Below are 51,175 nucleotides of genomic sequence, written 5' to 3'. Positions count from 1 at the left end.
ACTTCCTCGGTCCTTTGACCAAAAAAGTGTTACCCATGTCCCCGCACACCCGTTACCCAGGTCTCCGGTCCGTACACACGAGCAAAGAAAGTGACGCCCGCTGCAAGCGCGGAAACCAACCGTCCTGTTAACTTACCGGCGCCAGCGCCAAGGAGCTTCGTGCTGGGACGCGATAACTTGAAGCGAAAGTGATCTAGCTTTGATTACATCAGAGTTGCAAGATCACTTCTCGCTCAACTCAACGACATACCCACTTTCGCCACCGGCAATATCAATCCGCCATCCCCGACGAAACTCCTGCGCATCCACACTGCTCCAATCATGGACGCTCAACGTCGCATTGGCCGGTTCCAATACCCGCACATGCAGACGTCCGGCGGTGGCTTCATTGCCATTGATGGCAGGCTTCACCGGTACGTTGAGTTGGAACACCGCGCGAGTGCCCGAGCCCAATTCAAAGCGATCCGTTACTTTCAGCTTGCGCGAAGCGAAATCCAACTGGCGCTCCCAGTGTTTGAGCGCCGGGTTGCCCCGATAGACGGGTGTCAAATCGGCGAGTGCGGTGAAGGCGCCATCGGTGCCAGGTTCGAACTTCACAGATGAACGCGACTGCGGGCTTTCGCATTGGTGCACGATGGCATCGCCGCGCGGCGCGGCGCACTGCGACGCGCTGGCGTTGTTGCGTTCGAAGCGCACCACGTTGTGCACTTCGGTGCCTTGCTGGATGCCGCTATGGCTCCAGATATTTTCGGTGACCACCAGCCAATCGCGGGCGAACAGCGTGAAGGAGCCTTGGTCCTGATGCGCATGGCTTTCGTTGTAAGGGCCGGCGACAAACGAAATCCACATCGCGTCCTTGTCCCAACCGGTGCGCGCAAAAAAATGACCGGTGCCTTGTGCATAGTAGGAAAGCGCCGTTGGTGGCGCGCCGCCACCACCCGCGGCCAGCAAGTCGTAGCGGCTGTTGAATCCGCCGCTCATCTGCCGCACCGCGATGGAATCCAACCACCAGGACGACATGGCGAGCGCGGCCGGTTCCTGGGTCAGCTGCCTGGCTTCCAGTACCAGGCGGCGGTGATAGTCGTACAGTTCCGGCACCGAATTGCGCGCTTGATCGCCGATGGGGGCAAAGCGATCCAGCGTCGGCACGGTGGCATGCGTCCAGTAAGCGATGCTGTCGTGTGCGTGCGAACTGGCGCCTGCGAGATCCTCGCCCGTGCTGTCGCGCCACAAGCGGTACAGAGCAAACAGACGCATCTGTGCCGCGCCGTAGCCGGTGCCTTCCTGGCTGCCGCCACCCGGCAGCTTGGCGTAGTACGCCTTCAGCGCCGGCAGCCGATGCTCGCGCAGGTCCTTCAGCCAGGCATCGCTGCCGCTGACCAGCGCCCAGTACATCGTCGCTTCCAGGAAGCTGTAGTAGTAGTTGTTGCCGGGATTGTCGACCGACCACCCGGTCCATGGGTGCGGTCGGCCGCCCCACTGCGCGGCATCGTGATGCCAGACATTCCACACGGCTTGTTCCGCGTAGGCCGACCAGCGCTTGCGCTGTTCCGCGCTGACGTCACCGGAGCAACTGTGCAGCGTCAAGGCCAGATCGGCGATGTGCGGGCCGACTTCCAGATACGAGTCGCCCGAGATCGCGGGCCGTCCACCACCGGCGATAGTCGTTTCGGCTTCGGAGACCTGTGCTTCCACCATCCGCACCGCCAGTTCGCAATATTTCTTCCCGCCGGAAAGCAGGTGCATCAATGCCGCATCGCTCGCGGAAAATGCATATCCCGGACTGCCGGCGACTGCTGCATCCACGAAGGAGCGGAAGCGGCCGTAAGCAGGCGATTTCTTGTCGAGGTAGGAAAGGTCGATCTTCAGGCGGTCGCCGGCGGCAAGTGGCGTCGCCGCTGCGGCAGCGGATTGTTCGGGCGGAGTAGGCGATTCCGTGTCGGGCGTCGGCGCCTGCTGCGCAGGAGAATCGGTTATCGCCGTCGTTTCTTCCGGGAGTGCCTCGCTGCATTGGGCCATCGCGGCGGCGAGCAAAGCGAGCAGCAACAGAAACGCGCTGGGCCAGCCGTGAGTCAGTGCACGCGAAGGGCGGGATGACTGGCGCATGGTTTACTCCTGGTCTGTTAGCGCTTTCCCTTCTCCCCCCGGGAGAAGGGAAGCTAAGCAATCAACGGTTACCGTAAGTGACGTTCAAGTACACGATATTCTGCGAAACATCTTCGCCCACGACGCTGCTGTCGCGCTTGTAGCGTTCCCACTGCAAGCCCACGCTCCAGTGCCTGACCCATTGATAACGCAGCGTGGCGCCTATGCGCAGCGTGTCCTCGTCGCGATTCAACGACGTATAGGTGCGTCTTTCATCGGCGGCGTACATGCCCAGTCGCAGCGTACTGCGCACCAGCCAACTGAAGTCCGCGCTCGCGCCGTGGCTATCCTGATCGAACTCGTCCGATTCGATGTAATCGCGTTCCTGCACGAACGGCGTGATCGAGAACTGTATGCGCGTGCCGGTGTAGGCATAGCCCAGATCCAGGCTGCGGACCTCATAAGGCGAAGCGTTGACCACGGCGTCGCCGGTCAGCACGTTTTCCGGCAGCGTTGCGTCGGCCTCGATGCCGCTCAACGCGTCGACCGCAGTATCGGAGAACTCGCTGGACGCGGCCAGGGTAAAGCTGCTGCTGGCGGTGGGATTCCACGTAGCATCGGCACGTATCAACGGCTCGGAGCGGTTTTCGCCATCTCCTTGCCGATAGCTGATACGCGAGTAGCCCAGGTCGGCGCCAAGTTCGAAATGCGCCAGTGTGCGCACATAGCGTGCATATAGATCGTAGCGGTCGTAGTCGCGGGCAACGATGTCGTCATCGAAGTCCACGCGCTGGCCTTGCACGTTGAAGGTCACGCGACTGGTGGGTGTCAGTTCCTTGATCATCCGCAATGCGGTGGCCAAGCGTTGCGAGTTGAACTCGTCGGTGACCTCGGCATCGCTATGGACGTAGCGCAGTTCTGCCTGCCCATGCAGCGAAGGCGACCAGGCGACCAGCAAGGTGGGACCCGCCGAGAACACATTCACCTGTTGGCGATTGCCAGGGGCGTCGGGCGCCAGCGCATCCACCGGCTGCACCGTCAGGCTGTCCTCGGCGCTGAAGAACAGGCGCTGCGGAATGGCGATCCAGTTGAGCCGGCCGGCCAGCGTGCCGTCCACGGTGTCCCGGAATATCTCGTCCTCATAGTCGCGGTACTCCACGCGCCCATCGAGGCTGGCCTGCAGCGAAGAGTTATTTTCGGTGACGGTGAATCCCAATCCGCCGCGAAGATAGCGTTGGTCGATGGGATCGGTGGTGCTGAGGGTGACGTTGTCGTTCTGTTCAACGCCCGCATCGATGGTGTAGTCCACCCGCGCCGCGGTCGCCGTGCCGGAGACGCTGGCCAGCGTAGCGGCTGTCACGACCGAGGCGTGTACGTATTTCCAGCGCATGCGCCTACTCCTTATGTTCTTGTCTAGAGCGTGATCCGGCTTTTGCTCTGAAAGGCAAGAGCAAATCCCCCTCAAAGCTTTTCAACCGCCGAATGGCGGGTCATCCCCTTTCTTTTCAAAAGGGAGAGGTAAGCAATACTTTTCACCGCTCACCGCTCACCGCTCACCGCTCACCGCTCACCACTCACCACTCACCACTCACCACTCACCACTCACCACTCACCACTCACCACTCACCACTCACCACTCACCACTTCCCGACTCAAGGGAGATGGTTGAAAACCACGCCCGCCAGTTTTTCGGGGGGGAAGGTCGCTGTAGCTTTCTCGATGTTTTCCGCTGTCGTCATGCCATAACCGGCCACCAGCACCACCAGGTCTGCCAGTTCGGACAGGATGCGGGCATCCGGCGAACCGAGCACCGACGGGCTGTCCAGGATCAGGTAACGGTCCGGGTAACGGCTGCGCAGCGAATCGACCATGGCGCGCATGCGGAACGAACTGAACGACTCGCCGCTGGTTTCGCGCTGGCTACCACTGGGAATCAGCCGCAGGCGCGGAATGCCGGTGCGGTAAATGACCTTGCCGGCATCCAGCGTGTTGTCGCCCAAATAATCCATCAGGCCACCTTGCGGGGCATCTACATGCAGTGCCATGTGCTGCGAAGGATGCAGCGCATCGCAGTCGACCAGCAATGAGGTCTTGGTGTCGTCGAAAGCGAAGGCGGTGGCCAGGTTGCGGGCGACAAAGCTGCCGCCACACCCGTGGCCGATCGGCGCGACTAGCGTAACGAAGTTGCGTTCGCCACCTAGTGCGAGCAATCGCGTGCGCAGTTCGCGGAAAGCATCGGCCTGCACGCGCACCGAATCGTTGCGGTGGATCAGGCGGCGACCTTCCAGTTCCACCGGGCTAAGCGCTTTCGGTTCGTCCAGCAATGCCAGGGAACGTGCCGTGTCAGCGCGATTCGGCAGGCTATGCGTACGGTCGTTTTCCTGATTCACGAGCAATTCCAGGTTGTTAGAGCGTGTTATGGGCATTGGGGTGAGTCCGAAGGTGGTTGTCGCGGTGTCAGGCAAGGCGCACGCCGCCGGGTAGGCTGGCCGCCTTGCCAAGGCGTGCAACGCTGCATGGCGCCGCGACAGCCACCTTCCCGAAGGGTGGCTCGCCTGCGCTGCAGCCGCGGCGTTGTCCGGCTTGCCTTGGGCACCACCCAAGGACGGCGCCGGACGCCTTGCGGCGACAACGCAGGCGAGCCACGGATCTCATCCCAATGCCCATAACACGCTCTCTGTCGATTCATGGCGATGACATCAGGCGTTGAGCTGCTTGAGCCCGAAGACCACGCCATAGGCGAGGAAGACAACGACTACCATGCCGACGCTCATCGCGGTGCGCATGTACTGCTGCCGTTTGTCGCGAGGCGTGTGGTAGGTGGGAATCACGGTCAGCAGCGGAAGGTCGGCGACCTTCTTCAATTGCAGCGGCGAGCGGATGCGGGGATCGAAACGCGCACGCAGGAACACCAGGCCCAATGGCAGACCGATGGCCACGAACAGGCCGGCCACGGCGAAGTGCATGAAGCGCAAGCCGGTAGGACGCAGCGGCATGGTCGCGGGGTCTTGAACGCGCAGGGTCAGGCCGCGTTTTTCGCGGTCCAGTTCCATCGACACGCGTGCGTTCTCGCGGCGGCGCAGCAGATCCTGGTAGATGTCGCGGTTGACCTCGTAGTCGCGGGTCAGCTCGGCCAACGCGCTTTCGGATTCGGCGATGCGGCCGCTGCGGTGGAGTTCTTCGTTCAACATCGACTCGGCGATGCTCATCCGCGACTGGGTCGCGGCCAGTTCGCGGCGGGCTTGCGCTTGCTGACTGCGCAGTTCCTGATAAAGCGGGTTGAGCTGGGTGTCGTCGAAAGGACTGCCGCTTTGCGGTGCCTGCGCGCGACGTTCCTGCTCATTGCGCATGGACTGCTGCAAGTCGGCCATCTGGTGGCGGATGCGGAGCACGTCGGGGTGCTGTTCGGTGTAGTTCAACAGCAGACGGTCCAACTGGCTCTGCAGTTCCAGGATCTGTGCTCGGTACAGGCTTTCGCGGGTCTGCACGGCGGTCACCGAGGATTCGCCGGACAGCTGCGAGGTGATGGCGTTCTCGCGCGAGCGTTGTTCCAGCAGCGCCATGCGCGTCTGCTCGACCTGCGTGCGCAGCGAACTGATGCGGGTATTGACATCGGTCACGCTGCCGGGCTGGGCATCGGCATTCCGGGCACGGTAGTCGCGCAGGTTGTTTTCCGCTCCCAGCAGCTTGTTGTGGTAATCGGTCACCTGGCTGCTGATGAACTCGTACGCCTCGCGGCTTTCGCGTTCCTTGGCGGCCAGGCTTTCCTTGATGAACATCTCGCTCAGACGCTGGGTCACGTCGTAGGTGCGCTTGGCATCGTTGTCGCGATAGGTAATCTGGACCAGATTCGGACGCGGGCTGTTGATCGTGATGCGGCTCTTCAAGTCCTCGATCAGACGGTCCTGTTTGACCGGCGAGGGATTGTCGCCCAACCAGCCGCCGGTTTTAAGGGCGTCTTCCAGCACTCTGCGGCTGTAGATCACCTGGCGTGCCATGCCGGCGCGATCGGTGACGGTAGTGGCCACAGCGCGGCCTTCCAGCAGCGGCTGGATGATGTCGCTTTCCTGCGCCAGGATGGTGGTCGCCGCGGTGTAGTTCTTGGGTAGCAGCAACAAGCCGACGACCAGCGTCAGCAACGCGACGGCGGCGAATATCGCTGCCAGCGTCAACCGATTCCGCCGTGCCTCGATCAGCAGGATCGGCATCAGTTCGCTGGGTGTCAGTGCGTGCGCCGCCGCTTGCGGCGCCGAGGCCAGGCGGCGAGGGCCCGGAAGTGCATTTTGGCTCATCAGAAAGTCCGCTCTGGCACGGTGATGACATCGCCCGGCGAGACCGTGTAGTTGGTGCTCAGGTCGCCGCGGTTGAGGATGCGGTCCAAGCGGATCGCATAAGCCTGCGTGGCTTCGCTGGTCTTGCGATGCAGGTTGGAACGGTCGGATGCGGCGAACTCGGTAATGCCGCCAGCAGCCAGCACGGCGTCGAGCACGGTCATGCCGGGGCGATAGGGCAAGGACACCGGCTGACGCACCGCGCCGGTCACACGTACGCGCGACAGATATTCGTGACTGCGCAGATCGGTCAGGATCACCGACACCTGCGGGTCGCGTACATAAGCAGCGAGTTTCTGCTGGATGTCCGCGGCGACTTCCGGCGGCGTGCGGCCGCCCGCGGCAACGTCGCCCACCAGCGGAACGGAAATCATGCCGTCGGGACGCACCGGCACCGTGATGCCGAGTTCGGGATTGCGCCATACGGCGACCTGCACGATATCGTCCACGCCGATACGGTAGGCGTCGGTAGACAGAGTATTTTTTGTGGGCGGCGGTGCTTCGCTGCTGCCGCTAGAGGCGCAGCCGCCAAGCGCCAGCGAAAGACCCAGGGCCAAGAGGCCGGTGAAGATGAGTCTCATCAATTTTTCCCCGTGTTGGATTACCCTGAATAACGCGGATAACGCGTCGATCCGGCCAATCGGATTGCGGGTGGGGGAAGCTCATGGCTTTTCCCTTCTCCCTCCGGGATGAAGGCATGCGGCTTACGAGCTATCGGCTCGTGCATGCCTGAATGCCCTGCGTGCTACGCAGGGCCGGGGCACGAGTGAGGTGGCGCGTAGCGACGGATGAGGGAATGGATTGTCCGCTTGTAGCGAACTTGGCTAGCGAGTCGTTGCCATTCCCTCATTCGCCCTTCGGGCACCTTCTCCCGGAGGGAGAAGGGGAAGAGCCTCGCCGCTCTTTTCTCAGAAGGGTGGAAACAACCTCAGATCGAATAAAACTCCCGATACCACTCGACAAAGCGCTTCACACCCGTCTCGATAGGCGTGGACGGTGAGTAGCCGGTGTCGCGGCTCAACGCCTCAACATCGGCATACGTGTCGGGTACGTCGCCGGGCTGCAGCGGCAACATGCGCCGTTCGGCCTTGCGGCCCAGGCAGTCTTCCAGCACTTCGATATAGCGCAGCAGTTCCACCGGCTGATGGTTGCCGATGTTGTACAGCCGATACGGCGCGGTGGAACTGGCCGGAGTGGGTTGCATGGGGTTGTACAGCGGGTCCGGCCCGGGCACGCGGTCCAGCGTGCGGATGATGCCTTCGACGATGTCGTCGATATAGGTGAAATCGCGGGTGTGCTGCCCGTTGTTGAAGACTTCGATCGGTTCGCCCGCCAGGATCTTGCGGGTAAACAGGAACAGCGCCATGTCCGGCCGGCCCCATGGGCCATAGACGGTAAAGAAGCGAAGGCCGGTGGTGGGCAGGCCGAACAGGTGGCTGTAGGTATGCGCCATCAATTCGTTGGTCTTCTTGGTCGCCGCATACATGCTGACCGGGTGGTCGACGCTGTCCTCCACCGAAAAAGGCAGCTTGCGGTTGGCGCCATAGACCGAACTGGACGATGCATAGACCAGGTGCTCGATGCCGCGGTGGCGGCAGGCTTCCAGGATGTTCAGGAACCCCACGATGTTGCTGTCGATATAGGCGCGCGGGTTTTCCAGCGAATAGCGCACGCCGGCCTGTGCCGCCAGGTTGACCACCCGCTCCGGTGCGAACTTGTCGAACGCGGCTTTCAGCGCCTCGTCGTCTTCCAGCGAACCTTGGACGAAGCCGAAACGATCATGCGGCAGCAGCTTGGCCAAGCGGGCTTCTTTCAACCGCGGATCGTAGTAGGCGTTCATGTTGTCGAAGCCGAAAACATCATCGCCGCGAGCCAGCAGGCGTTCGCTCAGGCGTGAGCCGATGAAGCCGGCGGCGCCGGTAACCAGTACGCGCATTCTCGATCTCTTTGTTGGGGCCAGGGTCTTACAAGCAATCGTCGACGCAATCGCGCGGCAATACGCGCTTGACGTCGAACACCACTGCGCCGGGCTTGCCGAGGGCACGGATGCCGTCGGCACCGATGGCGATGAATTCGCGGTGCGACACCGCCAGGATCACCGCATCGTACTTGCCCAGTTCCGGCTCAGCGACCAGGTCAAGGCCGTATTCGTCCTTGGCTTCCTTGGCGCTGACCCAGGGGTCGTGGATATGCACGTTGGCATTATAGCTACGCAGTTCGGCGACGATGTCGACAACGCGTGTATTGCGCAGATCCGGGCAGTTTTCCTTGAACGCCAAGCCCATGATCAGGACGTTGGAGCCTGGCGTCTGCAGGTTGCGCTGGGCCATCAGCTTGGCGACGCGGCGGGCCACGTGGCTGCCCATGCCGTCATTGATGCGGCGGCCAGCCAGGATCACGTCCGGGTGGTAGCCGATCTGCTGGGCCTTGTGAGTCAAATAGTACGGATCCACGCCGATGCAATGGCCGCCGACCAGGCCCGGCCGGAACGGCAGGAAGTTCCATTTGGTACCAGCGGCTTCCAGCACTTCATGGGTGTCGATGCCCAGGCGGTGGAAGATCAGCGCCAGTTCGTTGATCAGCGCGATGTTGACGTCGCGCTGGGTGTTTTCGATCACCTTGGCCGCTTCGGCCACGCGGATGCTCGAGGTCTTGTGGGTGCCCGCCGTGATGATGGCGCCGTACAGGCTGTCGACGAAATCCGCCGCTTCGGCGGTGGAGCCCGAGGTGACCTTCAAGATGGTTTCCAGGCGGTGCTGCTTGTCGCCGGGGTTGATCCGCTCGGGGCTGTAGCCGGCGTAGAAATCCTGGTTGAAGGTGAGGCCCGATTCGCGCTCGACGATCGGCACGCAGACTTCCTCGGTAGCGCCCGGGTATACGGTGGATTCGTAGATGGCGACGCCGCCCTTGGCGATGGCGCGGCCGACGGTGCGGCTGGCCGACTCCAGCGGGCGCAGATCCGGCCGCTTGTATTCATCGATCGGCGTGGGCACGGTGACGATGAAGACGTTGCAGCCGGCCAGTGCTGTCGGGTCGTCGCTGAAACTCAGATACGCGGCATCGCGCAGCTCTTCTTCCGATACTTCCAGCGTATGGTCATGGCCGTTGCGCAGCTCGCCCACGCGCTTGCTGTTGATGTCGAAACCCAGCGTAGGGAAGCGGCGGCCAAAAGCGGTAGCCAGCGGCAGGCCAACGTAACCCAGGCCAATGACGGCAATCTTGACCTGGTCGAGCGTGGGCAGTGGAGCTTTCATCAAGGTATCGGTCCGGATGGAATGGAAAGGTGTCCGCAGCGGAGTCTAGCGGATGCATGCCCCTGTCTTGGCCGGGCACGCAATCTGCTGCGGGATTACGCGGACTAACGCTTAAAGCATGCGACAGAGGACACTTCCTCCTTTAAAAAGGGGCAAAAGCTGGAGGCTATTCCCTCCTGCCACTCACTATGTGGCCTATATGCACGTCTTCTGGCGTTTCCTCTAGCGACACGCCGGCGTTGCCGGTTCTTCGGGGAACAATGGAATGCGGATCCTGCTTTGCGGCGGCGCTGGCTACATCGGCTGCCACACGTATACGGTGCTGGTCGAGCGCGGCCATCAAGTCGTCATCGCCGACAACTTCGTCAATAGTTCGCCCCAGGTGCTGGCGCGGCTGGAACAGGTGACGGGAAAACCCGTGCCGTTCCACCCGCTGGACATGCGCGACCGGCCGGGCGTGGATGCGTTCTTCGCGCGGCAGACGTTCGACGCAGTCGTGCATTTCGCAGCATTGAAGGCTGTGGGCGAATCTTGCGAACGTCCGCTCGATTATTTCGAAAACAATATCGCAGGCACCATCTACCTGCTGCAGGCGATGCGGGAAGCGGGTGTGCCGCGATTGGTATTCAGCTCCTCGGCCACCGTCTATGGCGAGCCGGATTCCGTGCCGGTGCGCGAAGACGCACCCTTGCGGGTCACCAATCCGTATGGACGTACCAAGTTGGTCATGGAGGAACTGATAGGCGACGTATGCAGGGCCGACCCGCATTTCCGCGCCGCCAACCTGCGCTACTTCAATCCCGTGGGCGCGCATGCGTCTGGATTGCTGGGCGAAGACCCATCTGATACGCCCAGCAACCTGATGCCCTATATATGCCAGGTGGCGGTGGGCCGGCGCGAAAAACTGCGCATCTTCGGCGGCGACTACCCCACGCCGGACGGCACGGGCGTGCGCGACTACATCCACGTGATGGACCTCGCCCGAGCCCATGCTGACGCACTCGACTACCTGGTCAATGAAGACCGCAATCTCACCGTCAATCTCGGCACTGGCCGCGGTATCAGCGTGATGGAATTGGTGCAGGCCTTCGCCAAGGCATCCAGTCGCGAGGTTCCGTACGAAATCGTCGACCGCCGCCCTGGCGACGCCGCCGAAGTCTATGCCGACCCCGCCTTGGCCCAACGTTTACTCGGCTGGCGCGCGGAACTGGACGTTGACGCCATGTGCCGAGATGCCTGGCGCTGGCAGTCGATGAATCCTTATGGATACGCGGCGGGCAGAGTGGAAGAAGAGCGCGTGGAAGAGGCTGTTTCGTTGGTTTAAGAGCTGACTGTAGGAGAACCGCTTTCCCCACCGCGGCTAGCGATGTTCTATTGTGGGAGCGACGTAAGTCGCGACGCTTTCCTGGCAGCTTTGGGCAATCGGGTCGCGACTTACGTCGCTCCGACAATGAAGGATTTCGAAGGATGCGGTAGCCGCAGAGCGCCCACCTTCGGTCGCTTCAGCCGCATATGGACGCCGCCGAAGCTTTCACCCAGAATCGGTGGAACAGGACGTCCTTGGCAAACCCTTGCCCATAGAAGAAGCCCGCACCACCGCGGAACGCAGCCGATCCCGATTCGGGCTGCGTACTTATCGGATGCGTACGCTGGGGCTTGCGCTGGGCATCGTTTGCATCGGCGCGGTCTTCCTCGACCATGGAGCGAGCCCGGCACTATGGGCGCTGCTGCTGTTCAACGGATTCGTGTGGCCGCACATCGCATTTCTGCTGGTGCGGCGCAGCAGCGAGCCCATCCAGGCCGAATTGCGCAACCTGACCTTGGACGCGGCTGTGGGTGGCTTCTGGATAGCGGCCATGCACTTCAACGCACTGCCCAGCGTATTACTCGCGGTCATGCTGACCATGGACAAAGTGATCATCGGCGGTCCGCGCTATGGTGCAAAGACGTTCGGCGCCATGGCCGCCACCTGCCTGGCCAGTAGCGCGGGCTGGGGATTCGCGTTCGAACCCTTCACCAGCCAACGCGTGGTGCTGGCCTGTCTGCCATTTCTGGCGATCTATCCGACCGCGATTGGTTTTGCCACGCACGCGATATCGCGCAAGGCGCAGCAGCAGAAAGACCTGCTGGAAAAAATGGCGCGTTTCGACGCCGCTACCGGCTTGATGAATCGTCAGCAATTGTTGTTCGCCGCGTCGGTGGAACTGCGGCGCTACCAGCGCACCGAGCGCCCATCGGTACTGATCATGATCGATATCGATAATTTCAAGGGCATCAATGACACCCACGGCCACACCACCGGTGACGTGGTGGTGGAAGAGTTCGCGCACCTGATGCAGGCCTGCTTGCGCGACACCGATACCGGTGGCCGCTACGGCGGCGACGAATTCGGCATCGTCATGCCGGACACCCGTTGGGAAGAAGCCATCGTCGCCGCTGAGCGCCTGCGCCGGCAGGTCGCCGCCTACGCTTTCACGCCGCATGATCTGCACTGCACCGTCAGTATCGGCCTGTCCCAGCTAGGCCCGCACGTCACAACAGTCAACGACTGGATCAACGCCGCCGATAGCGGCTTGTATCAGGCCAAGCGGCGAGGACGCGATTGTGTGGTGGTGGGGTGAGATCGCCCGGCGCGAATTCGCCGGAAGAGCGCCTGTTGTAGGGCTTCATCGCGTCAATTTTTTCGACTTGTAGGATGCGGTAAGCCAAAGGCGCACCGCATCGTTCGCGTCTTTCATGTGAGGGGTTATCGTCCCGCTCCAGATCTTCGCGACCGATGCGGTTCGCTTCGCTTACCGCATCCTACGTGGGTTGTTTCTCGCAAGGCCGCGTCGTTGCATGCGGAAAAGGCTTTCGGCGGCGTGAAGTGTCATGCCAATAGCCCATCAGCAACCGCCCGCGGTTGCTTCATCCAACCAAAATGATCCGCCCGCACCCCCAGCGCTTCTCTCCGCAGCACATGCGTATGCGCGGTGGAAAGCGGCATCTTGTCCAGCAGCGCCTGCAATGAACTCCGGGGCGCCAGCCAGTCGTCATCGAACATGACGCACGAGATGCGGGCGACAATGTTCGATAGCGCTTCTTCCAGGTCGATTTCCATTCCCGCCGCCGCGTAGCGTCCGCTCAAGCCGACACGTGCCCAATCGCGGATGAGGCCGCGGGCTTCCTCGCCGCCAAAGCCCAGTTTTCGGCCGGGCAGGGCGCCGCGGCGGTCTGCCAGCCAAGGCGCGAACTGATAGAAGAAGGGCAGGCCGTAGCGTATCGGCGCGGGGAAGCTGCGCCAGTGCGGTGTGCCGCTTGCGACCACCCATAACTGTTCAAAGTCGTGCGGATACACGCCCAGGTAGCACGCGGCGAGTTGGCCGCCGAGGCTGTGGCCGCCGATGATGCGGGCACCAGTGGGAACGTGTTCGCGCACTGCCGCGTGGCTGATAGGCAGGTCTTCCATCAGCAGTTGCCGGTAGCCCCAATCGCTGTTCCGGTTTGGCCGCAGATTGCTGGTGCCGTTGCCGCGCCACTCGTGTACGAATACCGCCAGGCCCCGTTCGGCCAGTGCGTCGGCGAACGGCAGGTAATGCTTTGCGGCAACGCCCAATGCAGGCAGCCACAGCAGCGAGCCATGCGAGTGTGTGGGAATACGTGCGTGCAATACGAAACTGTGGTGGTCCTGGGTGGATAACCCGATATCCAAGGCGTCGAAGCTCATGAGGTTGGCGCTGCTCCGAAATGATCAAGGACGACAATGTCACTGCGGCCAGGGCGATAGCCGCGTTGCAGGGCGACATGCACATAGTTGGATGCGGCGAAGCAGGCGTCCTTCAACGCGAGACCGTGGCACAGATTGGCCGCGATGGCCGATGCCAGCGTGCACCCGGTTCCATGCGCTTCCAGTGGCAGCCGCGGGTGGGCGATCTCGCTGATGTTTTTGGCATCAGCGTATAGATCCGTCACCTCGCCGTCGTCTTGCAGATGACCACCTTTCAGGAACACTGCGTTCGCACCGAGCGCGCGTAGATCGACGGCGGCGGTGTGCATCGCGGCCCGATCAGGGATACGGCGACCGAGCAGTAGTTCGGCTTCGGGCAAATTGGGGGTAATGACGCTCGCCAGCGGTATCAAGCGTGTACGCAGTGCGTGCAGGGCGCTGTCTTCCAGCAGTTTGGCGCCGCTGGTGGACACCATCACCGGGTCCAGGACTACAAAGCGAGGACGGTGATTTTCCAGTGCTGTCGCGACCACTTCGATGACTTCGGCATTGGCCAGCATGCCCAGCTTCACCACGCCGATAGCGAAGTCATCGAAACAAGCGTCCAGTTGCGCGCGCAGGAAATCCATCGGCGGCACACTGACCGCGGTAACGCCGCGGGTGTGCTGCGCGGTCAACGCCGCGATCGCCGAGAGGCCGTGCACGCGATGAGCGGCGAAGGTCTTCAGATCGGCCTGGATGCCGGCGCCGCCGCCGGAATCAGAACCGGCGATGGTCAAAGCGCTGAGCGAGCGAGAATTACCGTCCATTCGTCCCTTTTGTGATCCATAACTGCCGTTGTCGGTAAAGCGTATACGCGATGCCGGTTACGCCTGTCAGCGCGGCGGGAATATAGAGAGTGCGATAGCCAAGAAGCGAGAACATCCAGGCGCCGGCGATGCCGCCCAGCAGGAAGGCGCTGATCACCACCAGGCACAGGGCCACACGCCGTCGTGGTATCTGCATGCCGCGGAGGCGATGGCCCAATGCGATGCCCACGTCGGTGAACAGTCCGGTGACGTGGCTGGTGCGGATCAGCGATCCGCTATAGGTGGAAGCCATGGCGTTCTGCAGACCGCATGCCGCGGCCGCCAGCAAGGCACCGGCGATATGCCCGTTTTCGAATAGCGGTACCGCCGATCCCAGCAGTCCGGCTTCTATCGCCAATACCACGCCGTAGCGGCGGCCCAGCTGCAGTGTGCTGTCTTGAATGATGAGTCCGCTGACGGTGGCGCCTAGTACGAAAGAGAGCGCGACACCTATCAGGTGCCAGGCGGCGCGCCCGTCGTGTTGCGCGATGGCGGCGCCCAGCAAGGACGTGGTGCCGGTGAGATGGGTGACGGCCTGGTGTTCGAAACCCAGGAATCCCACCACATTGACCATGCCGGCGATACAGGCCAGCGAGCCTGCGCCTATCCAGACCCAACGGGGAAGTTGGATGCCCATTTGGGATGCTTATCTCGATGATCGTGTCATTGAGAGTCTAAGCGATGGCGGAGGGTGGATTGGGGTGTGGCGGCGAGGAGAAGCAAAAACAGCGAAGCCCGCCTCTCGTAGAGCGGAGCTTGCTCCGCTGCTCTTGCGGGGAGGTGCGGACAGGAGCAGCCGAGCAAGCTCGGCTCTACGAGAAGAGCAAAAGCAAATCCTCCTTCAATCCCCCTTTTTACAAGGGGGGTGAAAGCGCGAATCTTTCCCGATTCCCGATTCCCGCCTCAAAGCACCTCGGACGCGTAATCCGCCAAACGCGAGCGTTCGCCGCGGCGTAGGGTGATGTGGGCGCTATGGGCCCAGTTCTTGAAGCGGTCGACGGCGTAGGTCAGGCCCGAGGTGGTTTCGGTCAGGTACGGTGTGTCGATCTGTTCCACGTTGCCCAGGCAGACGATCTTGGTGCCGGGGCCGGCACGCGTGATCAATGTCTTCATCTGCTTGGGCGTGAGGTTCTGTGCTTCGTCCAGGATCAGGTAGCGGCTGAGGAAAGTGCGGCCGCGCATGAAGTTCATCGAGCGGATCTTGATGCGGCTGGCCAGCAGATCGTTGGTGGCTGCGCGGCCCCAGGCGCCGCCTTCCTGGTTGTGGGTCAGTACTTCCAGGTTGTCGGTCAGCGCGCCCATCCAGGGCGTCATCTTTTCCTCTTCGGTGCCGGGCAGGAAGCCGATGTCTTCGCCGACGCTGACGGTTGCGCGGGTCATGATGATTTCGCGATAGCGCTGTTGATCCATCGTCTGCGCCAAGCCTGCAGCCAGTGCGAGCAGGGTTTTGCCGGTGCCCGCAGTGCCCAGCAGGCTGACAAAGTCGATCTCCGGATCCATCAGCGCGTTGAGCGCGAAGTTCTGTTCGCGATTGCGCGCGGCGATGCCCCACACGGCATGCTGGCCGCTTCGGAAATCATCGACCAGGGTCAGCGTGGCGCGGCGGTCGGCGCTGATGCGCACCACCCGCAGTTCCACTTCGTCTTCGCCGGGCAAGTACAGGAACTGGTTGGGATACCAGTCCTCATCCTTGGTCATCGTCACTTCATAGCTGGTGCGGCCCTTGTCGCTCCAGCTGCGCAGGTCGGCATTGTGCGCATTCCAGAAATCTTCCGACAGTTCGGTGGCGCCGGTGTACAGCAGGCTGAAATCGTCCAGCGCGCGATCGTTCTCATAGTCCTCTGCGGTCAGGCCGCTGATCGCGGCCTTGATGCGCAGGTTGATGTCCTTGGACACCAGGATGACCGGAATGTCGGGGTTCTCGTCGCGCAGTTCCAGCACCGAGGCCAGGATCTTGTTGTCCGGCGCCACCGTGCCGAAAGTGCGGCCGGGATCCGCGGGACGCGTCTGGAAATACAGCTTGCCGATCTGCGTGCGGTTGAGCTGCAAACCCTGCGGATGGTTGAGGATGATGCCTGCCTGGAGGTGTTCGGCGCCGACACCTTCGATCAGCTCATCAAGGAAGCGACTGACCTGACGAGCGTTGCGGCTGACTTCGGACGTGCCTTTCTTGGCGTTGTCCAGTTCTTCGATCACCTGCATGGGCAGGAAGACATCGTGCTCCTCGAATTTGAATAGCGCGGTGGGATCGTGCATCAGCACGTTGGTGTCCATCACATAGATGCGCTTGCTTCGGGTCATCAGCGGGCAGTCCTAGGGTGCTGGGTGGGGAAAAGAATCATCGGTGAAGCTTCGTAAAGCGGAGCTTGTGCTTGCATCCCGTGGGGGCTCCGCTGTCTCTGATCTGGGGATGTAGAGCCGATTTACGAGAGTGGATTCGGAGCAGCGGAGCAAGCTCCGCTCTACTCAGGCTGACGAGCAGCCGAGCACGGCCAATTCGCGGGCGGCCGCAAGCCACCGCGACCCGCGGAGCGGGGCAGTGAGTGGGGAGGTAAACGGGGGGTGTCACTTGGTCTGGGCCGCCTTCAAGGCTTCCAGCACGGCTTCGGCATGGCCGGGGACTTTCACGCCGCGCCATTCCTGCGCGATGCGGCCGTCGGGCGAAATCAAGAAAGTGCTGCGGACGATGCCCAACACCTTGCGCCCGTACATGTTCTTTTCATGGATGACATCGAAAGCCTTGCACAGCTTTTCGTCGGCGTCGCTGATCAGTGGGAACTTGAAGCCTTGCTTGGCGCAGAAGTTATCGTGCGATTTGACCGAATCACGCGACACGCCCAGCACGCTGGCGCCCAGCTTTTTGAACTTGGGCAGCAATGCGTTGAAATCGAGGCCTTCGGTGGTGCAGCCGGGTGTGCTGTCCTTGGGATAGAAGTACAGCACCAGCCATTGGCCAGCGTAGTCGGCGAGTTTGGCAGCGCCTGCGGCGGAGTGAGCATGATCGCCGCCCGACAGGGATAGCGGCAGATTGAGCGTGGTCTTGGGGAGAGCTTTCGCGCCGGTTGCCGTCATCTGGAGGGCCTGTTAACGCTATTGGTATGAGCCACGTTGCTTCCCCGCCTTGTCAGGGGCTTGTGCGTGGCGCAGCGACAGGCTGGTGGCCTGTTCAAGCCGCGCGCAAGTTCCTGGCGAGGCGGGGAAGCAACCCGAAGGGCCGCAACCCAGTGCGCACGGGGCCGCGTCATCACTCGGGCGTGTATCGGCATACATTTCCTCATTCTTCCTTGCCCCGCACACACTGGATTGCGGCGTGGCTTATCCCAATAGCGTTAAAGGCCCTAAAACTTCATCGGGTCCATGATCGCGTCCAGGTTCAGATGGTCGCAGAATTCGAGGAAATCGTCGCGCAGTGCGGCGATGTGCATATTGGCCGGCACACCGATCGTCACCTGCGCCGAGAACATTTCCGCGCCGGTCTGCATGGCGCGGTAGCGGGTGCTTTGCAGGTTCTCGATGGTGATTCCCTGGCGGTCGAAGAAATCGGCCAGTTGGAACAGGATGCCGGGCTTGTCGGCCGCCACCACTTCCACGATGTAGGGCAGCAGATTGGACTGCACCACTTTCGGTCCGGTGCGGTACCAGACCAGCTTGAAACCTTCTTCGCGCTCCAGCCTAGTCAGCATGGCTTCCAGCTTGGCGACCGCGTCCCACGAACCCGTGGCCAGCGCGGTCACCGACACATCGCGCCCGACGGTGGACAGGCGCGCATCGACCAGGTTGCAACCGCTGTCGGCGATCCGGCGGGTGACCGACAGTAGCGGCGACTCCGGATGCGTCGTATAGGCGTTGATCAGGAGGTGGTTTTCGGTCGGCGAAGGCCGGGGCGTGGAATCGGTCAAAGGGGCTTCCGGCAGTACAGCTAGTCTGAATGGCGGCCGGGCGACCGCCCGACGCTGAGTGCAGCATACTTGCCCGCGCTTTCGCGCCGCAAGTAACATGCGGCCGTCATGGTTGTTCCGACCCTCCGCCCCGACGCGTGTCCGGCGGCAGGTTCGAGCAGAACGAAAAAATTTCCAGAGAGCCCTCATTTTGCATCTTTCCGGCAGCATCACCGCACTGGCCACGCCGTTCACGACAGCCGGCGCTCTCGACCTGGACGCTTGGCGCCGTTTGCTGCAACAGCAGTCCGAAGGCGGCACGCAAGGCATCGTCGTGGCCGGTTCCACCGGCGAAGCCGCAGCGCTGTCGGATGAGGAATACGACACATTGCTGCGCATCGCCGTCGAAACCGTCGGCGGGCGCATGGCGGTACTGGCCGGCACCGGCCAGATGAACACCGCCAAGACCATTGCGCAGACTCGCCGGGCTGCCGCCGGCGGTGCCCAGCTGGCGCTGGTCGTCACGCCGCCTTATGTCCGCCCCACGCAGGCCGGGCTGATCGCGCACTACCATGCGGTCGCTGACGAAGGCCGACTACCGGTGGTGCTGTACAACGTTCCCGGCCGCACGGGTTGCGACCTGCTGCCGGAAACCGTGGCCGAACTGGTAACGCATCCGAACATCATCGGCATCAAGGAAGCGCGCTCCGAACCCGAGCGCATGTCGGCGCTGCTGGCGCTGCGTAACGACGCCTTCGCCGTGTTGAGCGGCGACGACCCTACCGCCTGCCGCGCCATGCTGGCCGGTGCGGATGGGCTGATTTCGGTCGGTTCAAACGCTTTACCCGGTGCTTTCCGCAGGCTCTGCGATCTGGCCCGCAAGGGCGACCGCGCCGCTGCCGAAAGCTGGGATGCGCAACTGCAGGAGTTCTACGGCTTCCTAGGCGTCGAATCCAACCCCATTCCCGTCAAGGCGCTGCTACAGCGCTTCGGCATCGGCGAAGGCTTGCGCCTGCCGCTGTTGCCTTTGTCGGCACCTCACCGCGCCACCGCCGATCGCCTCGCCGCGATGGCGATGACGCTGGAACAATCCAGCCGCGAAACCATCGCGGCCTGAACTCAGGAGCTCACCATGCGTTTTTCGTCTTCCCTTTCGCGCTCGCTTGCCCTTGCGCTGTTGGCCGTCTCCGTCGCCGGCCTTTCCGGCTGCAAGTGGTTCAAGAAGGGCGCCAAGGGCGATTACGCCCTTAGCCCGGAAACCCGCCCGTTGGAAGTACCGCCGGATCTCAACCTGCCCAGCACCTCGGGCGCCATGCAGATACCGGCGGCAGGGGGACAGGCAACGGCCGCTACGCCAAGCGCTAGCGCTTCCGCTGCCGCGCCTGCTGCTTCCGGTGGTTTCAATGTCGCCGGTTCCCGAGATGAAGTCTTCGCCAAGGTCGGTGATGCGCTGGGTAGCATCGAAGGCGTCAACATCGCCAGCCGTGCGCAGTTGCTGGGTACTTACGACGTTGCGTATGAAGGCTCGAACTTCCTGGTGCGTGTCGTTGGTGTTGAAGCCGGTGCCTACGTGTCCGCCGTCGATCCCCGCGGTTTGCCGGCAACTGGCGAAGCTCCGACCAAGTTGATGGCGGCGTTGAAGGCCAAGTTGGGCGGTTGAGGCAGCGCGGTTTCGCCGAAAAAAAGGGCGCCGATGGCGCCCTTTTTTGTTTTCGTAGAGCCGAGCTTGCTCGGCTGCTTTTCGATGCGTGCATTCAGGCAAAAAGCAGCGGAGCAAGCTCCGCTCTACGATATCTACTCAACGCTCCAGCAACGGCAGCTTGCCCGGCTTGCCTTCCCATTCCTTCGCATCTGGCAACGGTTCTTTACGCGTGGTGATGACCGGCCAGGCTTTCGACAACTCAGCGTTCAACGCCACATAGCCTTCCTGCCCCGCCGGTACGTCGTCCTCAGGGTAGATCGCGTTGATCGGGCATTCCGGCTCGCACAACGTGCAATCGATGCATTCGTCCGGATCAATCACCAGGAAATTCGGGCCTTCGTGGAAGCAATCCACCGGGCACACTTCCACGCAGTCGGTGTATTTGCATTTGATGCAGTTTTCAGTGACGACGAAGGGCATTTAGGTATCGATTCGGTCCGCGGTAACCGCATAAGTCTAAATCACGCAGCGGCGAGCGATGAGAGGGATTTTCAAAGTGGAGGCGAAACCGCCGCGTTCGGATCGGTATCGGAGCCGAAACTTCACTGGCTTGGCTGTTGAAGAGCATTGACCAGTTTCGCTGTTGCGGTGCGCCGGGCAGACCCATGGCTCCAGAAGCCTGAGACACGGGTCCCGTCGTGCCGCGGAGGCGCTTTTCAACAGCCAAAGGGCGGTTATGGCGAGCGGTCTTCGATTCCGCTGTAAGGCGGCGGTCCCGGGGGCCAGGCGGTAGCGGCAGCGACGGCACCGATGTTCCGCGGGCTTGCTTCAATTGAACGCCGGAGGTGACGGGGATTTCGCCCGTGGGACGTTATGGTCGACTGATGGCCGGAGTTGCGGCAGAAGCGCGAGCGAATGCTGATGTAGACATGGCGTCGGACTCATGGGCGCGCCAGAGCAGTTATTGTCTCGTTTCTGGACTTGCATATACACAATTCTATTATTTGATACAAAAATAGAACAACCCATTGAGGCCGGACCGGCTTATCGCCATCGCCAACCAGCCTCATCCTTGCGCAACTTCCTCAACAGACGAGTTCGCCATGATTACTCTTCGTCCCGCCCACGAACGCGGCCACGCCGACCATGGTTGGTTGGATTCCTGGCACAGCTTCTCCTTCGCCGATTACCGCGATGATCGCCATGTCCACTGGGGGCCGTTGCGGGTAATCAACGAAGATCGCGTGGCGGCAGGCCGTGGTTTTGGCGAGCACGGCCACCGCGACATGGAGATCATCAGCTATGTCCTGGAAGGTGCGCTGGGCCACAAGGATTCGATGGGCAACAGCTCCAGCATCGTGCCTGGCGACGTGCAACGCATGAGTGCCGGCACTGGCGTGCAGCATTCGGAGTACAACTACAGCGACGCCGGGACAACTCATTTCCTGCAGATATGGATCATCCCTGATCGCACCGGCGTGGCCCCCTCATACGAGGAAAAGCGATTTTCCGCGGAAGAGAAGCAGGGACGTCTGCGATTGGTGGTCAGTCCGGACGGTAGCGATGGCTCCGTCAGCATTCACCAGGACGCGCGGATGTATGCCGGGTTGTTCGATGGAGACGAAAAGGGCGAGCTGGATCTGGCCGAGGGCAGGCTCGGGTACGTACACGTGGCGCGCGGCGAAGTGTCGGTGAATGGACACGCGCTTTCGGCCGGCGATGCCCTGCTGTTGGAGGACGAGTCGCTGATCAGTATCGCGGGAGGTCGCAGCGCGGAAGTGCTGGTGTTCGATCTGCCCCGGCTTTGAGTAGCCGAAGACAGCTGGGGTAGGAACGGCGTCTCGCCGCGAGCTCTTCCTGTCAGGTCGCGATAGAAGCGAGGAGCTCGCGGCGAGACGCCGCTCCTACAACAGAACAGCGAGCAAGAGACAGAGAGGAAGGAATGACGCGAGATCGTTGCAGCCGCTTAGGCAGGCCGTTATCGGCCCTGCCGCGGTTGATTGCCTGGTGACTACCGGAAAATGGCGCTCCCTAGGGGGCTCGAACCCCTGTTTTAGCCTTGAGAGGGCCACGTCCTAACCACTAGACGAAGGGAGCGTTTGGGTGATGCTCGGCAGACGCATTAGTATATGCGGCGGCCACGGCCTCGGGCAATCGCCCGTTATAGTGGCCCGTCCTGTCTTCGTCCTTTCGGAATCGCCATCATTACCTCGCAAGCCGCTCTGCGAATCATCCCCCGCGATCAGCACACGATTTCGCGCAAGGACATCAGTCCCAACGCGCTGCGCGTGCTCTACCGCCTGCGCGATGCGGGCTTCACCGGTTATCTGGTGGGTGGAGCGGTGCGCGATCTGCTGGTGGGCGGACACCCCAAGGACTTCGACGTGGCCACCGACGCCACGCCGGAGCAGGTCAAGCAATTGTTTCGCAATTGCCGCCTGATCGGCCGCCGTTTCCGGTTGGCGCACGTGGTGTTCGGCCGCGAGATCATCGAGGTCGCGACGTTCCGCGCCAACATCGATGATGGCAGCGGCGACCGCGAAATGGACAATGGCCGGCTGGTTCGCGATAACGTATTCGGCAGCATCGAAGACGATGCCGTGCGCCGCGATTTCACTGCCAATGCGCTGTACTACGCCATCGAGGACTTCTCGGTGCGCGACTACGTCGGCGGCTTCGAAGATGTGCAGGCGCGCATGCTCAAGCTGATCGGCGACCCGGAAGAACGCTACCGCGAGGATCCGGTGCGCATGCTGCGGGGCGTGCGGTTGGCAGCCAAGCTGAATTTCGAGATCGAGGCGAGCACCGCCGAACCGATCGCACGGCTGGCCCCGCTGCTGGCTTCGGCCGCGCCGGCGCGGTTGTTCGAGGAAATACTCAAGCTGTTCCTCTCCGGCCATGCGGTCGCCAGTTTCGAAGGCTTGGAGCGATTCGGGCTGGTGCAGGCATTGTTGCCGGAAACGGCGGCGGCGCTGGCATCCAACCGCAGCGGAGCGCTGCGGCGGATGCTGTTGGAAGGGCTGCGAGGGACCGACCGCCGCGTGGCCAACGACGAGCCCGTATCACCCGCCTTCCTGTTCGCCTTGCTGCTATGGCCCGCCTATTGCCGCGCGTTGATGGCGCTGCAGGCGCAAGGCGTGCATGCCGAAGAAGCGCAGCGGCGCGCGGCCGACCGAGTGACGCTGCACCAAGTGACCACCGTGGCTTTGCCGCGCCGGTTCTCACTGCCAATGCAGGAAATCTGGCTGCTGCAGACGCGTTTCGCCAACCGCCAGCGCAAGCGGGTGATGCGTCTGCTTTCGCACCCGCGCTTCCGCGCCGCCTACGATTTCCTGGTGCTGCGTCTGGCGGCATCCAATGAACATGCCGATGACGTCGCTTTCTGGCGCGAGGCGCAAACTCAATCCAGCGAAGAGCTATCCGCCACGCTGGGCGTCACCGTACCCGGAGACAGCTATACCGACGACGACGCACCGCCTTCCAAGCGCCGCCGCCGCCGTCGCCGCCGTAGCGGCGCCTCCGCCCCATCGGAATGAGCGGCAACAAGGTGGTCGCCTTCGTGGGCCTGGGTGCGAATCTGGGCGACGCCGCGACGACGTTGCGGCAGGCCATCCAAGCATTGGGCCGACTGCCCGGTACCCAACTGGTGCAAGCGTCGCAGTTGTACCGTACACCTGCTTGGGGTAAGCAGGATCAGCCTGATTTCATCAACGCCGTAGCGAAGTTGGAAACCCGGCTAACGGCGCACGCGCTGTTGGAGGCACTGCTGGCCACCGAGCGCGAATTCGGCCGCGATCGGCTGGATGCCACGCGCTGGGGGCCGCGCACGTTGGACCTGGATCTGCTGCTGTATGCCGATTTGACGATAGATCAGCCGGGCTTACATGTGCCGCATCCGCATCTGCACCAGCGGGCGTTTGCCTTGGTGCCGTTGCTGGAAGTCGAGCCCGAGGCCCGTATTCCGGGTTACGGCCCCGCGCGGGACGCTGTGTCCGAGTTGGATCTGTCGAATATCCATCCGTTATGCGTGGATAATGAAACGCTATGAGTACTCATACCGACAGCAAGCCCTGGACCGTTCCCGCTTTAGCCGACGCCAAGCGCGACAAGCGCAAGCTGGTCATGTTGACCGCCTACGACAACAGCTTCGCCCGCGTGCTGGACGCCAACGGCGTCGATCTGGTGCTGGTGGGTGATTCCCTGGGCATGGTGGTGCAGGGACACGATTCGACCTTGCCGGTGACGGTGGAAGACATCGTCTATCACACCGCTGCGGTGGCGCGCGGTCTGCAGCGCGCTCTGCTGATCTCGGATCTGCCGTTCCAGTCCGATGCCACGCCGGAACGCGCGCTGGATGCCTCGATCGCGCTGCTGCAAGCGGGTGCGGAAATGGTCAAGCTGGAAGGCGCCGGCCACAAGCTCGACGTCATCCGCTTTCTGGTGGAACGCGATATCCCGGTGTGCGCGCACCTGGGCCTGACACCGCAATCGGTGCTGAAGTTCGGCGGCTACAAAGTGCAAGGCCGCGACGAAGCGGCCGCGGCAAGGCTGCACGCCGACGCGCAAGCCGCGGCCGAGGCGGGCGCTGCAATGCTCGTGCTGGAATGCGTGCCTTCTTCGGTGGCATCCTCGATCACCACGGCTATCGGGATTCCCACCATCGGTATTGGCGCCGGCCCCGGCTGCGATGGACAGGTGCTGGTGCTGCACGATTTTCTCGGCCTGGATACCGGCCACCGGCGCCCCAAGTTCGTCAAGGATTTCCTGGCCGAAGGCGGTTCGGTCGCCGGCGCGGTGCGCGCCTTTGCCGACGCGGTGCGCAGTGGCGCATTTCCTGATGCCAGCCATTCGTACTGATCGCGCAGCCGCGCACTGAAAGCGGAACAAGAACACCGATGATCGAAACCATCACCGAGCTGGATGCGCTGCGCACCCGCGTCAATGGCTGGAAGCGCGAGGGCCTGCGGGTCGGTTTCGTACCCACCATGGGTAATCTGCACACCGGGCACTACTCGCTGGTGATGCTGGCACGCCAGTACAGCGACCGCGTGGTATCCAGCGTGTTCGTGAATCCGACGCAGTTCGGGCCCAGTGAAGACTTCACCCGTTATCCGCGTACCCCGGAAGCCGACACCACCGGACTCGAAGGCGCCGGCTGCGATGTGCTGTGGCTGCCCACGGTGGAGTCGATGTATCCCTTCGGCGTCGAATTGGCGGCCAAGGTGCATGTGCCCGGCGTCAGCAGTTTGCTGGAAGGCGCGCACCGCCCGGGTCACTTCGACGGTGTCTGCACGGTCGTCACCCGCTTGTTCAACCAAGTGCAGCCGGATGTGGCAGCGTTCGGTAAGAAGGATTACCAGCAGCTGGCGGTGATCCGGCAAATGGTCCGCGATCTCGCGTTCCCTATCGAAATTCTGGCTGGCAGCATCGTCCGCGAAAGCGACGGCCTGGCGATGAGCTCGCGCAATCAGTATTTGTCCGCGGAAGAGCGCCCGCGTGCCGCGGAGATACGCAAGACCCTGCTCGCGATGCGCGACGGCATTGCTGCCGGTCAGCCACGCCTGGACGTGGAAGCCGCCGCCGCTCGCCGGCTCGCTGATGTTGGCTTTGCAGTGGACTACACCGTTGTTCGCCGTCCCGATCTGAGCGAGCCACAGGATGGGGAACAAACCCCACGTGTGGCGTTGATCGCAGCCCGCTTGGGCAAGACTCGGTTGATCGATAATTTGGAGTGGTGAGCGGGGCGGGAGCCTCTTTTCCTTCTCCCGGAGAGAGAAGGGAAAAGGCCAACTCACCACTCACCACCGCGCTGCTAGACTCTTCCCTCACCTGAAAACGCCCAATTCCATGCAACTCAGCCTGCTCAAAACCAAGATTCATCGCGCCACCGTCACCCACGCCGAACTGAACTATGAAGGTTCCATCGCCATCGATGGCTTGCTGTTGGATGCCAGCGGCATCCGCGAGTTCGAGCAGGTGCATATCTGGGACGTAACCAACGGTGCCCGCTTCTCCACCTACGCCATCCGTGCCGATGAAGGCAGCGGCATTGTTTCGCTCAACGGCGGCGCGGCGCGGCATGTGCAGATCGGCGATCTCATCATCATCGCTGCGTTCGCGGGCATGAGCGAGGAAGAAGCAGCGCGTTTCCAGCCCAAGCTGATCTACGTGGACGGGCAGAACAAGATCACCCACACCAATCATTCCATTCCCAAGCAGGCCGCATGAACACTACGCCGGGTTTCGATGCATTGCAGTCCCACGCGGAGCGCCTTCGCGGTGTTGGCCTGCCGGCGCTGCTGAAGCAGGACCCGGCTCGCGCGCAGGACTTCGCGCTGCGAACAGGACCGCTGTACGTCAATTTCGCGCGGCAGTCCTACGACCGTGAAGCGTTGAACGCGCTGCTGGCGATGGGGGAGGAGCGAGACTTGTCTGCGGCTTTTCACCGTTTGTTCGACGGCGAAAAAGTCAATGTCACCGAAAACCGCGCGGCCCTGCATACGGCATTGCGCGGCAACCACTCTGGCTCTGCCGTAGCGCGCGCTGCTTTCGCTTCTGCGACTGAAGTCCGTGGGCGAATGGCGGCGTTGATTGCCGAACTGCAAGCCAGCAACATCACCGACATCGTCAGCGTCGGCATTGGAGGCTCCGATCTGGGTCCGCGTCTGGTGGCAGATGCGTTGCGCGATCCGGCGTCCGGCCGTTTCCGCGTGCATTTCCTGTCCAACGTGGACGGCGCTGCCGCCCAGCGTGTGCTGGCGCCGCTGGACCCCGCGCGTACCGCGGCCATCCTGATTTCCAAGACCTTCGGCACTCAGGAGACCCTGCTCAATGGCGGCATCCTGCGCGATTGGCTGGGTGGCAGCGAACGTCTATACGCCGTCAGCGCCAACCCTGAACGCGCGGCGAGCGCGTTCGACATCGCGCCCGATCGGGTGCTGCCAATGTGGGATTGGGTAGGTGGGCGCTATTCGTTGTGGTCGGCGGTCGGGCTGCCGATTGCACTGGCGATCGGGTTTGATCGTTTCGAAGGGTTGCTGGCTGGCGCCTCTGACTTCGACTCGCACGCATTGAAGTCGCCGCTGGCCGAGAATATCGCAGTGCGCCATGCATTGACCGCCGTATGGAACCGCAACGCCCTTGGGCACGCAGCGCAAGGTGTGATGAGTTACGACCAGCGCCTGGCGCTGTTGCCGGCCTATCTGCAGCAATTGGTAATGGAAAGCCTGGGCAAGCGTGTGCGTTTGGATGGCAGTCCCGTCGCGGTCGATACCGTGCCGGTCTGGTGGGGCGGCGCGGGCACCGATGTGCAGCACAGCTTCTTCCAGGCGCTGCACCAGGGCACAGGTATCGTGCCGTTGGATTTCGTGGGTACTGTACGCAATGACGACCCATACGCCGAAAACCATCTGGCGCTGATGTCCAACCTGCTGGCGCAGAGCGAAGCACTGGCCAATGGCCAAGCGAACGATGATCCGCACCGCAGCTATCCAGGCGGCCGTCCCAGCACGATAATCCTGCTGGACGCGCTGACACCGCAATCGCTGGGCGCACTGATCGCGATGTACGAGCACAGCGTCTACGCACAGTCGGTGCTGTGGGGCATCAACGCGTTCGATCAGTTTGGTGTCGAGTTGGGTAAACAGTTGGCCAGCGGGCTGTTGCCGGCGTTGAAGGGTGAGGCCGAACCAGGCGATCCTGTTACACAGGCTTTGCTGACAGAAATCAACGCGCGCACGCGCTAATTTCACCCTTGCGGAGAGCGTCACTGTGGGAGCGACGTGAGTCGCGACGTTGATGTTTCCGGTCGCGGCTCACGTCGCTCCCACAGTGACGGTTCTGTGTGAATCCAGTTCTACGCTTGATGCCGGGCCAACGCCCACGCCACATGCTCACGCACCAGCGCGGAAGGATCGTTCTGACGCGAAGCGAGCGACGCCAGTACCGCGGGTGTCGCGGGCGCATTTCCCAGCGCGACCGCGATATTGCGCAGCCAACGTTCATAGCCGCTGCGGCGTATCGCTGAGCCCTCGGTGCGGCGCAGGAACTCTTCTTCCGTCCAGGCGAACAACTGTGGCAGTGTGGCGGTATCCAGATCGTTGCGCGCGCGAAAATCGGGTTCGTCGGTGCGCTTGGCGAATTTGTTCCAGGGACACACCAACTGGCAATCGTCGCAACCAAAGATACGGTTGCCGATAGAGGGCCGTAGCGCTTCCGGAATCGCACCTTCATGCTCGATCGTCAGATAGGAAATGCATCGACGCGCATCCAACCGGTAAGGCGCGGTAATCGCCTGGGTAGGGCAAATATCGATGCAGCGCGTGCAAGTACCGCAGTGCGCACTCGCAGGCGGATCAATCGGTAATGGCAGATCGACATAGATCTCTCCCAGGAAGAACCAGGAGCCGCCATCCTTGTCGATCAGGCAGGTGTGCTTACCGATCCAGCCCAGCCCGGCGTTGCGTGCCAGAGCGCGCTCCAGCACGGGCGCCGAGTCCACAAAGACTCTATGGCCGAACGACCCCACTTCTTCCTGGATACGTTCGGCGAGCTTCTGCAAGCGTTGCCGCATCAGCTTGTGATAGTCGCGACCCAGTGCGTAGCGCGCGACGTAGGCACGTTCGCCTTCGTACAATGTGTTCCAGGCGTCATCGCTATCGTTGCGGCCATAATCCAGGCCAACCGAAATCACCCGCAATGTGCCGGGAATCAATTCATCCGGCCGGGCGCGCTTGTCGCCGTGCCGCGCCATCCATTCCATCGAACCGTACAGCCCCTGCGCCAGCCAATCGCGCAGGTGGTGTTCGTCCTCGCTCAGTTCTATGCCGGTGATGCCGCAGCGCTGAAAACCCAACTCGCGCGCAAGCGTCCGCACGCGCTGGGCGAGTGCGACGGGGTCGGGGGCGTGGGCGGGTAGCGAGGACATGTGGGAAGTATAGAAGCCGGCGGATAAACCCTGGCCGATAGGTTACGTGCGATCACTGCGAACCGGTAACGCACTTGGCCTTCGCCACCTTTTAGAGGGGCGAAGGAGGATTTGCTGTTGCTTCTGCATTTAAGGAGCAAAAAGCAAATCCCCCTCAAGTGCTTTTCAACCGCCGAATGGCGGGTCATCCCCCTTTTACGCTTTCAACAGCCGAATGGCTGGTCAAGGGGGAGCAAATCAAGAGCCTTTCCCGCCACCGCCACCGCCACCGCCACCGCCACGGCCACCGCTATCCCATTCCCCATTCCCCATTCCCCATTCCCCATTCCCCATTCCCCATTCCCCATTCCCCATTCCCCTCCCGCTAGAATCAGCGCCATGTCCGGCACCTTCTCCTTGTACGGCACCTCGGCTGCGCGGCGGCTGGATGCGCGCGCCACAGAGCTGCTGGGTGGCGATGGCTACACATTGATGCAACGTGCTGGGCTGGCAGCCTGGCAATATCTGCTGCTGCATTGGCCGCAAGCGCAACGCATCGTGGTGGTCTGCGGGCCGGGCAACAACGGTGGCGATGGCTATGTGTTGGCGCAGTTGGCGCGGCGTTCGGGCCGCCTAGTGCAGGTGGTGCATCTGCCGTCGCATTTGCCGCGCAGTGAACTGGCGCAGCGCGCCTGCACTGAATACATCGCTGCGGGTGGACAAGTGGAGTTATTCCGAACGGCACTGCCGCCGGCCGATGTACTCGTCGATGGATTGTTCGGTATCGGTTTCGCACGCGCACCGGATGCCGAATCCGCAGCACTGATCGACGCGATCAACGCGCAGGCGATTCCGGTGTTTTCGTTGGATGTTCCGAGTGGTATCGATGCGGATACCGGTGCATCGCCGGGCGTCGCGGTGCAGGCCAGCCGAACGCTGCAGTTCATCGTCCGGCACGCGGGCCTGTACACCGGCGATGCCTTGGAATACATCGGCGCATTGGATCTGGATGCGCTGGAAGTGCCGTCCGCCAGCTTCGATCAGGTGTTGGCTTATGCAAGTTTGCTAAGCGCTGACGCACTGGCGTTGTGGTTGCTGCCACGCCGACGCAACACCCATAAGGGCGAATCCGGTCGTGTGCTTTGCCTCGGCGGAGATCATGGCAGCGGCGGCGCCATCCTGCTTTGCGCGGAAGCGGCTTTACGCAGCGGCGCCGGTTTGTTGAGCGTGGCCACGCGAGAAGCGCACGTCACGGCGATGCTTGCGCGCAGGCCGGAGGCGATGGTGCGTGCAGTAGAGTCCGATCAGGATATGCAGCCTTTGCTGGAACGCACCGATTGCATCGCCCTGGGCCCTGGGTTGGGGCAGGGCGAATGGTCGCGCGCGGTATTCCGCATGGCGATCGATGCAGGCAAGCCGTTGGTGATCGATGCTGATGGTCTGAACCTGCTGGCGGCCGCGCCGAGATCGCTTCACGATGCCGTCGTGACGCCGCATCCGGGTGAAGCCGCGCGTTTGCTCGAAACGGATACTGGGAGCGTGCAGCGTGATCGTTTTGCCGCCGCGCAGGCTATTGCAGACCGTTTTGGTGCCACGGTGGTATTGAAAGGCGCGGGAACGATCGTTACCGCGCCGGGCCATACCCCGCGTGTGATCGGCGCGGGTAATCCCGGCATGGCAGTGGGTGGCATGGGCGATGTGCTGACCGGCGTGATCGCCGCTTTGAGAGGGCAAGGCTTGAATGCATTCGATGCTGCCAGCGCCGGTGCACTGCTGCACTCGCTTGCCGGCGATGCAGCGGCTTGGGATGGACAGCGCGGTCTACTGCCTTCTGACCTGATGCCGCATCTGCGGCGGTTGGCGAATCCATAAGAACCTGCTCCTCCTGCTGCGTCCGCCATGCATCAGTGCGGTGCTCGCAACGCTCACCTATCCCACATGCACGGCGCTTTGCCATAGTTGCCCGCCTTCATTCACGGCCGAGCGCGAACAAGCTCTAGAATCGCGGCATGCGGATTCTTCTTTCTGACAGCGAAGCTACGGAAGCGTTGGGGCGTGCACTTGCTGCCACGCGACCGGCTCAGGCCGTGGTGCATCTGCAAGGCGACCTGGGCGCGGGCAAATCCACCCTGGCGCGCGCCATGCTGCGAACACTGGGCGTGCAGGGCGCCATTCGCAGCCCGACCTACACCTTGGTGGAGCGGTACCCACTGGAGCAGGGCGAAGCCTGGCACTTGGACCTGTACCGCATCGGCGACGCAGGTGAGCTGGAATTCCTCGGTCTAGACGACGCAGTTGCGACGTTGTGGTTGGTGGAATGGCCAGAGCGCGGCAGCGGCGGGATACCACCTGCCGATCTGCGAATTGAATTGGCTGTAGAGGCGCTGGGCCGCTCAGCGGCTTTGATTGCATTGTCCGAGGAAGGCTCCCGCTGGCTGGGTCGGCTGGCAGATAACAGGCAGTTGCCGGGATCATCTGTCGCTGTCACATAGGAACATCCGGCAGGTTACGGATTATTAAGGGAAAAATTCTTGCATTCCGGACAGGATGGTGGTTGAATCCGGCGCATGCGCATGGGGAATCCCACAACCCGTAGTTTCAAGCTGGCAGCAGCGGTCCATCTGCTGGCAGGCACGTTGTTGGCGGGTGCCGGAACCGTATCGGCTTGGGCGGGCGAAGTTAGTGCGGTTCGCGTGAATCAAGGCGCCACGGGTACCCGCGCGGAGATCCAGCTGCAGGGCAAAGGCGAATACAAGACATTGTCGTTGGCGGGCCCAGATCGCCTGGTCGTCGATCTTCCGGCATCCAGCGCAGCGAAGGGACTCACGCTGCCGGCTGGGACCGGCATCATCAAATCCGTGCGTACCGGGCAGCCGGAACCGGGCACCTTACGTATCGTGTTCGATCTGGCGTCCGCTGTTGTGCCCTTGAAGCCGCGCATGGAGTCCAGCAGCACCGGTGCGCGGCTGGTGATCGAGTGGCCCGGCGATGGTCCGGCTCCGAGCGCGGCGGTGGCTACCACCCCTTCAGCGCCTGCCGCGACGACAGCCACCCCGCCGGCTCCATCACAAGCAACTCCGCCGGCCGTGGATCCACAGGCGGAAGCGGCGCGCGCCACCGCCGCGCTTAGCGCGCAGGTGGTGAAGGATCTGGCACAGAACGCTCCAACATCGCCGCCATCGTCTTCCCCGGCCGGTCAGCCGTCGCCGCAGGCGATCCTTAATGGGCAGGCGGCGAACCAGCCGTCAGCACCATCCGCGTCGTCTGCGACGCCCCCTTACACCATCGCCACGGGCAAGCCGGAACCAATAGGCGCCAATGCCGCTGCCGGTCAAGTTCCCAGTGCGGAGCAAGCTATCCCGGCTGCCACGGCCGCTAAGCCTGCCTCGGATCCGTCGAAGCGTTCCGGCACGCGGCCGCTGGTCATCGCCATCGATCCCGGCCACGGTGGGCAGGATTCCGGTGCGGTGGGTCCCGGCGGCACCTACGAAAAAAATGTAGTGCTGGCGATCGCCCGCGAGTTGTCGCGACAGATCAATGCCACGCCGGGCATGAAGGCTTACCTGACCCGCGAAAGCGATGTCTTCATCCCGTTGCCGCAACGCGCACGCAAGGCGCGCGCCGCGGGCGCCGACATGTTCGTTTCCATCCACGCCGACGCTGCGGAAAACCGTAGTGCGCGGGGGTCATCGGTGTACGTGCTGTCGTTGAAAGGCGCTTCTTCGCAGCGCGCCCGCTGGCTGGCCGACAAGGAAAACGCCTCCGATCTGATCGGCGGCGTGCCTTTGCAGAAAGTGGACAACACTCTGTCCTCGGTGCTGCTGGACCTGGCCCAAAGCGGCCACATGAAGGCCTCCGAAGACGCCGCCAATCACGTGCTGGATGGCCTGAAGCGCGTCGGCAACAATCACAAGCCGAACATCGAGCGCGCCAACTTCGCCGTGCTGCGCACCTCCGACATACCGGCCATGCTGGTGGAAACCGCATTCATTTCCAATGCGGAAGAAGAGCGCCGGCTGAAGGATCCCGCTTATCAACGCAAAGTCGCCAGTGCCGTGCTGGATGGCGTCAACACCTATTTCACCCGGCAACCGCCGCCGGGTACGCTGTTCGCTGCCCGTGCGCAGGCGGAAGCGGAAGCCAAGTCGCGCGGTGTCGCGTCGGGTGGTACGGCCGGCGCGCCGTAACAGGGGCCTGTTACCGCCGGGGCCTTAAGCGTCAACAGGCCCTGGCTCGGCTATCATCACGGCTGATTCCCGACGACGGCGCTACCGCGCCGCCCGAACGTGCCGATTCGCCCACTGTCCGAAATTTCCTGTTCCACGATCACTGCTGGCATAGGCGAGCCTATGCATTCGCCGCGCTTTAGCGTGCATGAAAAGCAGCGCGATACCGCCAATGGCAGCGTGACCGATGCCCGGGGCGAGGCCCTCATATGAGCATTCGTCAGCTTCCCGACACCTTGATCAACCAGATCGCCGCCGGTGAAGTCGTCGAGCGGCCCGCTTCCGTCGTCAAGGAATTGGTCGAGAACGCCCTGGATGCTGGCGCTCGCCGGATCGATATCGACTTGGAAGAAGGCGGCGTGCGTTTGATCCGCATCCGCGACGACGGCGGCGGCATCGCGCCTGAAGAACTGCCGCTGGCGATCTCGCGCCACGCCACCAGCAAGATCGCATCGCTGGATGATCTGGAGTCGGTGGCAACGCTGGGTTTTCGCGGCGAAGCATTGCCTTCCATCGCATCGGTCAGCCGCTTCATGCTGTCCTCGCGCCGTGCCAGCGACGAGCATGGCGCCGCCCTGCAGGTGGAAGGTGGCAAGGTGGGCGACGTGGTTCCCAAGCCGCACGCGATCGGCACTACCGTGGAAGTGCGCGAACTGTTCTACAACGTGCCGGCGCGGCGAAAGTTCCTGCGCGCCGAGCGCACCGAGTTGAGCCATATCGAGGAATGGCTGCGCTCGCTGGCGCTGGCGCGTCCCGACATCGAACTGCGTGTTTCCCATAACGGCAAACCATCGCGGCGTTACAAGCCCGATGAACTGGAATCGGTGGCGCGTCTCAACGAGACGCTGGGCGAAGACTTCGCCCGCCAGGCGTTGCGGGTCGAGCACAGTGGTGCCGGCCTGCGCCTGCACGGCTGGATTGCGCAGCCCAGTTATTCGCGTGCCAGTGCGGATCAACAATACGTGTACGTCAACGGCCGCTCCGTGCGCGACCGCAATATCGCCCATGCGGTGAAGATGGCGTACCAGGATGTGTTGTTCCATGGTCGCCAGCCGGCGTATGTGTTGTTCCTGGAAATCGATCCGACCCGCGTGGACGTCAACGTGCACCCGGCCAAGCACGAAGTCCGTTTCCGCGATACGCGCCTGGTCCACGATTTCGTCTATCGTACGCTGCAAGACGCGCTGGCGGAAACACGCGCGGGTTCTGCGCCCGCGGTGGTCTCGGCAGCATTGTCGGCTGCCGCCGGACACGCGTTACCGTCGTCCTGGATGCCGACGCAGCAATCGCCGTTGGGTTTGCGCGTAGCGGAAGCGCCTGCCGCTTATGCCGCCCTGTATGCCTCGTCCCCTGCGCCGGATAGCTCAACGGACGTGGCAACATCGTATAGGCCACCCATGCAGACGGCTGCGATGCCGGCGGTGGACCCCGACGGTGTTCCGCCGCTAGGCTTCGCCATCGCGCAGCTGCATGGCATCTACATCCTGGCCGAGAACGCTGATGGCCTGATCGTGGTGGACATGCATGCCGCCCATGAGCGCATCGGCTACGAAAAGCTCAAGTCCGCGCACGATGGCATCGGCTTACGTTCGCAGCCATTGCTGGTGCCGCTGAATATGGCTGTGGCAGAGCGCGAGGCCGACGCGGCCGACCGCGAAGCGGAGACACTGGCATCGCTCGGTTTTGACGTGACCCGCAGCGGTCCGCAGTCGTTGAGCGTGCGCAGCGTGCCCGCGCTGCTGGCGCAGGCTGATCCGGAAGCACTGCTGCGCGATGTGTTGACCGATCTGCGTGAGCACGGCGAAAGCCTGCGAGTCGCCGCGGCACGCGATGAACTGCTGTCGACGATGGCCTGCCATGGCGCCGTACGTGCGAATCGCCGGCTGACGATTCCTGAAATGAATGCGCTGCTACGTGAAATGGAGATCACCGAGCGCTCCGGCCAGTGCAATCATGGCCGTCCGACCTGGGCGCATTTTTCTGTTGCCGAGATTGACCGCTGGTTCCTGCGAGGACGATGACATGGGGTGTGGTAAATGGCTGGGGATGATCGCATTGGTGGCTTTGATGGCCGGCTGCGATCAGGATGGGGCGGGTGAGAAAGGGCAAACAAGCGAACCCGCATCAGTGCCGAAAGCCTCCGATGCGCAGTTTCTGGCCGATAACGCCGCATGGCGGAAACAGCGCGAAGAGGAGCTCCTGAAGCCCGATGGCTGGACCAGCCTGGTGGGCCTGCATTGGCTGGAACTCAAAGCGCATTACATCGGCAGCGGCACCGGCAACGGCATCAAGCTGGCGGTCGGGCCGGACAAGATGGGTATGTTGACCCGGCAAGGCGGCCAGATCTTCTTCACGCCGGAGCGCGGCGCGGCATTGACGTTGAATGGCGAGCCGTTGAAGGGCCGAGTGGAACTTCAAAGCGATCACGGTGAGCTGCCCAGCGTGATCGGTTTCGATGACGGTAAAGGCAGCCTGACGGTAATCGAACGCGGTGGTCGCCATGCTTTGCGAGCGAAGCACGCAGACGCGGAGACGCGCCTGAACTTTATCGGCCTGGATTATTGGCCTGCGGCTCCGGCGTGGCAGATCGAAGGCCGCTTCATTCCGCATCCGGCGGGCAAGACGATGGCCATCGGCGACATCGTCGGCATTACCACCGAATCACCCAACCCTGGTGCGGTGGAATTCAGCCGCGATGGCGCGACCTATCGGCTGGAAGCTATCGGACAGCCGGATGGCCCGTTGTTCATCGTGTTGGCGGACGGCACCAGTGGCCACGGCAGTTATCCCGCGGGTCGCTTCCTGGATGTGGCGGCCCCCGTCAATGGCAAAGTGGTGCTGGACTTCAACCGCGCCTACAGCCCGCCTTGCGCCTTCACTCCTTACGCGACTTGTCCGCTGCCGCCACCAGAAAATCGATTGAATCTGGCCATTGCCGCAGGCGAAAAAACCTACGCCAAACCCATCACCATTCATTGACAGGGATGTTCATGTTGAAACGAGTGCTTTCCATCAAGTCGCTTCTGCTGGCCGCGCTGATCGCCACCACGTCCGCGGCTGGTGCTGATTCGCCTGCGAAGGTAGCGGCCAAAACCGCGCCGCCGGTACCGCTGTTGTGGAAGGTGTCCGACCAGGACAATGCGGTGTATCTGTTGGGCGCGTTCCACTTGCTGCGGCCAAGCGACTATCCGTTATCCGCTGATGTGAGCACGGCATTCGAAGACGCGGAAGCGGTGATGTTCGAACTGTCCCCGGCAGAAATGGCGTCGTCCGCGTTACCGACACAGATGATGCAGGCGGCACTCCGTCGGGACGGCAAGCGCTTGCAGGACGATCTGGATGCCGTCACCTGGCAGAGGCTGCAGGACTACGCCGGTAAGAACAATCTATCGCTGAACAACTTCGCGACGTTCGAACCGTGGTTCGTCGGCTTGACCATCAGCATCCTGGAGATGACCAAGCAAGGCCTGGACCCGAAGCTCGGCTTGGACACTCATTTCATGGAAATCGCGAAGAAGGCTGGCAAGCCGACCGACGGCCTGGAATTGGCGAGCGATCAGATTCGCATGCTGGACGGCATGGATGAGGCCGAACAACGCCAATTCATCGCCGAAGCCCTGGAGCAGGCGGAAAAAGGGCCAGCCGAGATGGAAGCCCTGCATCGAGCATGGCGCAATGGCGACGCTGAGCTGCTGTGGAACAAGATGGCGGGTGAAATGAAGCGTGAATATCCGCGTCTTTATCAACGCATCAACGTCGATCGCAATAACGCGTGGGTGCCGAAGATCCAGCAGCGCCTGTCGCAATCTGGTTCCGATGACACCCTCGTCGTCGTCGGCGCGCTGCATTTGCTGGGAGGCGATGGCGTGGTCGAAAAGCTGCGCGGCAAAGGCTACAAAGTCGAGCGGGTTTGTTCGGTGTGTAATAAGTAGTCCTGGTTGTCGCGGTTTCGGCTTGCACGCTCTCGTGGAGCGGAGCTTGCTCCGCTGCTCCTGCTTCTCGTATGGTCGAGATGCCGGGCCTCCCTAGACTAGAAGCAGCCGAGCAAGCTCGGCACTGCACGAAGCGACAAGCCGCTGCGCAACTCGACTCCGATCGGTTTTCGTATCCGGGATCAAACTAGGCTGCAACCATCCGGATGCAATCCACCGGACAGGCCGGCACGCACAGTTCGCAGCCTGTGCACAGTGGTTCTATCACCACATGCATGTGCTTGGCGCCGCCGATGATGGCGTCGACCGGACAGGCCTGGATGCATTTGGTGCAGCCAATGCAGTCAGCTTCCACGATCATCGCCACTTCCGGCAGCTTGTGCGCGCCGCGACCGCGATCGTAGGGCAGCGGCGCGACATCCAGTACCTTGGCTAACAGCCGTGCGCCGTCATCGCCGCCCGGCGGGCAGCGGTCCACCTGCGCTTCTCCCCGCGCCATGGCTTCGGCATACGGCCGGCAGCCATCGAAACCGCATTGGCCGCACTGGGTTTGCGGCAACAGGCGATCAAGGCGTTCGGTCAGGTCGGTGTTATCGGGGGACATCATCATGCAAGCGTACAGCGCTCTGGACATGGAAGTGCTGGATATGAGCGTGCTGTGTATGGGCGTCTTGAAATATGCGCATGTTCAGGCAATGCGCCGGCCGCGATACCAGCGTTGCTGTGCCAGCGCCAACATCCCGCGGTCTTCGCGGCTGTCGCCGTAAGCATGGATCGCCTGATACCGGCTCAGGTCGTAGCGGGCGCGTATCCGTTGCACCTTGTCTGCGCCGCAGTCGCCATCCAGATAACGACCGGTCAACTGTCCATTCTTGGCTTCCAGCGCGTTGCAGATCACTGCCAAGCCGCGTTCGGCGCACCACGGCTGCAAATAAACGTCCAACGAACCGGAGACCACTACCACCGTATCTCCTTGCGATTGATGCCAACCGATGCGTTGCTCCATCTCTGGCCGCAGCCATGTGGGAAGCATCGCACGCGCGAAACGGCTTCCTGCCTCGCGGATGTTTTCCTCGTTCCCGCCTTGGAATGCGAATCGGGTGACTCGCGCCCGCAGTCGCTGAGCCGACACCACGCCCAGGCGATAGCCTGCCAGCATCGGTCCTATGTGCCAGCGTGCCCGAGCCAACTGTTCTGGGCGCGCGATGCTGCGCAGGAACCGACCATAGGTATCGACCGTGGTGATGGTGTGGTCGAAGTCGAACAGCGCCAGGTTCATCGACGACGAAGCGATTCGCAGTTCAAGAATGGATCACGCGCCGTGCTCAGCGCACCGGCATCCCTGGTTGCGCGCCGCTGTCGGCGTCGAGCAAAGCCAGCGCGCCGCCATCGAAACCCGCCGACAGGATCATCCCTTCGCTGATGCCGAAGCGCATCTTGCGGGGCGCCAGGTTGGCGATGAACACCACGCTGCGGCCCACCAGTTTTTCAGGTTCGCCATAGCTGGCGCGGATGCCGGAAAAAATCTGCCGTTTGCCCAGGTCACCGGCATCCAACTCGAAACGCAGCAGCTTGTCCGAACCTTCGACGAACTCGCAGGCCAGCACTTTGCCGATACGCAGATCGAGTTTGGCGAAGTCGTCCATGACGATGTACTCACCGGTATTGTCCTTGGCAGGAGCCGCGCCAGTCGCGATAGCCTTTTCAGCAGACTGCTTGGTCGCGACGGGCGTTGCGCCTACCGTCGGCGCGGTAACGGGAGCGAGCGTGTCTTTGGAAGCATCGGTCATGGCGTCGATCAGTTTGGTGTCGATACGGGTGAATAGTGGCGAGTAAGTTTTGATGCCGTGGGCGAGTAGCGGGGCATCCAGGTCGCGCCAGGCATAGACCGGCGCGGCAAGAAACTCTTCGGCTTGTGCGGCGGTGCGCGGCAGCACCGGCTTCAGTGCAGCAACTAGCACGCGGAACAGGTTCAAGCCTTGCGTACATATGGCCTGCAGCTCGGCATCGGCGCCTTCCTGTTTCGCGATCACCCAGGGCTTCTTGTCGTCGATATAGCGGTTGGCCTCATCGGCGAGCGTCATCGTCTGGCGAATCGCGGAGGCCGGATCATTGCGCTCGTAGGCTTCGCGGATCGGCGCCAATGCCGCTACAAAGCGATCATACGCGGAGGGATCGGGCAGCGCGGGTGCGAGTGCTCCTCCAAAGCGCTTATCGATGAAGCCGGCACAGCGGCTGGCCAGATTCACGAACTTGCCCACCAGATCAGAGTTCACGCGTGCGGTGAAATCACCCAGGTTCAGGTCCAGGTCGTCGACGCCGCCAGAGGATTTGGCCGCGTAGTAATAGCGCAGCGCTTCCGGCTCCAGTCCGACGTCCAGGTAAGTGCGCGCCATCACGAACGTGCCGCGCGACTTGGACATCTTGGCGCCGTCCACGGTCAGATAGCCATTGACGTGCAGGCGGGTCGGCGCGCGATAGCCCACGCCGTGCAATACGGCGGGCCAAAACAGACCATGGAAATTGACGATGTCCTTGCCGATGAAATGGTGCAGCTCGGTCTGCGTGCCAGCCACCAGATGAGATTCGAAATCCAAACCGTTGCGCCGGCACAGCGCCTTGAAGCTGCTCAGGTAACCGATAGGCGCATCCAGCCAGACATAGAAATACTTGCCGGGAGCGCCCGGTATCTCGAATCCGAAATAAGGCGCATCGCGCGAGATATCCCAGGCGCGCAAGCCGCCTTCGGCGTCCAGCCATTCCATCAACTTGGCTTTGACGCCGGGCAGCGCGACATCGCCCTTCAGCCACTCACGCAGAAACGGCTGGAAGCCGCCCACCTCGAAAAAGTAGTGTTCCGAATCGCGAATCTCCGGCGTTGCGCCGGATAGCACCGACTTCGGCTCCTTCAGATCGGTCGGTGCATAGGTGGCGCCGCAGACCTCGCAGTTGTCGCCGTACTGGTCGTGCGACCCGCAGTTTGGGCAAATGCCTTTGATGTAACGGTCGGGCAGGAACATGCCCTTGGCCGGATCATAAAACTGGGCGACGTTGCGCTTGGCGATATGGCCACCGGCTTCCAGCTTGGCGTAGAACGCCTCGGTCAGTTCGCGGTTGGTGCGCGAATGAGTGGAGTCGTAATGATCGAAGTCCACGCCGAAAGCGGCGAAATCGCGCTCGTGGCTGGCCTGGACGTTGGCGATGAAGGCCTCCGGCGTTACGCCGGCTTTTTCCGCCGCCAGCATGATCGGCGTGCCGTGAGTGTCATCGGCGCAGACAAAATAGGCGGTATTGCCCGCCAGCCGCCGGGCGCGCACCCAAATGTCGGCCTGGATGTAGCCGACCAGATGGCCGAGGTGCAGCGGTCCGTTGGCGTAGGGCAGGGCGGTGGTGACGAGTGCGGTGCGGCTCATGGCGGATGTCGTGCGGGGGAAGGCCGATTATCGCATGGGCCGTTGGGGGCCCAGAAACGGATTGGCCCGGCGTTGCCGGGCCAATCAGAGGGCTCGTTTCCAGGGATTACTGGCGGACCCAGGTCTGCGATTTGCAGATGAAGGCGATGCAGCCAGAGACTTCCAGCTTCTTGCCGCCCTCGATCAGCTCCATCTTCGACTTGTAGACCTTGCCTTCGTCCGGCTTGAGGATGGTGCCGCCGCTGTACTCGTTGGGGCCGTCCGTTTTCATGCCGCGAATGATCTCCATGCCGGTAATGGGCTTGTTCTTGCGGTCGTCCTTGCACTTGTCGCAGACCGGATTGGGCTTGCTGGGATTCAGCAGTTCGACGATGCGGCCGCTGTAGATGCCATTGCTGTTCTTGCTGATCTCGACGATGGATTTCTCCTTGCCGGTATCGCTGTCAATAGTCTTCCACCGGCCCACTGCATCGGCGGCCGAGGCCGACATCGACAGAGCCATGAAAGGAGCAGCCAGACAGGCAGCCATCAGTATCTTGCGCATATTCCCCTCCCAGGGATGTTGGTTGAACCCGTCTTGCGAGATTGGCGGGATGGCCTCTTTATACCGCATTCGGTGGGGTATGGAAGAAGCCCTTCAGCCATCTTTCCGGGTGCCCAGGCCGTCCTCATCCCGGTTGGGGGTAGTCGGTTCTACAACATCGGTCTGCGGCACTGTCGCCGGGATGCGCGAACTGGGTGGCTCGCCTTCATGAACCTGCTCCATCTCGCCCACGCTCACCCGACCGACGCGGGGCTTCATCCAGATGCTGTCGTGCCAAGCCTGGTATCGCTTGGGGTCCCAGTAGCGTTCGTCATAGAACTTGGACCCATCGATTTGTTCGAATCCGCCGGGACCCGGGACATAGATCTGCACGTTGCCGGCAAACCCCGTACGGCTGCCGGTCAGCTTGCGCTGCTCCCGTCGCAGCACGGTCGCAAGCCGCGGTTGTGCCGCGGCATCGCCGTACTTCGCGTAAATGGCTTTACCTTCTTCGAGTGCCTGTGTCCGCTGCTCCAGCGTCAGCGCATTCCAGTAGCGTTCGCGCAGCCCCAGGAAACCGGCGTATCCACGTTCCGCCGCCAGATCCATCCATGCATAGGCCAGGGACGGATTGCGTTCGACTCCCTGACCATTCCAGAGCATCTCGGCCACCATGCCTTGCGATGGCTTGTCCGCATAAAAGGCGGCGCGCTGGAAGAAGCGGAAGGCGTCCTCATGCTCGCCCTGCTTCATCTCATCCAGACCCAGCAAGCGGTATCGCAGGTCCGGATGTGCGGCCAGGAATCCGGCGGACAGTAGCAGCGCATCCTTCGTGGGGTCGGGTGGTGCCGAGGATGCGGATGACTTTTGCGCGAGGGCTGTGGTGGGGAACTGCAAGATGCCCAGCACGATCAGTACATGGACGGCCGCACGCATTCTGTTCATGGATCCTTCCTCTGACCGTCGGTAATTAGGAACTTCGATTGTGTACGTAGCTCGCGGGCGTGGCCTCTACCGGAAGTCACGCCTTCCAGAGAACGGCGTGTAAGAAAATGGCCGGCATTTGCCGGCCATTTCAGCGGTGCGTGCCGGTTTATTCCGTTTTGCTGCGGCTGCCCACGGTGACTTCGCCGCCGATGTGGCGAGCAAAGAAGTCCAACATCTTCGTGTAAAGGTTCACCCGGTTGGCAACATCGTAAAAGCCGTGCATTTCGCCGGACTGAATGAGCATGCCTTCCGGCGGATTGCCTGCGGCGATCAGTGCTTTGTTCATTAGTTCGGTCTGTTCCGGCGGAGTGCGAACATCGCGCGCGCCGGCCGCCAGGTACACCGGAATCTTGACCTCGGCTGCGCGGCGCGCCGGCGAGTTCTCTGCCCAGCTCTTCGTATCCGTACCATGCGTACGACGCAGGAAGCGCTGGCCAGGTTCGTCTTCCGGGATGTCCCCTTTCTTGAACATCATGTCGATGTCATAGACACCCACATATCCAAAGGTGCACTTGAACAGCCCTGGAGCACGAATCGGTGCCATCAGTGACGAGTAGCCACCGAAACTACCGCCGTAGATACAGATACGTTCGCCATCCGCGTAACCGTTCTTGATAGCCCACTGGGTGGCATCAATGATGTCGTTCTGTATGCCCTGGCCCCATTGCCGATGGCCGGCATTCTGGAAGTCCTTTCCATAACCACCCGAGCCACGGTAATTCACCTGCAGGACCGCATAGCCCCGACTGGCCAGCAGTTGGGTTTCGCCATTGAATGCCCAGTCATCGCGTGGTCCGATCGGGCCGCCGTGCGGATTAACGATCATCGGCAGATTCTTGCCGCTGGATCCGTGCGGGATGGTCAGGTAACCGTGGATGCGCTTGCCATCCCGTGCAGTGAAATTGAACGGCTTGACCGAGGCCATGCGCTTCTTGTCGAGCTGCGGACGACTGCTCATCAGAAAGCGTGCTTTGCCCGTTTCCCGGTCGTATAGGTACAACTCACCGGGATTGCTATCGCTGTAGACGCTGACAACGACTTTCTTTCCGTCTTGCGTGTAGCTGGAGAAATCGACCATCTGCCCTTCGAAGGCATTGGCCAGCGACGCGTAGATTTCAGCGTCCGGGTGGGTTTCATCGATCAGTTTGACCGCGGGCGCGCCGGCTTCGGTCACCACGCCGATGAGAGTAGTTTCGTCGGTGGACCAGATGTAGTTGGATACTTCGGCTACGGGATCCTGAAACAACGGTGTAAAGGTGCCAGTGGCCGTATCCAGCGTGCCGATGGCGGGCGGAGACTTGCCGTCATCCTGGCTGGCGTACACGGTGCCGTTTCTGGTGGTGGTGACGACATCAAGATGCTTGCCATCCGATTTGGAGGCGTTCACTAATGTCCAACTGTTCCCGTCCCGCCGATAGAGTTCACTGCGCTCGTCGAACTCGCCTTCCTCGTCCTTACTGGACGAACACACGGCGAAGCGGGGCTGCTTGGCGGCATCCAGTGCAATGCTGCAGTTTTCCTTTGGGGCTCGGCCAAGCGAGGTGCGTCGGCCGTTGATGACGTCCATGCGGACGACTTCCGTGCCAGCACCCTCCGAAGAGCGGGGCGTGGTGACCTGCATGATGACGTTCTGGTCATCGTCCTTCAGCGTATCCAGCAGCGAGAATCTCTCCGCGCCAACTGTTTTTCCTCGCTGCGTCGCGTCGCGTGTGCCATAGAAAATCAATGGGCGCGGCTGCGTACCATCGGCATTGACGGCGTACCACTCGCCGGTGGCGAAGGGTTGGGCAAATCCGCCGATCTTCTTGATGGCATTGAACATCAACCGGTCCGGACTCACCCAATAGAACGAACCAACGCTTTTCTTGTCAGGCAGCTGGTTGACTTTGATCAGCTTCAGGTCGCTCGTGCGGAGCACGGTAAGGACGTCCTGATCCCCACGGTCCACGGTGATGGCCAAATACTCGCCGGTTGGAGAGATCTTGACGGCACTGTAGGCGGCGTGGCTTACGAAGTCAGACACAGGCTGCAGTGGTGCGGCACGGGCCGGCGAGAGCGTGATGATCCCGGCCGCAGCCAGAAAGAAGGTGATCAGCGAATGCTTCATCGGATTTCCTCCATACGAAGATGATTGCGATACGGGTTGTCGATATATCGGCTGGATTGATCGGCGGCGTTCGGAAGCGGCATCTCCCACTGGCGGGACCAGTCCTGTGCAGGATCGGTTTTCTTCCACCCGTGAGCTGGTGTCGGGGAAAAAAAGACCCGGCGTTTCCGCCGGGTCTCAGCTTTCCAATACGTCGGATCAGTTGAACTTGTAGCTGAAGCTCACGAACACTTCGCGTCCGATAGGGCTGTAAGCACGCCAGAAGAAGGGATACGAATTGAAGCTGTCATCCTTCGGCGCCAACTCATCCAGAACGTTGTTGATCGCCAGCCCGATGGTCACCTTGTCAGTGATTTCCTTCGACACCTGCGTGTTCCAGATTACGTACGACCCAATACGGCCTGTCTCTTCCCAGTTGGGCAGTGAGCCCCAACGGTAGCCGTTGACGTTGACATTCCAGTCGTCCAATTCCCAGTTGACTTCCCAGTTCACGCGGCTACGGAAATTGAAGAACTGGAGGTGGTCGCGAATGTTACGGATTTCTTCGCCTGGGAACTCCTGTTCTTCAAGCTTCAGCACGTGCGTCCAGCCGATGCCGAAGTTGAACTGCCCTAGACGATCGGTATCCAGCTGGTAGCGCCAACGGGCATCGATGCCGGAAGTTTCCAGCATGGACTGATTGAACGGGAACGACAGGTAGGAATCGATCTCGTCGTCATTGATCTGATCCACGCCCAGGCGCGTCACAAGACCCGTGAAGAATTGACATGAGCTGGAGTTGCCGTCCACGACATTGCCGTTGCGGTCAGTACCGAGCAAGCATGCGGCTTCCTCGCGCAGCAGATAGCTGGGGGCGATATCGTTGACGGCGCCTTCCAGCTTGATGCGGTACGCATCGACGCTGAGGGACATGTTGTCGGTGACATCCCAGACAAAGCCGACGCTGGCCGACGAACCCTCTTCTTCTTCTAGCTCGGTGCTGCCTTGGCGAGTGCCGAACACACTGTAGGTATAAGCCGCCGCCGAGCAGGCACCACCAGGCGTGGTGGGATTCAGGCCGTCGCGACGGCAACGGTATTCATCCATGACGGTCGTGAAGAACCCAGACTCCTCAGCGAAGACATAGTGCATGTCAGGCGCACGGAAGCTGGTGGCGTAGCTGCCGCGGAAAAGTAGGCTGTCGATGGGGCGGTATTCGAGGCCGGCCGACCAAGTGAATGCACCGTCGACCTGTGTCACGTCATCGTACTTATCGTAGCGGCCCGCCAGATTCATCTTGAACGTTTCGAACACCGGGATGCTGAACTCAACGCCAAATGCGTAGCGATCGCGCTCACCACCACCACCGGTGCCGGTCAGGTTGTAGATCGGGTCCGGACCAGTGTAGTTGGGCGAGATGCGCGGGTCGTTCTTGAGGTCGTACTTCTGGCGTGCCGCTTCGATCGTGGCCGCCATGCCGACCGCACCCGCAGGCAGCTCGAACAGATCGCCCGAAAAGACAAACGAGCCTTGGGAAACTTCAGAGTCGGCTTCGGTCCTGACGTTGGTGATGAGGGATTGATATGTTTCGGCGCCAAGAGGACTGAAATACCGATCGATGTTGAAGTTGACGACCGGATAGGTATCGAAATAAGGATCCAGCTGACCCGTAGCCGGGCCCATGAAGTACTCGTTGATCCTGTTAGCCAGGAAGCGCGGCTGGCCAACCTTCAGGTTGTACTCGGCATGAGAGAATACGGCCTCCCAGTCGAAGCGGTCGCTGAACATCGTGCCGCGAAGGCCGAATGCCAGATCGAACGAGCGTTCCTTGATGGTCGTCTGCTGAGCGTCCAACCCGCCCAGTTCGCTAGGGGTAAAGATGCGCTGGGAATCCAGGATGGTGTCGAGAGTAGGGTCGTAGACCAGGCCCGATTGCCAGAACTGGGTTGCCGATGCGATTTTTGCGTCGGCACTGGAGACGCTCAACTGCGCGAAAGCTTGCAGACCGCCGTCGAAATCATAGGTGCCGTACGCATAACCACTGAGGTTTTCGTCGGAATTGCGAATCTGCTGGGTGGCCGGATAGCCGAAGTATCCGCAGACGCCGCGGGTTTCCAGCTCGAATTCGCTGAAACGCGCGCAAGTCGATGCCGCGTTTTCCCCAGCGGGATAGACATAGGAACTTAGGCCCGAACCGAGAAGGCGGTCGCGCAAGCGAATGCCAACGACAGCCGTGGCGTCTTCTGGATCGACCGAAGGATCGTCGCGGTAAGAGTCCATGAAATCTCGCTGGGAAGCGAAGATTTCTTCACGAGCCAGATATTCGAACGCGTAGGTCAAGCTCCACTTGTCGCTGGCTTTGCCGCCTACCCATTGCAGTCGGCCGCTATCGCCGCCACCGCGGCTCGTGGTACCGCCGCGAAGCGTCAACAAGTCGCCGTCGTAGTTGGTCTTCATGATGATGTTGACCACACCGGCCACGGCGTCGGAGCCGTAGATTGCCGATGCGCCGCCAGATAGCACTTCGATGCGTTCAATGGCTGCGGCTGGGATATTGGCCAGGTTCACGGCATTGGATTGGCTGTTATATGGCAGTGGGTAGTCCGCAGTGCGGCGGCCATTGACGAGGATCAGCTGATAACCCGGACCCAGTCCGCGCAGGTTCAAGAAACTGGCGTTTGGCGTAAACCCATTCTGGTTGAGCTCGTTCTGAACCGAACCGGTGAATTGAGTGAGCGTGTTCAGTGCATCGTAAACGGTCGAAAAGCCCTGCTTTTCGATGTCTTCAGCGGTGATGACGGTGACCGGCGCGGGGCCTTCGATTTCCGCCCGCGAAATACGCGAGCCTGTGACGACGACTTTGTCGAGCGTTGCGGTGGAGGACTGGGAGCCGGAGGTGCTGGTCGGTTGTTCTTCCTGCGCCATGGCGGCAGTGGCAGGAAGTACGAGCGCCGCGAACAGCGCAATAGTGAGACGACTACGCTTAGGCGTAAGCGCGTTACGAACTGGCATGTTGTGAATCCCCTAAACTAGCAAAGTGATGCGGTCCCCTGGACCCGTTCCTTAGGTCCACCGCACGCCAAATGTCCTGTGGACTGACGTTAACATGGCATTAACGGTCACGCGCATACCACAATCGCATGTTATGACTGTTACATTTGAAATTGTGACGTAGTTCTCAAAAATATCTCGCTAGAAGGCAAATTAGTGCAACAGCTGTCACAAATTGAAGCTCCTGAGGGGATCCGCTTGGCGGATACCAAGGCCCATTTCCAGGTACAAGGCTCGAAGTCGGCAACCCAGGTACGTCTTACCTTGGGGTATCCAGCGCAGGGGTTGAAGGACAGCATTGAGCACCAGATCAAGGCACTGCTGGCGGCTGACGGAACCCAATTGGCCGAGTTTCTGTTGGATTTCCGGGTCGTGCCCCATGCCGTCCAGCCCAACCTCACTCCGCTGCCCAGGGTCCGCAACGTCATCGCCATAGGCTCCGGCAAGGGTGGGGTAGGCAAGTCGACCACGGCGGTCAATTTGGCGCTGGCGCTGAAGGCCGAGGGAGCCAGGGTGGGCGTGTTGGATGCCGACGTCTATGGTCCCAGCGTGCCGACCATGCTCGGGCTGAGCGGGCGGCCGGATAGTCCAGACAACAAGTCCATCGAACCGATGCGGGCCTTCGGGGTGGAAGCGATGTCGATTGGTTTCCTGGTGGACCAGGACACCCCGATGATCTGGCGTGGGCCGATGGCGACTTCGGCGCTGACGCAGTTGTTCACCGATACGCTTTGGGGCGATCTGGACTACCTGTTGATCGATCTGCCGCCGGGCACGGGCGATATCCAGCTGACCCTGGCGCAGAAGATTCCGGTGGCCGGCGCGGTCATTGTCACCACGCCTCAGGACATCGCCACGCTGGACGCCAGGAAGGCACTGAAGATGTTCGAGAAAGTCGAAGTGCCGGTGCTGGGCATCGTGGAGAACATGGCGGTGCATACCTGTTCTAACTGCGGCCACATCGAACATTTGTTCGGCGAGGGCGGCGGCCAGCGGATGGCGGCGCAATACGGGGTGCCGCTGTTGGGATCGCTGCCGCTGGACATCGCCATTCGTGAGCACGGCGACGCAGGTCAGCCGGTGGTCGTGGCGGCGCCGGATTCGGCTGTCGCCCAGGCTTATCGGCATACGGCCCGAATGATGGCCGCTCATCTGGCAATGCGGCCCCGGGCGGCGATGCCTATCGCCTCCTCGCTGGTGTGAACGCGCTCTTTGACGCCCCGCTACCGTGCCAGCTGGAGCAGCGGAGCATTGAATTTCAATGCAAAGCGGAGCTTGCTCGGCTACTCGCTATCGCGTGCCGTTGCGACGGCCTCATTGCTGCTGGCTCGGTCCTGTCGCGGGGCGCAGCCCCGCTCTACAATTGCGGACTTTCGCGTCTGCCCTGCGCTGCCGGCCAGCCCCAACGAGATTCAGGCGAGCCGCTACTCGCCCCCCTATCAGGAACAGGAACCCCGCATGAGCATCAAGAGTGACCTTTGGATCCGCCGCATGGCCGAGCAGCACAAGATGATCGAGCCGTACGAGCCTGGCCAGGTCAAGCAAGCCAATGGCGAGCGCATCGTCAGCTACGGTACCTCCAGCTACGGCTACGACGTGCGCTGCTCGCGCGAGTTCAAGGTCTTTACCAACATCAACTCCACGATTGTCGACCCCAAGCACTTTGATAACGGCAGCTTCGTCGATGTGGAATCGGACGTGTGCATTATTCCGCCCAACAGCTTTGCGCTGGCACGTACCGTGGAATATTTCCGCATTCCCCGCAGCACGCTGGTGGTCTGCCTGGGCAAGAGCACCTACGCGCGCTGCGGCATCATCGTCAACGTCACCCCGCTGGAACCGGAGTGGGAAGGCCATGTGACGCTCGAATTCAGCAACACCACGCCGCTGCCGGCGCGCATCTACGCCAATGAAGGCGTGGCGCAGATGCTGTTCTTCGAATCCGACGAGATTTGCGAAACCAGCTATAAGGATCGTGGTGGTAAGTACCAGGGCCAGGTAGGCGTTACGTTGCCGCGCACCTGAGAGATTTCCTGCGCTGTTGGATAAGTGCCCGCGGAGTTGCGTGGAGCGGAGCTTGCTCCGCTGCTTTTTCGGCCCCGCTTAACCTTGAGCGCCCTTAAGCGGCTATTCGCTATCGTACGCCGTCGCGACGGCATCATTGGTTGCTGGTGCGGCCAGGCCCGGGGCGCCGCTCGGCTCTACAAAGGCGCGGGTGAATTTCGTGTGGGAGTGGTGACGGCATGCCGTCACCGATGAGTCGCGACCGGAGCACATCAACGTCGCGACTCACATCGCTCCCACAAGGACGCTATGCCGCCGTGGTGGCCATGATGGGTTGAGCGCCAACATAGCGGCTCTACGTGAAGCGAGAGCGGTCGAGCAAGTCGCCTTTCAATGCTCCGATCCTGCGGCAAGTTTGCTGTCGGCTGCCGTCGTCAAAGCAATGCGCACGGCCAAGCGCATCGCTTCGGTCACTACTTCCGTCGACAAGCTCGCAGCTCCTGGATGAGCGGCGGCCTGCGCCGGCGAATACGGAATGTGGATAAAGCCGCCACGTGCGTTGCGTTTGTTCCGTAGCGCGTGCATCAAGCCATAGAAAACGTGGTTGCACACGTAGGTGCCCGCGGTCTGTGAGATTTCAGCTGGGAATCCCGCTTCACGTAAGCCCGCCATCATTGACTTGATAGGCAGCGTGCTGAAGTACGCCGCGGGTCCGCCTTCGACAATCGATGTATCGATAGGCTGCCGGCCAGCGTTGTCGGGAATGCGCGCATCGTCGACATTGATGGCGACGCGCTCCAGCGACAGTTGCGCACGTCCGCCGGCCTGGCCGACACAGATGACCAATGCGGGTGAGATTTCCCGAAGCGCGCCTCGCAGCGCTTTCAGGGATTCGCCGAATGTCACCGGAAGTTGACGCGTGATCACGCGATGCCCGCGGATGCGACAGCCGTCCAGCGCAGCTACCGCTTCCCAGCTGGGGTTGATGGTTTCTCCGCCAAAAGGCGCGAAGCCGGTTAATAGAACCGTGCTGCTGGATGTCATCTGCATTTACTTTTTTTCAATGTGAAGCATCAACGCTTGAGGGAGTAAGAGCCCAGATTTTGTTATCGAAAACACAGCCACGCCATCAACAGCACATTGACGCCCATCAGCCAGAATGCGGTAGCCGCCTGCATGCGGATCACGCCGTACTGATCCTTCAGTTCCAACAGCACCGCGGGCACGATATTGAAATTGGCGGCCATCGGCGTTAGCAGGGTGCCGCAATAGCCGGTCAGCATGCCAATGGCACCCAGCACTGCCGGATTCGCACCGTGCTTCTGGATCAGCAAGGGCAAGCCAATACCGGCCATCATCACTGGGAACGCGGCAAAGGCATTGCCCATGATGATGGTGAACAGCACCATGCCCAGCGAGAACGCCAACAGGCAGGCCATACGGTTCTCCACCGGAATCACGTAGCCCACCAGCCTGGCAATGGCTTCACCCACGCCGGTGGCGGCGAACACGCCGCCCAAGGTGGCCAATACCATGGGCAGCAGCACCGCCCAACCCAGCGAATCCAGTAGCCGCCGGCCTTGGCCCAGCGATTCCAACGGCCGGGCGCGGGTGACCCACAGTGCCGCGCCCAGTGCGAGCAGGCTGGCCAATGCCAATGAGCCCAAGGTCAGTGCTTTCGGATCCATGACCTTGTCCATGCCCGGCAGAAACTTGCTGGCGACAAACAACAGCAACGTCAGCAGCGGGATCACCAGCGCGGGGCCGAACAGTTTGTTGCGCAGGGCATCCGAAAGCGCCTGCCGGCGCGCCTGCGCTTGCGGTGTATCGACCGTGGCACTCAAGCGCCCGCGTGCGGCAAGAATGCCGAGGGCCACTACGCCCAGGCCCATCGTTTGCGCGGGCCACTGTACGCCAGCCTTGACTGCCGCCTGGATCTGCGTACCAAACGCGAACGGCGCCACCAGCACCAGCCAGAAAATGCCGGCAGCGTAGCGGCGTTCGCGCAGATTGAACACTGCGGTAATCAGCAGGAAGGCACCGATCAACCAGAAGAGATATTCAGTCTTGAGCATGAGTGCTTTCCACGGCTTCGTTCTGCACCGCACGCGCGGCGTGTTCACGTTCCAGTCGCCGCTGCAGCAGTTTCAGTCGAATGGCATGGATGACGAACGCCGCTACCGCCGTAGGCAATGCCCATAGCGCGATCGCGAGCGGCTCGAGTTCGATACCGTTGCGCGCATAAAAGCCCTGGATCAGCAATACCGCGCCGATGGCGACGAATACGTCTTCGCCGAAGAACAG

General features: G+C 61.8%; 43 protein-coding genes, 1 tRNA gene and 1 pseudogene (1 of these 45 running past the window's edge). 19 read left to right on the top strand and 26 right to left on the bottom strand.

Annotated features, from left to right (window positions below; all coding sequences use genetic code 11):
• Positions 1-222: 222 nt before the first annotated feature.
• The 7 genes from AADW18_RS19105 to tviB all read right to left on the bottom strand — a co-directional run bounded on the left by AADW18_RS19105 (position 223) and on the right by tviB (position 9,670).
• Positions 223-2,106: a hypothetical protein gene (locus AADW18_RS19105; RefSeq protein WP_337344989.1), complete on the bottom strand. Its 1,884-nt coding sequence runs from the start codon at positions 2,104-2,106 to the stop codon at positions 223-225.
• Between the two features lie 61 nt (positions 2,107-2,167).
• Positions 2,168-3,475 carry an outer membrane beta-barrel protein gene (locus AADW18_RS19100; RefSeq protein WP_337344988.1) on the bottom strand — a complete coding sequence of 436 codons (1,308 nt, stop codon included), beginning with the start codon at positions 3,473-3,475 and terminating at the stop codon, positions 2,168-2,170.
• Between the two features lie 262 nt (positions 3,476-3,737).
• The gene (locus AADW18_RS19095) at positions 3,738-4,475 is read right to left on the bottom strand and encodes a polysaccharide biosynthesis protein (RefSeq protein ID WP_337344987.1); all 738 of its coding nucleotides are present in this window, start codon (positions 4,473-4,475) and stop codon (positions 3,738-3,740) included.
• A gap of 309 nt (positions 4,476-4,784) precedes the next feature.
• Positions 4,785-6,377, bottom strand: coding sequence for an XrtA system polysaccharide chain length determinant (locus AADW18_RS19090; RefSeq protein ID WP_337344986.1), 1,593 nt, complete (start codon positions 6,375-6,377; stop codon positions 4,785-4,787).
• Positions 6,377-6,997, bottom strand: coding sequence for an XrtA/PEP-CTERM system exopolysaccharide export protein (locus AADW18_RS19085; RefSeq protein ID WP_337344985.1), 621 nt, complete (start codon positions 6,995-6,997; stop codon positions 6,377-6,379). Before AADW18_RS19085 ends, AADW18_RS19090 begins: the two co-directional genes overlap by 1 nt.
• Positions 6,998-7,344: 347 nt before the next feature.
• Entirely contained in the window at positions 7,345-8,352 is a 1,008-nt protein-coding gene (locus tag AADW18_RS19080; RefSeq protein ID WP_337344984.1) for an NAD-dependent epimerase, read from the bottom strand.
• A 28-nt stretch (positions 8,353-8,380) separates the two neighbouring features.
• Entirely contained in the window at positions 8,381-9,670 is a 1,290-nt protein-coding gene (gene tviB / locus AADW18_RS19075) for a Vi polysaccharide biosynthesis UDP-N-acetylglucosamine C-6 dehydrogenase TviB (protein ID WP_337344983.1), read from the bottom strand.
• Between the two features lie 265 nt (positions 9,671-9,935).
• Here tviB and galE point away from each other — a divergent pair, with 265 nt between their 5' ends.
• Both galE and AADW18_RS19065 read left to right on the top strand, forming a co-directional pair.
• Entirely contained in the window at positions 9,936-10,994 is a 1,059-nt protein-coding gene (galE, locus tag AADW18_RS19070) for a UDP-glucose 4-epimerase GalE (protein ID WP_337344982.1), read from the top strand.
• Positions 10,995-11,241: 247 nt separating this feature from the next.
• Positions 11,242-12,291 carry a diguanylate cyclase gene (locus AADW18_RS19065; RefSeq protein WP_337344981.1) on the top strand — a complete coding sequence of 350 codons (1,050 nt, stop codon included), beginning with the start codon at positions 11,242-11,244 and terminating at the stop codon, positions 12,289-12,291.
• Positions 12,292-12,539: 248 nt separating this feature from the next.
• Here AADW18_RS19065 and AADW18_RS19060 read toward each other — a convergent pair whose 3' ends face one another.
• The 6 genes from AADW18_RS19060 to AADW18_RS19035 form a co-directional block, all read right to left on the bottom strand.
• Positions 12,540-13,376 carry an alpha/beta fold hydrolase gene (locus tag AADW18_RS19060; protein ID WP_337344980.1) on the bottom strand — a complete coding sequence of 279 codons (837 nt, stop codon included), beginning with the start codon at positions 13,374-13,376 and terminating at the stop codon, positions 12,540-12,542.
• A complete protein-coding gene (thiD, locus tag AADW18_RS19055) occupies positions 13,373-14,185 on the bottom strand; it encodes a bifunctional hydroxymethylpyrimidine kinase/phosphomethylpyrimidine kinase (RefSeq protein WP_337344979.1) in 813 nt (270 codons plus the stop codon). Before thiD ends, AADW18_RS19060 begins: the two co-directional genes overlap by 4 nt.
• Positions 14,175-14,861: a YoaK family protein gene (locus AADW18_RS19050; RefSeq protein ID WP_337344978.1), complete on the bottom strand. Its 687-nt coding sequence runs from the start codon at positions 14,859-14,861 to the stop codon at positions 14,175-14,177. Before AADW18_RS19050 ends, thiD begins: the two co-directional genes overlap by 11 nt.
• Before the next feature lie 266 nt (positions 14,862-15,127).
• Positions 15,128-16,525, bottom strand: a complete 1,398-nt coding sequence (locus tag AADW18_RS19045; protein WP_337344977.1) for a PhoH family protein — start codon at positions 16,523-16,525, stop codon at positions 15,128-15,130.
• Between the two features lie 264 nt (positions 16,526-16,789).
• Complete coding sequence (locus AADW18_RS19040; RefSeq protein ID WP_337344976.1) at positions 16,790-17,296, bottom strand: peroxiredoxin; 507 nt, start codon at positions 17,294-17,296, stop codon at positions 16,790-16,792.
• A gap of 266 nt (positions 17,297-17,562) precedes the next feature.
• Entirely contained in the window at positions 17,563-18,123 is a 561-nt protein-coding gene (locus tag AADW18_RS19035; protein WP_337344975.1) for a glycine cleavage system protein R, read from the bottom strand.
• 190 nt (positions 18,124-18,313) lie between these two features.
• Between AADW18_RS19035 and dapA the strand changes: the two genes are divergently transcribed.
• Complete coding sequence (dapA, locus tag AADW18_RS19030) at positions 18,314-19,219, top strand: 4-hydroxy-tetrahydrodipicolinate synthase (protein WP_337344974.1); 906 nt, start codon at positions 18,314-18,316, stop codon at positions 19,217-19,219.
• Positions 19,220-19,234: 15 nt separating this feature from the next.
• A complete protein-coding gene (locus AADW18_RS19025; RefSeq protein ID WP_337344973.1) occupies positions 19,235-19,762 on the top strand; it encodes a hypothetical protein in 528 nt (175 codons plus the stop codon).
• Between the two features lie 138 nt (positions 19,763-19,900).
• On the opposite strand, the gene fdxA is transcribed toward AADW18_RS19025, so the two are convergent.
• A complete protein-coding gene (gene fdxA, locus AADW18_RS19020; protein WP_337344972.1) occupies positions 19,901-20,224 on the bottom strand; it encodes a ferredoxin FdxA in 324 nt (107 codons plus the stop codon).
• A gap of 623 nt (positions 20,225-20,847) precedes the next feature.
• Between fdxA and AADW18_RS19015 the strand changes: the two genes are divergently transcribed.
• Entirely contained in the window at positions 20,848-21,552 is a 705-nt protein-coding gene (locus AADW18_RS19015) for a pirin family protein (protein ID WP_337344971.1), read from the top strand.
• Positions 21,553-21,766: 214 nt separating this feature from the next.
• Here AADW18_RS19015 and AADW18_RS19010 read toward each other — a convergent pair.
• Positions 21,767-21,841 (bottom strand) — tRNA-Glu (locus tag AADW18_RS19010).
• A 125-nt stretch (positions 21,842-21,966) separates the two neighbouring features.
• Here AADW18_RS19010 and pcnB point away from each other — a divergent pair.
• The 6 genes and pseudogenes from pcnB to pgi all read left to right on the top strand — a co-directional run.
• Positions 21,967-23,280 (top strand): annotated as a pseudogene (gene pcnB, locus AADW18_RS19005) (polynucleotide adenylyltransferase PcnB); the annotation flags it as partial.
• Complete coding sequence (gene folK / locus AADW18_RS19000; RefSeq protein WP_337344970.1) at positions 23,277-23,792, top strand: 2-amino-4-hydroxy-6-hydroxymethyldihydropteridine diphosphokinase; 516 nt, start codon at positions 23,277-23,279, stop codon at positions 23,790-23,792. The pseudogene pcnB and the gene folK, both read left to right, overlap by 4 nt.
• Positions 23,789-24,601, top strand: coding sequence for a 3-methyl-2-oxobutanoate hydroxymethyltransferase (gene panB / locus AADW18_RS18995; protein WP_337344969.1), 813 nt, complete (start codon positions 23,789-23,791; stop codon positions 24,599-24,601). Before folK ends, panB begins: the two co-directional genes overlap by 4 nt.
• 38 nt (positions 24,602-24,639) lie before the next feature.
• Complete coding sequence (gene panC, locus AADW18_RS18990) at positions 24,640-25,482, top strand: pantoate--beta-alanine ligase (protein ID WP_337344968.1); 843 nt, start codon at positions 24,640-24,642, stop codon at positions 25,480-25,482.
• A gap of 109 nt (positions 25,483-25,591) precedes the next feature.
• On the top strand, positions 25,592-25,972 hold the full coding sequence (gene panD, locus AADW18_RS18985; protein ID WP_337344967.1) for an aspartate 1-decarboxylase: 381 nt from the start codon (positions 25,592-25,594) through the stop codon (positions 25,970-25,972).
• Positions 25,969-27,489 (top strand): glucose-6-phosphate isomerase, encoded by a 1,521-nt coding sequence (pgi, locus tag AADW18_RS18980; RefSeq protein WP_337344966.1) that lies wholly within the window; start codon positions 25,969-25,971, stop codon positions 27,487-27,489. Before panD ends, pgi begins: the two co-directional genes overlap by 4 nt.
• A gap of 110 nt (positions 27,490-27,599) precedes the next feature.
• Here pgi and queG read toward each other — a convergent pair whose 3' ends face one another.
• Positions 27,600-28,670, bottom strand: a complete 1,071-nt coding sequence (gene queG / locus AADW18_RS18975) for a tRNA epoxyqueuosine(34) reductase QueG (RefSeq protein ID WP_337344965.1) — start codon at positions 28,668-28,670, stop codon at positions 27,600-27,602.
• A 378-nt stretch (positions 28,671-29,048) separates the two neighbouring features.
• On the opposite strand from queG, the gene AADW18_RS18970 reads away from it, so the two are divergent.
• The 6 genes from AADW18_RS18970 (at position 29,049) to AADW18_RS18945 (ending at position 36,807) form a co-directional block, all read left to right on the top strand.
• On the top strand, positions 29,049-30,521 hold the full coding sequence (locus AADW18_RS18970) for an NAD(P)H-hydrate dehydratase (RefSeq protein ID WP_337344964.1): 1,473 nt from the start codon (positions 29,049-29,051) through the stop codon (positions 30,519-30,521).
• 137 nt (positions 30,522-30,658) lie between these two features.
• On the top strand, positions 30,659-31,141 hold the full coding sequence (gene tsaE, locus AADW18_RS18965) for a tRNA (adenosine(37)-N6)-threonylcarbamoyltransferase complex ATPase subunit type 1 TsaE (protein ID WP_337344963.1): 483 nt from the start codon (positions 30,659-30,661) through the stop codon (positions 31,139-31,141).
• A gap of 81 nt (positions 31,142-31,222) precedes the next feature.
• A complete protein-coding gene (locus tag AADW18_RS18960) occupies positions 31,223-32,836 on the top strand; it encodes an N-acetylmuramoyl-L-alanine amidase (protein WP_337344962.1) in 1,614 nt (537 codons plus the stop codon).
• A 248-nt stretch (positions 32,837-33,084) separates the two neighbouring features.
• A complete protein-coding gene (gene mutL / locus AADW18_RS18955; protein WP_337344961.1) occupies positions 33,085-34,896 on the top strand; it encodes a DNA mismatch repair endonuclease MutL in 1,812 nt (603 codons plus the stop codon).
• Between the two features lie 46 nt (positions 34,897-34,942).
• Positions 34,943-35,854 carry a DUF1684 domain-containing protein gene (locus AADW18_RS18950; protein WP_337345000.1) on the top strand — a complete coding sequence of 304 codons (912 nt, stop codon included), beginning with the start codon at positions 34,943-34,945 and terminating at the stop codon, positions 35,852-35,854.
• 11 nt (positions 35,855-35,865) lie between these two features.
• A complete protein-coding gene (locus AADW18_RS18945) occupies positions 35,866-36,807 on the top strand; it encodes a TraB/GumN family protein (protein WP_337344960.1) in 942 nt (313 codons plus the stop codon).
• A 187-nt stretch (positions 36,808-36,994) separates the two neighbouring features.
• Here AADW18_RS18945 and rnfB read toward each other — a convergent pair whose 3' ends face one another.
• The 7 genes from rnfB to AADW18_RS18910 all read right to left on the bottom strand — a co-directional run bounded on the left by rnfB (position 36,995) and on the right by AADW18_RS18910 (position 46,828).
• Positions 36,995-37,414, bottom strand: coding sequence for an Rnf electron transport complex subunit RnfB (gene rnfB / locus AADW18_RS18940; protein WP_337344959.1), 420 nt, complete (start codon positions 37,412-37,414; stop codon positions 36,995-36,997).
• 81 nt (positions 37,415-37,495) lie between these two features.
• Complete coding sequence (locus AADW18_RS18935) at positions 37,496-38,086, bottom strand: HAD-IB family hydrolase (protein ID WP_337344958.1); 591 nt, start codon at positions 38,084-38,086, stop codon at positions 37,496-37,498.
• 46 nt (positions 38,087-38,132) lie between these two features.
• On the bottom strand, positions 38,133-40,220 hold the full coding sequence (metG, locus tag AADW18_RS18930; RefSeq protein ID WP_337344957.1) for a methionine--tRNA ligase: 2,088 nt from the start codon (positions 40,218-40,220) through the stop codon (positions 38,133-38,135).
• Positions 40,221-40,326: 106 nt separating this feature from the next.
• Positions 40,327-40,764: a DUF2147 domain-containing protein gene (locus AADW18_RS18925; RefSeq protein WP_337344956.1), complete on the bottom strand. Its 438-nt coding sequence runs from the start codon at positions 40,762-40,764 to the stop codon at positions 40,327-40,329.
• A gap of 93 nt (positions 40,765-40,857) precedes the next feature.
• Entirely contained in the window at positions 40,858-41,688 is an 831-nt protein-coding gene (locus AADW18_RS18920; RefSeq protein WP_337344955.1) for a sel1 repeat family protein, read from the bottom strand.
• A 148-nt stretch (positions 41,689-41,836) separates the two neighbouring features.
• Positions 41,837-43,837 (bottom strand): S9 family peptidase, encoded by a 2,001-nt coding sequence (locus AADW18_RS18915; protein WP_337344954.1) that lies wholly within the window; start codon positions 43,835-43,837, stop codon positions 41,837-41,839.
• A 198-nt stretch (positions 43,838-44,035) separates the two neighbouring features.
• On the bottom strand, positions 44,036-46,828 hold the full coding sequence (locus tag AADW18_RS18910; protein WP_337344953.1) for a TonB-dependent receptor: 2,793 nt from the start codon (positions 46,826-46,828) through the stop codon (positions 44,036-44,038).
• Between the two features lie 237 nt (positions 46,829-47,065).
• Here AADW18_RS18910 and apbC point away from each other — a divergent pair, with 237 nt between their 5' ends.
• Entirely contained in the window at positions 47,066-48,070 is a 1,005-nt protein-coding gene (apbC, locus tag AADW18_RS18905) for an iron-sulfur cluster carrier protein ApbC (RefSeq protein ID WP_337344952.1), read from the top strand.
• Between the two features lie 255 nt (positions 48,071-48,325).
• A complete protein-coding gene (gene dcd / locus AADW18_RS18900) occupies positions 48,326-48,892 on the top strand; it encodes a dCTP deaminase (protein WP_337344951.1) in 567 nt (188 codons plus the stop codon).
• Positions 48,893-49,261: 369 nt separating this feature from the next.
• Here dcd and pcp read toward each other — a convergent pair whose 3' ends face one another.
• The 3 genes in view from pcp to AADW18_RS18885 are tightly spaced (at most 56 nt apart) and all read right to left on the bottom strand, a layout consistent with a single transcriptional unit that may run on beyond the window.
• Entirely contained in the window at positions 49,262-49,921 is a 660-nt protein-coding gene (gene pcp, locus AADW18_RS18895) for a pyroglutamyl-peptidase I (protein ID WP_337344950.1), read from the bottom strand.
• Between the two features lie 56 nt (positions 49,922-49,977).
• Positions 49,978-50,946: a DUF979 family protein gene (locus AADW18_RS18890; protein WP_337344949.1), complete on the bottom strand. Its 969-nt coding sequence runs from the start codon at positions 50,944-50,946 to the stop codon at positions 49,978-49,980.
• Positions 50,933-51,175 carry the 3' portion of a DUF969 domain-containing protein gene (locus AADW18_RS18885; protein ID WP_337344948.1) on the bottom strand. It continues 477 nt past the right edge of the window, so 243 of the gene's 720 nt are visible here — the last part of the coding sequence; its start codon lies beyond the right edge, outside the window; it ends in the stop codon at positions 50,933-50,935. Before AADW18_RS18885 ends, AADW18_RS18890 begins: the two co-directional genes overlap by 14 nt.

The sequence above is a fragment of the Pseudoxanthomonas sp. CCNWLY206-1 genome, from assembly GCF_039710385.1.
GTDB lineage: Bacteria > Pseudomonadota > Gammaproteobacteria > Xanthomonadales > Xanthomonadaceae > Pseudoxanthomonas_A.
The sequence above is the reverse complement of the archived record's forward strand: the minus strand, read 5'-3'. Positions and strand labels throughout refer to the sequence as shown.

What these genes read in the sequence shown, in the direction of transcription:
- AADW18_RS19105 (WP_337344989.1), bottom strand. Translation starts at nt 2,106, where the DNA reads ATGCGCCAGTCATCCCGCCCTTCGCGTGCACTGACTCACGGCTGGCCC.
- AADW18_RS19100 (WP_337344988.1), bottom strand. Translation starts at nt 3,475, where the DNA reads ATGCGCTGGAAATACGTACACGCCTCGGTCGTGACAGCCGCTACGCTG.
- AADW18_RS19090 (WP_337344986.1), bottom strand. Translation starts at nt 6,377, where the DNA reads ATGAGCCAAAATGCACTTCCGGGCCCTCGCCGCCTGGCCTCGGCGCCG.
- AADW18_RS19085 (WP_337344985.1), bottom strand. Translation starts at nt 6,997, where the DNA reads ATGAGACTCATCTTCACCGGCCTCTTGGCCCTGGGTCTTTCGCTGGCG.
- AADW18_RS19080 (WP_337344984.1), bottom strand. Translation starts at nt 8,352, where the DNA reads ATGCGCGTACTGGTTACCGGCGCCGCCGGCTTCATCGGCTCACGCCTG.
- tviB (WP_337344983.1), bottom strand. Translation starts at nt 9,670, where the DNA reads ATGAAAGCTCCACTGCCCACGCTCGACCAGGTCAAGATTGCCGTCATT.
- galE (WP_337344982.1), top strand. Translation starts at nt 9,936, where the DNA reads ATGCGGATCCTGCTTTGCGGCGGCGCTGGCTACATCGGCTGCCACACG.
- AADW18_RS19060 (WP_337344980.1), bottom strand. Translation starts at nt 13,376, where the DNA reads ATGAGCTTCGACGCCTTGGATATCGGGTTATCCACCCAGGACCACCAC.
- thiD (WP_337344979.1), bottom strand. Translation starts at nt 14,185, where the DNA reads ATGGACGGTAATTCTCGCTCGCTCAGCGCTTTGACCATCGCCGGTTCT.
- AADW18_RS19050 (WP_337344978.1), bottom strand. Translation starts at nt 14,861, where the DNA reads ATGGGCATCCAACTTCCCCGTTGGGTCTGGATAGGCGCAGGCTCGCTG.
- AADW18_RS19045 (WP_337344977.1), bottom strand. Translation starts at nt 16,525, where the DNA reads ATGACCCGAAGCAAGCGCATCTATGTGATGGACACCAACGTGCTGATG.
- AADW18_RS19040 (WP_337344976.1), bottom strand. Translation starts at nt 17,296, where the DNA reads ATGACGGCAACCGGCGCGAAAGCTCTCCCCAAGACCACGCTCAATCTG.
- AADW18_RS19025 (WP_337344973.1), top strand. Translation starts at nt 19,235, where the DNA reads ATGCGTTTTTCGTCTTCCCTTTCGCGCTCGCTTGCCCTTGCGCTGTTG.
- fdxA (WP_337344972.1), bottom strand. Translation starts at nt 20,224, where the DNA reads ATGCCCTTCGTCGTCACTGAAAACTGCATCAAATGCAAATACACCGAC.
- AADW18_RS19015 (WP_337344971.1), top strand. Translation starts at nt 20,848, where the DNA reads ATGATTACTCTTCGTCCCGCCCACGAACGCGGCCACGCCGACCATGGT.
- folK (WP_337344970.1), top strand. Translation starts at nt 23,277, where the DNA reads ATGAGCGGCAACAAGGTGGTCGCCTTCGTGGGCCTGGGTGCGAATCTG.
- panB (WP_337344969.1), top strand. Translation starts at nt 23,789, where the DNA reads ATGAGTACTCATACCGACAGCAAGCCCTGGACCGTTCCCGCTTTAGCC.
- panC (WP_337344968.1), top strand. Translation starts at nt 24,640, where the DNA reads ATGATCGAAACCATCACCGAGCTGGATGCGCTGCGCACCCGCGTCAAT.
- panD (WP_337344967.1), top strand. Translation starts at nt 25,592, where the DNA reads ATGCAACTCAGCCTGCTCAAAACCAAGATTCATCGCGCCACCGTCACC.
- pgi (WP_337344966.1), top strand. Translation starts at nt 25,969, where the DNA reads ATGAACACTACGCCGGGTTTCGATGCATTGCAGTCCCACGCGGAGCGC.
- queG (WP_337344965.1), bottom strand. Translation starts at nt 28,670, where the DNA reads ATGTCCTCGCTACCCGCCCACGCCCCCGACCCCGTCGCACTCGCCCAG.
- AADW18_RS18970 (WP_337344964.1), top strand. Translation starts at nt 29,049, where the DNA reads ATGTCCGGCACCTTCTCCTTGTACGGCACCTCGGCTGCGCGGCGGCTG.
- tsaE (WP_337344963.1), top strand. Translation starts at nt 30,659, where the DNA reads ATGCGGATTCTTCTTTCTGACAGCGAAGCTACGGAAGCGTTGGGGCGT.
- AADW18_RS18960 (WP_337344962.1), top strand. Translation starts at nt 31,223, where the DNA reads ATGGGGAATCCCACAACCCGTAGTTTCAAGCTGGCAGCAGCGGTCCAT.
- mutL (WP_337344961.1), top strand. Translation starts at nt 33,085, where the DNA reads ATGAGCATTCGTCAGCTTCCCGACACCTTGATCAACCAGATCGCCGCC.
- AADW18_RS18950 (WP_337345000.1), top strand. Translation starts at nt 34,943, where the DNA reads ATGGCCGGCTGCGATCAGGATGGGGCGGGTGAGAAAGGGCAAACAAGC.
- AADW18_RS18945 (WP_337344960.1), top strand. Translation starts at nt 35,866, where the DNA reads ATGTTGAAACGAGTGCTTTCCATCAAGTCGCTTCTGCTGGCCGCGCTG.
- rnfB (WP_337344959.1), bottom strand. Translation starts at nt 37,414, where the DNA reads ATGATGTCCCCCGATAACACCGACCTGACCGAACGCCTTGATCGCCTG.
- AADW18_RS18935 (WP_337344958.1), bottom strand. Translation starts at nt 38,086, where the DNA reads ATGAACCTGGCGCTGTTCGACTTCGACCACACCATCACCACGGTCGAT.
- metG (WP_337344957.1), bottom strand. Translation starts at nt 40,220, where the DNA reads ATGAGCCGCACCGCACTCGTCACCACCGCCCTGCCCTACGCCAACGGA.
- AADW18_RS18925 (WP_337344956.1), bottom strand. Translation starts at nt 40,764, where the DNA reads ATGCGCAAGATACTGATGGCTGCCTGTCTGGCTGCTCCTTTCATGGCT.
- AADW18_RS18920 (WP_337344955.1), bottom strand. Translation starts at nt 41,688, where the DNA reads ATGAACAGAATGCGTGCGGCCGTCCATGTACTGATCGTGCTGGGCATC.
- AADW18_RS18915 (WP_337344954.1), bottom strand. Translation starts at nt 43,837, where the DNA reads ATGAAGCATTCGCTGATCACCTTCTTTCTGGCTGCGGCCGGGATCATC.
- AADW18_RS18910 (WP_337344953.1), bottom strand. Translation starts at nt 46,828, where the DNA reads ATGCCAGTTCGTAACGCGCTTACGCCTAAGCGTAGTCGTCTCACTATT.
- dcd (WP_337344951.1), top strand. Translation starts at nt 48,326, where the DNA reads ATGAGCATCAAGAGTGACCTTTGGATCCGCCGCATGGCCGAGCAGCAC.
- pcp (WP_337344950.1), bottom strand. Translation starts at nt 49,921, where the DNA reads ATGCAGATGACATCCAGCAGCACGGTTCTATTAACCGGCTTCGCGCCT.
- AADW18_RS18890 (WP_337344949.1), bottom strand. Translation starts at nt 50,946, where the DNA reads ATGCTCAAGACTGAATATCTCTTCTGGTTGATCGGTGCCTTCCTGCTG.